The 55368-nt window shown below is 67.8% G+C and carries 50 protein-coding genes and 1 pseudogene (1 of these 51 running past the window's edge); 24 read left to right on the top strand and 27 right to left on the bottom strand.

Annotated elements, in window-relative coordinates; translation table 11 throughout:
• Positions 1 to 432: 432 nt before the first annotated feature.
• From PSK12I2_RS0121335 to PSK12I2_RS0121355, 5 genes are all read right to left on the bottom strand, one after another.
• Positions 433 to 1305, bottom strand: coding sequence for an oxygenase MpaB family protein (locus PSK12I2_RS0121335; protein WP_027599989.1), 873 nt, complete (start codon positions 1303 to 1305; stop codon positions 433 to 435).
• A gap of 3 nt (positions 1306 to 1308) precedes the next feature.
• A complete protein-coding gene (locus PSK12I2_RS0121340) occupies positions 1309 to 1896 on the bottom strand; it encodes an NUDIX domain-containing protein (protein ID WP_027599990.1) in 588 nt (195 codons plus the stop codon).
• Positions 1897 to 2011: 115 nt separating this feature from the next.
• Positions 2012 to 2653 (bottom strand): TIGR04211 family SH3 domain-containing protein, encoded by a 642-nt coding sequence (locus PSK12I2_RS0121345; RefSeq protein ID WP_371099603.1) that lies wholly within the window; start codon positions 2651 to 2653, stop codon positions 2012 to 2014.
• A gap of 241 nt (positions 2654 to 2894) precedes the next feature.
• Entirely contained in the window at positions 2895 to 3107 is a 213-nt protein-coding gene (locus PSK12I2_RS0121350) for a hypothetical protein (protein ID WP_007161022.1), read from the bottom strand.
• A 22-nt stretch (positions 3108 to 3129) separates the two neighbouring features.
• Positions 3130 to 3966, bottom strand: a complete 837-nt coding sequence (locus tag PSK12I2_RS0121355) for a CDP-diacylglycerol diphosphatase (RefSeq protein ID WP_256204017.1) — start codon at positions 3964 to 3966, stop codon at positions 3130 to 3132.
• Here PSK12I2_RS0121355 and PSK12I2_RS24710 point away from each other — a divergent pair.
• Positions 3965 to 4231, top strand: coding sequence for a DksA/TraR family C4-type zinc finger protein (locus tag PSK12I2_RS24710; RefSeq protein WP_027599993.1), 267 nt, complete (start codon positions 3965 to 3967; stop codon positions 4229 to 4231). The genes PSK12I2_RS0121355 and PSK12I2_RS24710 overlap by 2 nt on opposite strands.
• Before the next feature lie 68 nt (positions 4232 to 4299).
• Here the strand turns inward: PSK12I2_RS24710 and PSK12I2_RS0121365 are convergent, their stop codons facing one another.
• A complete protein-coding gene (locus tag PSK12I2_RS0121365; RefSeq protein ID WP_027599994.1) occupies positions 4300 to 5004 on the bottom strand; it encodes a glutathione S-transferase N-terminal domain-containing protein in 705 nt (234 codons plus the stop codon).
• A 141-nt stretch (positions 5005 to 5145) separates the two neighbouring features.
• Between PSK12I2_RS0121365 and PSK12I2_RS0121370 the strand changes: the two genes are divergently transcribed.
• The gene (locus tag PSK12I2_RS0121370; RefSeq protein WP_027599995.1) at positions 5146 to 5895 is read left to right on the top strand and encodes an alpha/beta fold hydrolase; all 750 of its coding nucleotides are present in this window, start codon (positions 5146 to 5148) and stop codon (positions 5893 to 5895) included.
• A gap of 3 nt (positions 5896 to 5898) precedes the next feature.
• On the top strand, positions 5899 to 6945 hold the full coding sequence (locus tag PSK12I2_RS0121375) for a metal-dependent hydrolase (protein WP_027599996.1): 1047 nt from the start codon (positions 5899 to 5901) through the stop codon (positions 6943 to 6945).
• An 86-nt stretch (positions 6946 to 7031) separates the two neighbouring features.
• Here PSK12I2_RS0121375 and PSK12I2_RS25655 read toward each other — a convergent pair.
• A pseudogene (locus tag PSK12I2_RS25655) lies at positions 7032 to 7139 on the bottom strand (hypothetical protein); the annotation flags it as partial.
• 168 nt (positions 7140 to 7307) lie between these two features.
• On the opposite strand from PSK12I2_RS25655, the gene PSK12I2_RS0121380 reads away from it, so the two are divergent.
• Positions 7308 to 8753: a PLP-dependent aminotransferase family protein gene (locus PSK12I2_RS0121380; protein WP_177324671.1), complete on the top strand. Its 1446-nt coding sequence runs from the start codon at positions 7308 to 7310 to the stop codon at positions 8751 to 8753.
• Here PSK12I2_RS0121380 and PSK12I2_RS0121385 read toward each other — a convergent pair.
• Positions 8750 to 10468, bottom strand: a complete 1719-nt coding sequence (locus PSK12I2_RS0121385) for a diguanylate cyclase (protein WP_027599998.1) — start codon at positions 10466 to 10468, stop codon at positions 8750 to 8752. The two genes, PSK12I2_RS0121380 and PSK12I2_RS0121385, sit on opposite strands and share 4 nt — an antisense overlap.
• 246 nt (positions 10469 to 10714) lie before the next feature.
• On the opposite strand from PSK12I2_RS0121385, the gene PSK12I2_RS0121390 reads away from it, so the two are divergent.
• On the top strand, positions 10715 to 11224 hold the full coding sequence (locus PSK12I2_RS0121390; RefSeq protein ID WP_027599999.1) for a nucleoside 2-deoxyribosyltransferase: 510 nt from the start codon (positions 10715 to 10717) through the stop codon (positions 11222 to 11224).
• Between the two features lie 128 nt (positions 11225 to 11352).
• Here the strand turns inward: PSK12I2_RS0121390 and PSK12I2_RS0121395 are convergent, their stop codons facing one another.
• Both PSK12I2_RS0121395 and PSK12I2_RS0121400 read right to left on the bottom strand, forming a co-directional pair.
• The gene (locus tag PSK12I2_RS0121395; RefSeq protein ID WP_027600000.1) at positions 11353 to 12054 is read right to left on the bottom strand and encodes a glutathione S-transferase family protein; all 702 of its coding nucleotides are present in this window, start codon (positions 12052 to 12054) and stop codon (positions 11353 to 11355) included.
• Positions 12055 to 12197: 143 nt separating this feature from the next.
• Positions 12198 to 13112 (bottom strand): LysR family transcriptional regulator, encoded by a 915-nt coding sequence (locus tag PSK12I2_RS0121400; RefSeq protein WP_027600001.1) that lies wholly within the window; start codon positions 13110 to 13112, stop codon positions 12198 to 12200.
• An 86-nt stretch (positions 13113 to 13198) separates the two neighbouring features.
• On the opposite strand from PSK12I2_RS0121400, the gene PSK12I2_RS0121405 reads away from it, so the two are divergent.
• On the top strand, positions 13199 to 13981 hold the full coding sequence (locus PSK12I2_RS0121405; RefSeq protein ID WP_027600002.1) for an NAD(P)H-dependent oxidoreductase: 783 nt from the start codon (positions 13199 to 13201) through the stop codon (positions 13979 to 13981).
• A gap of 255 nt (positions 13982 to 14236) precedes the next feature.
• Here PSK12I2_RS0121405 and PSK12I2_RS0121410 read toward each other — a convergent pair whose 3' ends face one another.
• From PSK12I2_RS0121410 to PSK12I2_RS0121420, 3 genes are read right to left on the bottom strand one after another with little or no spacing between them, the layout of a single operon-like run.
• Complete coding sequence (locus PSK12I2_RS0121410; protein WP_027600003.1) at positions 14237 to 14536, bottom strand: DUF2845 domain-containing protein; 300 nt, start codon at positions 14534 to 14536, stop codon at positions 14237 to 14239.
• A complete protein-coding gene (locus tag PSK12I2_RS0121415; RefSeq protein ID WP_017642680.1) occupies positions 14533 to 14817 on the bottom strand; it encodes a DUF2845 domain-containing protein in 285 nt (94 codons plus the stop codon). The genes PSK12I2_RS0121410 and PSK12I2_RS0121415 overlap by 4 nt, the downstream gene beginning before the upstream one ends.
• 17 nt (positions 14818 to 14834) lie before the next feature.
• The gene (locus tag PSK12I2_RS0121420) at positions 14835 to 17663 is read right to left on the bottom strand and encodes a DUF748 domain-containing protein (protein ID WP_051398783.1); all 2829 of its coding nucleotides are present in this window, start codon (positions 17661 to 17663) and stop codon (positions 14835 to 14837) included.
• A 457-nt stretch (positions 17664 to 18120) separates the two neighbouring features.
• Between PSK12I2_RS0121420 and PSK12I2_RS0121425 the strand changes: the two genes are divergently transcribed.
• The 5 genes from PSK12I2_RS0121425 (at position 18121) to PSK12I2_RS0121445 (ending at position 23675) form a co-directional block, all read left to right on the top strand.
• Complete coding sequence (locus tag PSK12I2_RS0121425; RefSeq protein WP_027600005.1) at positions 18121 to 19074, top strand: bestrophin family protein; 954 nt, start codon at positions 18121 to 18123, stop codon at positions 19072 to 19074.
• Between the two features lie 251 nt (positions 19075 to 19325).
• Positions 19326 to 20630, top strand: a complete 1305-nt coding sequence (locus PSK12I2_RS24270) for an MFS transporter (RefSeq protein WP_037008010.1) — start codon at positions 19326 to 19328, stop codon at positions 20628 to 20630.
• A gap of 1 nt (position 20631) precedes the next feature.
• Positions 20632 to 21735, top strand: coding sequence for a metallophosphoesterase (locus PSK12I2_RS0121435; RefSeq protein WP_027600006.1), 1104 nt, complete (start codon positions 20632 to 20634; stop codon positions 21733 to 21735).
• 48 nt (positions 21736 to 21783) lie between these two features.
• A complete protein-coding gene (locus PSK12I2_RS0121440) occupies positions 21784 to 23052 on the top strand; it encodes an arsenic transporter (protein ID WP_027600007.1) in 1269 nt (422 codons plus the stop codon).
• Positions 23053 to 23141: 89 nt separating this feature from the next.
• The gene (locus PSK12I2_RS0121445; protein WP_027600008.1) at positions 23142 to 23675 is read left to right on the top strand and encodes a cytochrome b; all 534 of its coding nucleotides are present in this window, start codon (positions 23142 to 23144) and stop codon (positions 23673 to 23675) included.
• A gap of 139 nt (positions 23676 to 23814) precedes the next feature.
• Here the strand turns inward: PSK12I2_RS0121445 and PSK12I2_RS0121450 are convergent, their stop codons facing one another.
• Positions 23815 to 24747, bottom strand: a complete 933-nt coding sequence (locus PSK12I2_RS0121450) for a LysR family transcriptional regulator (RefSeq protein ID WP_027600009.1) — start codon at positions 24745 to 24747, stop codon at positions 23815 to 23817.
• A 164-nt stretch (positions 24748 to 24911) separates the two neighbouring features.
• Between PSK12I2_RS0121450 and PSK12I2_RS0121455 the strand changes: the two genes are divergently transcribed.
• Both PSK12I2_RS0121455 and PSK12I2_RS0121460 read left to right on the top strand, forming a co-directional pair.
• The gene (locus PSK12I2_RS0121455) at positions 24912 to 27143 is read left to right on the top strand and encodes an FUSC family protein (protein WP_027600010.1); all 2232 of its coding nucleotides are present in this window, start codon (positions 24912 to 24914) and stop codon (positions 27141 to 27143) included.
• A gap of 101 nt (positions 27144 to 27244) precedes the next feature.
• Positions 27245 to 29677, top strand: a complete 2433-nt coding sequence (locus PSK12I2_RS0121460) for a glucan 1,4-alpha-glucosidase (protein ID WP_027600011.1) — start codon at positions 27245 to 27247, stop codon at positions 29675 to 29677.
• Positions 29678 to 29707: 30 nt separating this feature from the next.
• On the opposite strand, the gene PSK12I2_RS25155 is transcribed toward PSK12I2_RS0121460, so the two are convergent.
• Both PSK12I2_RS25155 and PSK12I2_RS0121470 read right to left on the bottom strand, forming a co-directional pair.
• On the bottom strand, positions 29708 to 30001 hold the full coding sequence (locus PSK12I2_RS25155; protein WP_200893331.1) for a hypothetical protein: 294 nt from the start codon (positions 29999 to 30001) through the stop codon (positions 29708 to 29710).
• Between the two features lie 150 nt (positions 30002 to 30151).
• Complete coding sequence (locus PSK12I2_RS0121470) at positions 30152 to 30754, bottom strand: nucleotidyltransferase domain-containing protein (RefSeq protein ID WP_027600012.1); 603 nt, start codon at positions 30752 to 30754, stop codon at positions 30152 to 30154.
• A gap of 385 nt (positions 30755 to 31139) precedes the next feature.
• On the opposite strand from PSK12I2_RS0121470, the gene PSK12I2_RS0121475 reads away from it, so the two are divergent.
• Positions 31140 to 32285: an acyltransferase gene (locus tag PSK12I2_RS0121475; RefSeq protein WP_027600013.1), complete on the top strand. Its 1146-nt coding sequence runs from the start codon at positions 31140 to 31142 to the stop codon at positions 32283 to 32285.
• Here the strand turns inward: PSK12I2_RS0121475 and PSK12I2_RS0121480 are convergent.
• Together PSK12I2_RS0121480 and PSK12I2_RS0121485 are read right to left on the bottom strand one after the other, a co-directional pair.
• Positions 32212 to 33114, bottom strand: a complete 903-nt coding sequence (locus PSK12I2_RS0121480) for an NAD-dependent protein deacetylase (RefSeq protein ID WP_027600014.1) — start codon at positions 33112 to 33114, stop codon at positions 32212 to 32214. The two genes, PSK12I2_RS0121475 and PSK12I2_RS0121480, sit on opposite strands and share 74 nt — an antisense overlap.
• 103 nt (positions 33115 to 33217) lie before the next feature.
• Entirely contained in the window at positions 33218 to 33667 is a 450-nt protein-coding gene (locus PSK12I2_RS0121485) for a GyrI-like domain-containing protein (protein WP_027600015.1), read from the bottom strand.
• A 264-nt stretch (positions 33668 to 33931) separates the two neighbouring features.
• On the opposite strand from PSK12I2_RS0121485, the gene fdnG reads away from it, so the two are divergent.
• The 4 genes from fdnG to fdhE are packed head-to-tail and all read left to right on the top strand — an operon-like array spanning position 33932 to position 39555.
• Positions 33932 to 36997 (top strand): formate dehydrogenase-N subunit alpha, encoded by a 3066-nt coding sequence (gene fdnG / locus PSK12I2_RS0121495; RefSeq protein ID WP_138956550.1) that lies wholly within the window; start codon positions 33932 to 33934, stop codon positions 36995 to 36997.
• A gap of 10 nt (positions 36998 to 37007) precedes the next feature.
• Positions 37008 to 37928, top strand: a complete 921-nt coding sequence (gene fdxH / locus PSK12I2_RS0121500) for a formate dehydrogenase subunit beta (protein WP_007160996.1) — start codon at positions 37008 to 37010, stop codon at positions 37926 to 37928.
• Entirely contained in the window at positions 37925 to 38632 is a 708-nt protein-coding gene (locus tag PSK12I2_RS0121505; RefSeq protein WP_007160995.1) for a formate dehydrogenase subunit gamma, read from the top strand. The genes fdxH and PSK12I2_RS0121505 overlap by 4 nt, the downstream gene beginning before the upstream one ends.
• Positions 38632 to 39555 (top strand): formate dehydrogenase accessory protein FdhE, encoded by a 924-nt coding sequence (fdhE, locus tag PSK12I2_RS0121510; protein ID WP_027600017.1) that lies wholly within the window; start codon positions 38632 to 38634, stop codon positions 39553 to 39555. Before PSK12I2_RS0121505 ends, fdhE begins: the two co-directional genes overlap by 1 nt.
• Positions 39556 to 39570: 15 nt before the next feature.
• Here fdhE and PSK12I2_RS0121515 read toward each other — a convergent pair whose 3' ends face one another.
• On the bottom strand, positions 39571 to 40170 hold the full coding sequence (locus PSK12I2_RS0121515; protein WP_027600018.1) for a TetR/AcrR family transcriptional regulator: 600 nt from the start codon (positions 40168 to 40170) through the stop codon (positions 39571 to 39573).
• Positions 40171 to 40242: 72 nt separating this feature from the next.
• Between PSK12I2_RS0121515 and bdcA the strand changes: the two genes are divergently transcribed.
• Positions 40243 to 40956 (top strand): SDR family oxidoreductase, encoded by a 714-nt coding sequence (bdcA, locus tag PSK12I2_RS0121520; RefSeq protein ID WP_027600019.1) that lies wholly within the window; start codon positions 40243 to 40245, stop codon positions 40954 to 40956.
• Positions 40957 to 41025: 69 nt separating this feature from the next.
• On the opposite strand, the gene PSK12I2_RS0121525 is transcribed toward bdcA, so the two are convergent.
• Entirely contained in the window at positions 41026 to 41883 is an 858-nt protein-coding gene (locus tag PSK12I2_RS0121525) for a LysR family transcriptional regulator (protein WP_027600020.1), read from the bottom strand.
• Positions 41884 to 42033: 150 nt separating this feature from the next.
• On the opposite strand from PSK12I2_RS0121525, the gene PSK12I2_RS0121530 reads away from it, so the two are divergent.
• The 4 genes from PSK12I2_RS0121530 (at position 42034) to PSK12I2_RS0121545 (ending at position 46005) form a co-directional block, all read left to right on the top strand.
• The gene (locus PSK12I2_RS0121530; protein ID WP_027600021.1) at positions 42034 to 42780 is read left to right on the top strand and encodes an SDR family NAD(P)-dependent oxidoreductase; all 747 of its coding nucleotides are present in this window, start codon (positions 42034 to 42036) and stop codon (positions 42778 to 42780) included.
• 167 nt (positions 42781 to 42947) lie between these two features.
• Positions 42948 to 44372 carry an MFS transporter gene (locus tag PSK12I2_RS24280; protein WP_256204018.1) on the top strand — a complete coding sequence of 475 codons (1425 nt, stop codon included), beginning with the start codon at positions 42948 to 42950 and terminating at the stop codon, positions 44370 to 44372.
• 31 nt (positions 44373 to 44403) lie between these two features.
• A complete protein-coding gene (locus tag PSK12I2_RS0121540; RefSeq protein WP_027600022.1) occupies positions 44404 to 45234 on the top strand; it encodes an oxidoreductase in 831 nt (276 codons plus the stop codon).
• A 192-nt stretch (positions 45235 to 45426) separates the two neighbouring features.
• Positions 45427 to 46005: a membrane protein gene (locus tag PSK12I2_RS0121545; RefSeq protein ID WP_027600023.1), complete on the top strand. Its 579-nt coding sequence runs from the start codon at positions 45427 to 45429 to the stop codon at positions 46003 to 46005.
• A gap of 37 nt (positions 46006 to 46042) precedes the next feature.
• Here PSK12I2_RS0121545 and PSK12I2_RS0121550 read toward each other — a convergent pair whose 3' ends face one another.
• Together PSK12I2_RS0121550 and PSK12I2_RS0121555 are read right to left on the bottom strand one after the other, a co-directional pair.
• Positions 46043 to 47308: an Hsp70 family protein gene (locus PSK12I2_RS0121550; protein WP_007160986.1), complete on the bottom strand. Its 1266-nt coding sequence runs from the start codon at positions 47306 to 47308 to the stop codon at positions 46043 to 46045.
• A gap of 129 nt (positions 47309 to 47437) precedes the next feature.
• Positions 47438 to 47881 (bottom strand): thiol-disulfide oxidoreductase DCC family protein, encoded by a 444-nt coding sequence (locus PSK12I2_RS0121555; RefSeq protein ID WP_027600024.1) that lies wholly within the window; start codon positions 47879 to 47881, stop codon positions 47438 to 47440.
• A gap of 152 nt (positions 47882 to 48033) precedes the next feature.
• On the opposite strand from PSK12I2_RS0121555, the gene PSK12I2_RS0121560 reads away from it, so the two are divergent.
• Positions 48034 to 48831, top strand: coding sequence for an SDR family NAD(P)-dependent oxidoreductase (locus tag PSK12I2_RS0121560; RefSeq protein WP_027600025.1), 798 nt, complete (start codon positions 48034 to 48036; stop codon positions 48829 to 48831).
• Positions 48832 to 49016: 185 nt separating this feature from the next.
• Here the strand turns inward: PSK12I2_RS0121560 and PSK12I2_RS0121565 are convergent, their stop codons facing one another.
• From PSK12I2_RS0121565 to PSK12I2_RS0121585, 5 genes are all read right to left on the bottom strand, one after another.
• Complete coding sequence (locus PSK12I2_RS0121565) at positions 49017 to 49751, bottom strand: DUF502 domain-containing protein (RefSeq protein ID WP_027600026.1); 735 nt, start codon at positions 49749 to 49751, stop codon at positions 49017 to 49019.
• Between the two features lie 86 nt (positions 49752 to 49837).
• Positions 49838 to 51655: a S9 family peptidase gene (locus PSK12I2_RS0121570; RefSeq protein ID WP_027600027.1), complete on the bottom strand. Its 1818-nt coding sequence runs from the start codon at positions 51653 to 51655 to the stop codon at positions 49838 to 49840.
• Positions 51656 to 51887: 232 nt separating this feature from the next.
• Positions 51888 to 52952 carry a PA0069 family radical SAM protein gene (locus PSK12I2_RS0121575; protein ID WP_027600028.1) on the bottom strand — a complete coding sequence of 355 codons (1065 nt, stop codon included), beginning with the start codon at positions 52950 to 52952 and terminating at the stop codon, positions 51888 to 51890.
• A 114-nt stretch (positions 52953 to 53066) separates the two neighbouring features.
• Positions 53067 to 54332 carry an OprD family porin gene (locus tag PSK12I2_RS0121580; protein WP_027600029.1) on the bottom strand — a complete coding sequence of 422 codons (1266 nt, stop codon included), beginning with the start codon at positions 54330 to 54332 and terminating at the stop codon, positions 53067 to 53069.
• 252 nt (positions 54333 to 54584) lie between these two features.
• On the bottom strand, positions 54585 to 55368 hold the 3' portion of the coding sequence (locus tag PSK12I2_RS0121585) for an MFS transporter (RefSeq protein WP_027600030.1). It continues 614 nt past the right edge of the window; only the last 784 of its 1398 coding nucleotides appear in the window; the start codon falls outside the window, past its right edge; its stop codon occupies positions 54585 to 54587.

A 55368-nucleotide genomic window follows, 5' to 3' on the forward strand; every position in this document is an offset into this window, starting at 1 on the left:
CGTCGCGAGGCGCGCCCTCACCCCAACCCTCTCCCAGGGGGAGAGGGGGCTATCCAGGTAGCGCCGTAGCGTGGAAAACGGCGCAGCCTTTTCCACTGGGGCTTCGTCTCGAGGGGCGCCCTCACCCCAGCCCTCTCCCAGGGGGAGAGGGGGCTATCCAAGCAGCGCCGTAGCGTGGAAAACGGCGCAGCCTTTTCCACTGTGACTGCGTCGCGAGGCGCGCCCTCGCCCCAACCCTCTCCCAAGGGGAGAGGGGGTTATCCAGGCAGCGCTGTAGCGTGGAAAACGGCGCAGCCTTTTCCACTTGGGGCTTCGTCGCGAGGCGCGCCCTCACCCCGACCCTCTCCCAAGGGGAGAGGGGGTTGTCCGAATGCCTAGGTGTACCTCGGGCTGTTGGGCTTCGACGATGGAGTCGTCCCGACCCCACCTGCCTCAGTCCTCGATCCCCATCCGCCGTCTGGCGCGATGCGAGGAGCCGTTGCGCACGGCCCAGCGCAGCACCGGGGCGGTGGCGCCTATGCCCGTGCGAATCAGCTGCCGTTGCAGCGGACCCTGGTGGAAACCCAGCTCCGCGCTGGCCCAGTCGGGCAAGAGGTCGATGCCGGCCCGCATCATCAGGGCGCCGAAGGGCTTGGCCAGGGCGCTGGGCGCGGGCGCCTGCAGCAATACCCGACAGACCTCGCGGCTGCGTTCGTCGCACACCAGCTGCGGGCGGATCGCCTGGTAGTAGGCGGCTATTTCCGCCCGGGAGCGGGGCACGTCGGTCGCGCCCAGGCGTTCGGCGACCAGGGCGATTTCGGCGTAGTAGCGATCCTGTTCGGTGCCCGGCAGTCGGGGATCGAAATAGCGCAGATAGGCCGCCAGGAAGTGACTGACCTCGGCCACATGGACCCAGGTCAGCAGCGCCGGGTCTTCGGCGCTGTAGGGGCGGCCGTCGGCGGCCTGGCCCCGGATATGCCGGTGGATGGCCTTGACCCGGGCGATCAGTCGCTCGGCATCGCCGCGGCTGCCAAAGGTGGTGGCGGCGATGAACTGACCGGTACGCCGCAGGCGGCCGAGCATGTCTTCGCGAAATTTCGAATGGTCCCAGACCCCGGCCAGGGCCAGCGGGTGCAGGGTCTGCATGAGCAGGGCGGCGATGCCACCGATCAGCATGCAGGTGAAGTCGCTGTGCACCCGCCAGGGCACGCTGCCAGGCCCGAACAACCCGGGATCGCCCGGTGGTTGCTCGTAGTCGACCTCGCCTAGGGCCAGTCCGGTAAGGCTCATCACCTGTTGCTCGATACGGCTGCGGATCCGCTCCATGGACTAGCGCGGCAGCAGGTAGAGCGCCGCGTACTGCAGCAGCATGATGGTCTTGCCATCCAGCAGCCTGCCGTCGCGGGCCATGGCCAGGGCCTCGTCGAAGGGCAGTTCCAGCAGCTCGATGTCCTCGCCTTCCTCGTGCAGTCCACCGCCGTCGGCGATGCGTTGGTCGGCGCGGTATTCACCGGCGAAGAAGTGCAACAACTCGGTCACCGAGCCGGGACTCATGAAAGCGTCGAACAGGTGCTGGACGTTGTCCAGGCGATAGCCGGTCTCTTCCTCGACCTCGGCCTTGATGCGCGCTTCGGGGGCGGCCGCGTCGAGCAGGCCGGCGGGGGTCTCCACCAGCAGGCCGTCGTCCAGGCCGTTGCCCAGGGTCGGCAGGCGGAACTGGCGGATCAACAGCACGGTGCGCCGCTCGCGGTCGTACAGCAGGATGGTGGCGCCGTTGCCGCGGTCGTAGGTCTCGCGGGTCTGGCGTTGCCAGCTGCCGTCACGGCGCAGGTAGTCGAAGGTGGTCTTCTTCAGCAGGCCCCAGTCGGCGGAAAGGGTCTCGACCTGCTGGATGCGAATGCGGGAGGTGTCGGGCATGGGGGCTCGTCTGGACAGGAGGCGTCGGGCCACGGTAGCAGAAGCGCTGCCTTTCTGAGGCATGCCCCGTGACCCCGGGTTCCGCCCAGCCGCGAGAAGGGCTGGCCCCCGACGTCTAGAACCAGCGGTCGTTCTTCTTGCGACCCCGGGTCATGGACGGCAGGATCAGGCCGGCCAGCAGGCCGGCGCCGGCGATGCTGCCGCCATAGACCATGTACTGCATCAGCGCCTGCTTGTTCTCGTTGCCGAGCTTGGCCTGGGTGCTGCGCAGTTCGGACTGGGCCTGGGTGAGCTGGGCGTCGAGGTCCTTGCGGCGGCTCTCCAGTTCGTCGATCTGCTTCTTGCGCGAATCCAGGGTCTCCTGCATGCCCTGGACGCGATTCTTCCAGCTGTCGTCGATGGTCTTGAGCTGGCCGCTCAATTCGGCCACCTGCTGTTCCAGCTGCGGCAGGCGCTCGGCCTGGCCGGGCTTGGCCTGCAGATCGGCATTGGGAATCCAGACGGTGCTGCCGCCTTCGCCGCGCACTTGGCTGTAGTCGCCCTGGGTGCTGATCAGCTCGACCTTCTGCCCGGACTTGAGGGTGCCGACGATGCGATAGCCATCGGTGGGACCACTGCGGACATAGGTGGTCAGGCTGTCGCTGACCCAGCGGGCAGTGCCTTCCTGGGCCACGGCGGTGCCGGCCAGGGAAGCGAGGGAGGCAGCCAGGCAGAGGCCGAGATGCGGTAGGCGGGAGAGCAGGCGAGTTGGGGACATGGGCATGATCGGGTCTGTATGCATGAGCTGAAAAGATGAAGGCCGTGATGAGCAAGCCGGATTATTGTGGGGCAGTACCCTAGCAAGCCGCCGCGATCTATCCGCCAACCCGTAGCGCCCTCTGTTCGAGACGGTGAAGCAGTTCAAGCTTTGGCGGCGGAAAGCGACGGCCAGTGTCATCTTGCCGCCATGGGGTAGGCGGTAAAAGCGGCAAAGCCGTTCAGGATCTTGCAGCGGCGGTTCAGAGCCGATGGAGCAGATCCAGACTCAGGGCCGCGAGCGCGCCCAGGCCGGCGCAGCCAAAGGCCAGCGCCTTGCCCCACCAGCGTTTCCAGGCGATCGCGCCGGCCACCATGCCCACCCCGCAGAGCAACAGGCCGGACTTGAGATAGAAGTCGGACCAGGCGAGCAGCTGATCGATGAAGTCGAAGAGGTCTTGGAATTCCTGCGGCATGGGGCCTCCTGGCGCGCTGGCGCTATTGAGTCGCCGGGGCCGCGGTCGTTCCCTGGCAGTCCGCCGCCAGCAACCGTTCCGCCGAACCCTGGTCGCCCGGCTGGCTGCCCGCGCGACCGGCCAGCAGCAGGAACTGGCGGCTGGCGTCCCGGCTCGGCAAGGCCACCACCGCCAGTGACAGCCGTGGATCCGGCAGCGGATAGGGCGGCCGGTTGGCCAGGGCCTGGAAGAAATCCGCGGCCAGCAACTGGGTTTCGCTTAACCGCCGCGCCTGATAAAGACTGCCCGCCAGCGCCTTTGGCAGCGCGCGCCAGTGTTCGTCCAGAGCGGGCGCCAGCGGCAGGAGCTGCGCGCGCACTTCGGGCCGCAGACAGGCCAGGTGCACATGCAGCTGATCCTGGCTGCGCCCGCTGGGGGCATTGAGGGCCAGGGCGATCCGCTCGTCCGCCACCGGCGCCCGGCCCCAGGCGCTCAGGTACCAGCGCTGGCGCCAGGCCAGACCGAACCAGTTGGGTTGGCCGGGCTGCCACAGCGCCGGACTTTCCAACCCGCGCAGGGATCGCAGCGGTACGAGGATGAAATGCTGTCGCTCACCCGGCGCGCGCAGCACGGCGAAGCCGGGATCCGCCACCACCTGGCGACAGGGCGCCGCCAGACCGGTGAGCCGGGCATTGGGCAGGCAGAGCCCGGTCGTGACCTGGCGCAGCAGGTAGCGGCTGGCACAGCCCGTCAGCGCCATGCCCAGCATCAGCAGCGACAGCAGACGCCGCCACGACGAGCGGCCGCCGGTCGGCAGCGAACAACTGCGCGCGCGGCGCTTCCAATGGCTATCAGGGCAACGCACTGGGAGATCAGTCATGGCCAATGGTTGGGCCGGAGACGGCGCGGTTCAGGAACAGATCGACAGCACGGTGGACGATGCAGTGCAGCGCGCCCGTAGCCGTCTGCATCGGGGCGCGAGCCTCACCCATTGCGAGGAGTGCGGCGACGCCATCCCCGAAGCACGCCGCCAGGTGGTACCGGGCGTGCGCCTGTGCATCCGCTGCCAATCCGAGCAGGACGCCGAAGACCAGCGCGCCGGCGGCTACAACCGGCGGGCGAGCAAGGACAGTCAGTTGCGCTAGGGCCGAGCGCGTGAACGCCGGGCCGATTTCCAGCCACTGGCGCAGCCCCAGCTCGACGTCGCCCGGCATCAGGGCGCTGCCGGGATCTGCAGGCCGCGTTGCACCGCCGGGCGGGCGAGGAAGGCGTCGAGGGCGCGACGCACCTCGGGGAAGTCGTGGAAGCCGACCAGGTCGGCCACCTGGTAGACCTCCAGCAGGGCGCGGATCCAGGGGAAGGTGGCGATGTCGACGAGGCTGTAGTCCGCGCCCAGGATCCAGGCGCGGCCCTTGAGCTGGCCATCCAGCACGCCGAGCAGGCGCCGGGCTTCGGCTGCATAACGCTCGCGGGGACGGGGGTCCTCAATGTCCTTGCCGGCGAATGTGGTGAAGAAGCCGAGCTGGCCGAACATGGGACCGATGCCACCCATCTGGAACATCAGCCACTGGATGGCCTGGTAGCGCCGCGCCGGATCCTCCGGCAGCAGGCGCCCGGTCTTTTCCGCGAGATAGAGCAGGATGGCGCCGGATTCGAACAGCCCCAGGGGTTCGCCGCCAGGGCCGTCGGGGTCGAGGAGGGCGGGGATCTTGTTGTTGGGGCTCAGGGAGAGGAATTCCGCGGTGTGCTGGTCGTCCTTGCCGAAATCGATGCGATGCACCTCGTAGGGCAGGCCGAGTTCTTCCAGCAGGATGGCGACCTTGACGCCGTTGGGCGTGGGCAGCGAATAGAGTTGCAGGCGCTCGGGATGCCGAGCCGGCCAGCGGTGGGTGATGGGAAAGCGCGACAGATCGGCCATGGTGGACTCCTGGCAAGGGGGCGGTTCTGGTGAGACCGGCCGGCGCGGCCCGGGTTGCCAGGCCTCGAGCGAAGCGGAACTTAGCGCGATGCCCACCTCTCCATCTGAGGAGTGCCTTCAGCCCCGCACCGAGGATTTCCCATGCTTCCCCACAGCCAGCAGGGCAGCGGTTCGCCCACCTTCGTGCTCATGCACTTTCTCGGTGGCTCGCACCGTACCTGGTTTCCCACCGCCCCCTACCTGGATGGCGAACATCGCTGCGTGGCGCTCAATACGCCGGGCTTCGGCGACGCCGCCGAAGTCGAGGGCTACAGCGTGGCCGAGATGGCCGATCAGGTGGATGCCAGCATCCGCGCCCTGGGTCTTACGCGTTGCATCCTGGTCGGCCATTCGATGACCGGCAAGGTGGCCGTGGTGCTGGCGGCGCGCCGACCGGAATATCTGGTCGGGCTGATCCTGGTAGCGCCTTCGCCGCCCGGACCGCAGCCCATGAGCGAGGCGGATCGCGATGCCCAGCGCGCCTATGGCAAGAGCCGGGCGGAAGCCGAGGCCTTCGTCGACGAATCCAGCGCCCACCGCCTGCCCGATGCCATCCGCGAGGTAGTGATCGCCGATGCCCAGCGGCTGAATCTGCAGGCTTGGCGCGCCTGGGTCGATCACGGCAGTCGCGAGGACTGGAGCGAGCGGATCGACACCCTGGACTATCCGGTGCTGCTGGTCTGCGGCGCCGACGACCAGCAGGTGCCGGGGCCGGACGAGCAGCGCCGCACCACCCTGGCGGCCTTTCCCAACAGCCGCCTGGAGGTCATCCCCGGCGCCGGCCACCTGATGCCGCTGCAGACGCCCCAGGCCCTGTCGCGGCTGATGCTCGACTTCGCCCGGGAGCTCTGACCGGTGGATTCGCTGACCCAGGCCGTGCTCGGCGCCACCGTCCAGACCGCACTCCTGGGTCGCTGGCAGGGGCGGCGCGCCATCCTCTATGGCGCCGCCCTGGCCACCCTGCCGGATCTCGATGTGGTCATCGACTACGGCGATGCGGTCAAGGAGATGACCTATCACCGCGGCTTCAGCCATTCGCTGTTCGTGCTGACCGGACTGGCGCTGTTGCTGACGGGGATCTGCGGTCGCTGGCGCGATCCCGGCTACAGCCAGGGACGCCTGTTCCTGACGCTCTGGCTGGTGCTGGTCACCCATCCCTTGCTGGATGCCTTCACCACCTATGGCACCCAGTTGTTCTGGCCGCTGCCGACGACCCCGGTGGCCTGGTCCAGCGTCTTCATCATCGATCCGCTCTATACCCTGCCGCTGCTGGCGGCGGTGCTGGCCGGGCTGCTGATCGGCCCGCGCGGACGCTCGCCGCGGCTGGCCGTGGCGGCGCTGGCGTTGTCCACCGTCTATCTGGGCTGGACCCTGGTGGCCAAGTACGCCGCCGAGCGCCAGGTGCGCCAGGTACTGGCGGCCCAGGGGCAGGCGGATGCCCGCCTGTTCAGCGCGCCGCTGCCGTTCACCAGCCTGCTCTGGCGGGTCATGGTGGATGACGGACCCGAGCGCTACCGGGAGACCTGGGTGGGACTGTTCGACGAACGCCCACCCGCCTTGATCCCCCTGCCACGGGGTGGCGAACTGGCGCCGATCCTCGCCGATTCGCCGGCCGAGCAGCGGCTGCGCTGGTTCACTGATGACTGGCTGCGTTACGACCGCCTGGGCAACGACCTGGTGGTGACCGATCTGCGCCTGGGCGCCACCGGCTACCACACCTTTCGTTTCGTCCTGGCTCAGCGCGAGGCGAGCGGTTGGCGACTGGTCGCCGAGCCGTCGTTGTGGCCGCGCGAGCGAGGGGGCCGCGAACAGCTGGCGGTGGTCTGGCGCAGACTCTGGCATCCGGAGCTGCCATCGCCAGTGGCGGACTGGGCCGCGCGACTGTCGCGCCTGCCGGACTGACGCCAGGCCTCCAGCAGCAGTCGCCACCAGGGGCGCCGGGCCTCGCGCAGGGCGGTATGGCGGTCCAGGCCGACATCGGCCAGTTCCCGATCGGTAAGCTCCGGCAGGATACGGCGGGTGGTCAGCTGGCGCTGGAACAGCAGCCAGCAACCGCTGGCGCGCGTCTGGTCGTGAAGGCTGGGGTCTCTGGGCATGGCGTCTCTCCTGGGCTGTCTCCATGCTCCGCCGCCAGCCGCTTCAGGGGCAGATCCAACCCGATGGGTTGTCCGCCATACAGCTGCCTTACAGCGCTCAGCTGTATGGTGCGCGGCGTGGCCATCTGTATGGCGCGCGATGCCTGTCTGCGCCGCTATAGTCCGGGCATGAATCGCTATCAGCTGTTGGCCGATGCCCTCGGCCGCCGTATCGAACAGGGCCTCTATCGACCGGGCGAACGCCTGCCGTCGGTGCGCGCCCTGGCCCAGGAGCACGGGGTCAGTCTGGCCACGGTGCAGCAGGCCTATCGGCTGCTGGAAGACCGCGGCCTAGTGGAGCCCCGGCCCAAGTCCGGCTATTTCGTCCGCTTGGAGCGACGCGCCATCGAATTGCCGCGGGTGACCCGGCCGGCGCGCTGGCCGGTGGAGGTGTCCGGCTGGGAACCGGTGCGGGAGCTGATGACCTCCACCCCGGATTCGGTGCGGGTGCAACTCGGCCGGGGCCTGCCGGATACCGAGGCGCCGACCCTGGCCCCCTTGCTCGCCGGCATGGCACGCCTGGCGCGGCGGCCGGGCAATGCCGGGCTGTCCTACGACAGCATCCAGGGCGTGGCGGCGCTGCGCGAACAGGTGGCGCGGCTGCAACTGGACGCCGGCTGCGTGCTCACCGCCGATGACATCGTCATCACCAGTGGCGCCCACGAGGCGCTGGCCATCGCCCTGCGCGCCACCTGCCAGGAGGGCGACATCGTCGCGGTGGATTCGCCGACCTTTCACGGGGTGATGCAGACCCTCAAGGGCCAGGGGCTCAAGGCGCTGGAGATCCCTACCGATCCGCGCACCGGCATCAGCCTGCCGGCGCTGGAGCTGGCCCTGGAGCAGTGGCCGGTGCGGGCCATCCAGCTCACCCCCAGCTGCAACAACCCCCTGGGCTACTGCATGCCCGAGGCGAACAAGCGCCAGCTGGTGGCGTTGGCGCGCAAGCATGACCTGGCGGTGATCGAGGACGATGTCTACGGCGACCTGCTCTACAGCTATCCCCGGGGCCGGGCGCTCAAGGCCTTCGACGAAGACGACCGGGTGGTGCTCTGCAGTTCCTTTTCCAAGACCCTGGCGCCGGGTCTGAGGGTCGGCTGGGTGGCGCCCGGGCGCTATGCCGAGCGCATCCTGCACCTCAAGTACATAGGCACCGGCTGCACCGCGCCCCAGCCGCAACTGGCCATCGCCGAATTCATCGCCGCCGGTCACTACACCGTGCACGTCCGGCGCATGCGCGCCCAGTACCAGCGCAATCGCGACCTGATGAGCGCCTGGGTGCAGCGCTACTTTCCCGTCGGTACCCGGGTCAGCCAGCCCCAGGGCAGCTTCCTGCTATGGGTCGAGTTGCCCGAAGCCTGCGACAGCCATCGACTCAATCGCGAACTGCTCGCCCAGAGCGTGCAGATCGCCTGCGGCAGCATCTTTTCCGCCTCGGGCAAGTACCGTAACTGTCTGCGCCTGAACTATGCCCAGGCCCAGCGTCCAGGGATCGAGGAGGGCGTGCGGCGCGTGGGCGAAGTCGCCTGCCGACTGCTCGACGAGGCGCTGCCGCGGTCGCTGGCGACGCTGGCTTAGCCGAGTTCGGCGATCTCGCTGCAATTGCGCCCGCGATGCTTGGCCCGGTAGAGGGCTGCATCGGCTTGCGCCAGCAAGCGAACCGGGACGCCTTCCGCCAGGCGCGGCGTCACCGCCACGCCGAAGCTGGCGGTGACCGGCAGCGCCTCGGTCGGGCCAACGGCAAAGGGCGTGTCGGCGATGCCCTGGCGCAGGCGCTCGGCCAGTGCCAGGGCGTCGGCCGGTTGGGTCACGTCGGCGAGCACGGCGAATTCCTCGCCACCGATCCGGGCAATGCGATCGCCAGGGCGCAAGAGTTCGCGGCAGCGCTGCGCCAGTTGTTGCAGCAGCAGATCGCCGGCGGCATGGCCGTAGGTGTCGTTGATGCGCTTGAAGTGATCGACATCGAAGGCGATCGCTGCCAGCTGCCCGGGCGTGCTGGTCACCCCCTGCGCCAGCTCGCGTTCGAAGGCGCGGCGATTGGCCAGACCAGTGAGGTAGTCGGTTTCCGCGCGGATGCCCAGTTCGGCGATCAGGGCGTCGCGCTCCTGGCGCAGCCGGTCGGCCTGCAGCAGTTCGTCCTCCAGCTGGGCGAAGGCGGCGAACAGGGTGCGCGGATCGTCTTCGGCCACCGTCCCCAGCGGTCGGGCGCGCCGGCTGAGGCTGAGCAGCCGCTGGGTATTGGCCAGCAGCGGCGTCAGCAGGCGCAGCTTGAGCAACAGCAGGCCGGTACCCAGCGCCAGCAGGATGCCCACCGCCGCGGCGATGGTCAGCAGCAGCCGCAGCTGGGCCTCGCGGGCCAGGGCGTCGGCTTCCTCGCGGGCCAGGCTCAGGGCTTCGTCGCGCAACTCCAGGATGCTGACCATGGTCGGGACATAGCCCCGGGCGAAGCTGGCCGCACTGGGCGCCGTGCCGGTCGCCAGGGCGGCGAGGGTCTGGTGGTACCAGTCCAGGCCTTCGCCCAGGTAGCGCTCCTGCACCTGCACGAAACGATCGCGTTCGGGGCGACCGGGGGCCAGATTGAGATTGCTGCGCAGGAGGTCCATCAGCTGGTTGATGCGGCCCTGGGTCTGCAGCAACTGGACCTGTTCCGCGCCGCTGGGCAGGCGCTGCGCCTGCAGCGCGGGGGTCAGCAGCGAGCCCAGGCGTCCGGCGGTGTCGCGCAGGCGCGCGGCCAGCTTGGCATTGACCAGGTAGATGGCCACGGCCGGGCTGCGCTGGATGAGGTCGTGCAGGGTGAGGTCGGCGGTGATGAAGTTGCTGTCGAGGGCGCGGAACATGCCCTGGACCAGGGTGGCGATGTCCTGGGGCGCGGGATCGTCGGGCGTGGCCCAGAGGCGCTGTTCGACCCGGGCACGCGCCTGCAGCAGCGCCTGATAGCCGTTTGCCGCCTGCTCGGCGGTCACGCTGCATTGCTGGCAGTCCTGCAGCAGGTCTTGCAGACGAGCGAAGCGCTGATCGCTCAGGGCTCGGGCGCGCGCCAGCTCACGGCTATCGCCACCACGACCGCCGAGCAGGGCATTGGTCGGGCCACGCTCGGCGGAGACGGCTTCCACCAGCCGCAGCGCCTCTGCGTAGACCGGCAACTGATCCCGGGTCAGGCGCATGCCTGTCGAATTCTCATGGGCCTGCCGCACGAGCAGGGCCATGCCGCAGGCAGTGGCGAGCGAGGTCACCACCAGCAAGGCATTGATCAGTCGATTGAGGTGAACGGTCAGCAGAAAACGGCCAGACATCAGGCGACACCGAAGCGAGCATGCCCAGGAGGCGAGCCGATTCCGGACAGCGGGGGAGTCAGGCTCTCAAGGTGCGCCGATCTTAAAAGGTCTAGCTTTCAAAACGTATACAGGCGGGCGCGGGCGGATTGGTTATTGCGTAAACGGTCGTGCCGGGAGCACGAGTGGCATGGCGATCACGAAACCTTGTCAGGCAGACGAGGTAGTACCCACCCTCTACACTGGCGCTTTTCGCGAGGTCCTGCCATGCCACCCCGTATCTATCTTGCCGGCCCCGAGGTCTTTCGTCCCGACGCCGTCGCCCAGGGCGAGGCGCTCAAGGCACTGTGCGCCCGTCACGGCTGCACGGGCCTGTTTCCACTGGACAATGCCATTCCCCCGGAGCTGACCGAGCCGGGGGCGCAGGCCGCCTGGATCTATCGGGAGAATCTGGCGCTGATCAGGCAGGCGGATGGCGTCCTGGCCAGCCTGGATTTCTTTCGCGGCGCCGAGCCCGACAGCGGCACCTGTTTCGAGGTGGGCTACGCCGTCGCCCTGGGCAAGCCGGTGGTCGGCCATGTGCCGGAGGCGGGCAGCCTGGCCGAGCGGATTCGCGCCCGCCATCCCGAGTGGGTGGGCAAGGGGCTGCTGGACCGTGACGGCTGGACGCTGGAGGAATTCGGCCTGCCGCTCAATCTGATGCTGGCGGTGCCGGCCAGCATCGTCGTCGGGGGCCCGGAGGAGGCCCTGGCGGTATTGCGCGAGCGGCTGGGCTAGCGGGGCGGGGGCGTGCAGCCCTCTCCCAGAGGGGAGAGGGGTGGCTGGCGGTCAGGACAGTGGAAAAGGCTGCGCCGTTTTCCACGCTACGGGGCCTTGAGCCGGGGAGGAGCGCGGTTGCAGCGGAGTCAGCCGTGCGCCAGGGCCGCCAGTTCGTCCAGTCCGCTGTGGCCATCGGCATAGGCCGCACGGAAGCTGTCGCGCTGCTGCCAGCGCGCCCAGAAGGCCGCCAGGTGCTCGAAGCGCTCGTCCAGCGGCGTCTGGTTGGTGGGGAACTTGGAAAAGGCGATGGCGGTGCACAGGGTGATGTCGGCGAAGGTCGGCGCTGCGCCGCCCAGCAGCCACTCGCGGCCGTCGGCCAAGTGCCGATCCACCAGCGCGGCGTGCATCAGGGCTTCCTTGCGGCAATGCTCGCCCCATTGCGGGTTATGGGTCAGCTCGAGCTTGTGGCCGAGGCCTTCGTGCTGCACATGGAACATGGTCACGATGCGATAGAGCACATGGACGAAGATGCGGTCGTTCCACATGGCGTCCTGGCCCTGCTCCAGCGGCGTTTCGCCCATGACCTTGCGCCCGGGATGGCTGTTGTCCAGATAGCGGGCGATGGCCGCGCTCTCGGCCAGGTAGCCGCCTTCGGCCAGTTCCAGGGTCGGGGTCTCGCCCCAGGGATTGCGCTTGAGGTGCTGCCACTGGCGTTGCTCGCCTTCGGGCGCCATCTTCAGGATGACCTCCTCGAACTGATCGGCGATGCCCTTTTCATGGATGAACAGCCGCAGCCGTTGCGGGTTGGGGAAGGCGGACGGCGAGGTGAAGAGGCGTAGCTTGGCCATGGCGGGCTCCGGAAGGGACAGTGACGCAACATGCGACTGCGGGCGGTCGTGCCGCGTTCGTCTGAGGTGACCAAGAATGCCGGGCCAGGGCGGGGGAGCAACAGCCAACTCGCTGTATGCCCTCCATGCAAAGAGTCGATTGGTCAGGCCGGCGTTTGGCTCACGAGGCTGGCGACGATTCGTTCGCGCAGCCAGGCATGGGCGGGATCGCGGTGCAGGCGTTCGGGCCAGAGCAGCAGCATGTCGAAGCCCGGGATGGCCAGGGGTGACGGCTGGACCTGCAGGCCGGGATGATTCAGGGCGATCTGGGCGGGCAGCAGGGCCACCAGATCGCTGACCAGCAGGACACTGGCCAGGGTGGCGAAGTGGGGCACCGACAGCACCACCCGCCGCGCGCGGCCCTGTTCCGCCAGCAACCGATCGGTGACGCTGGCGAAGCCGCCGCCGCTCGGCGAGACCAGCGCCTGATCCAGTTGGCAGAAGGTGTCCAGGGACACAGGTTGCTGCAGGGCCGGATGGCCGCGCCGGCCCGCCAGTAGATAGTGTTCGGTGAACAGCAGGCGCTGGCGCAGACCCGCTGCGGCGGTATCGGCCACATCCAGCGCCAGGTCCAGGTGATCCCCCTCCAGCTGTTCCGCGAGCAACGCTGGCTTCTTGTCCAGCAGCGCCAGGCGGATACCGGGCGCCTGCTGACGCAGGTCAGCCAGCAGCGGGGTGAGCAGGGTGGTCGCACTGTGGTCGCTGGCGGCGATGCGCCAGGTTCGCTCGGCGCGGGCCGGTTCGAAGGGGGCGGCCGGTGCCAGGGCGTCTTCCAGCGCAGCCAGTGCCTGGCGCAACGGCTCGCGCAGGGACTCGGCACGCGCCGTGGGGCGCATGCCGCGGGGACCCGGCAAGAGCAGGGGATCGTCGAGCACCTGGCGCAGTCGGCCGAGTTGCAGGCTGACGGTGGGCTGCGCCAGGTTGAGCCGGCGTGCGGCGCGGGTCACGTTGAGTTCGGCGAGCAAGGCGTCGAGGGTGACCAGCAGATTGAGGTCGAGGCGCCTTAAGCTATTGTGCATGGCAATGGCTGCTGTTTCGGCAATTCATTTTCAGCATAGCGCGACCGCTTCTAGTCTGGGCACCTCTTTCTCACGAGGTGATCACCATGAAGGTCCTGCTGGTCTACGCCCATCCCGAACCCCGGTCGCTCAACGGCGCGCTGCGCGACTTCGCCGTGGCCCATCTGCAGGCGGCCGGCCATGAGGTCCAGGTCTCCGATCTCTATTCCATGGGTTGGAAGGCCACCCTGGATGCCGCGGACGCCCCGCACCTGGCATCCGGCGAGCGTTTCGATGCGGTCCTCGATTCCCAGCGCGCCTATGCCAGTGGTGGACAACCGGCGGATATCGCCGCCGAGCAGGCCAAGCTGCTATGGGCCGATGTGCTGATCCTGCAATTTCCGCTGTGGTGGTTTTCCCTGCCGGCCATCCTCAAGGGCTGGGTGGAGCGGGTCTATGCCTGTGGCTTCGCCTATGGGGTGGGCGAGCACAGCGATAGCCACTGGGGCGATCGCTACGGCGAAGGCACCCTGGCCGGCAAGCGCGCCATGCTGGTGGTGACCTGTGGCGGCTGGGAATCACACTACAGCGCGCGTGGGATCAACGGGGGCCTGGATGACATCCTCTTTCCCATCCAGCACGGCATCCTCTTCTATCCCGGTTTCAGCGTGCTGCCGCCGTTTCCGGTCTATCGCACGAGCAAGGTCGACGCGGTCGCCTTCGAGCGGCTGTGCCAGGCCTATGGGGCACGGCTGGATGGGCTGGCCACGGACACACCCCTGGCGTTCCGGCGGCAGAATGGCGGGGACTACGAGATTCCGGCGCTGACCCTGAAGCCCGAGCTGGCGCCGGGGCGGACGGGGTTGGGGGTTCATCTGCGGGAGAAGTGAGGGTTGGCGCGGCCTGGTTTCCGTGGCTCGGGGCTCAACGGCGGGGCTGGGCCTGGGGTGGTGTTGGGCTTCGCTACGCTCAACCCAACCTACGATGCTTCCCTCACCCCAGCCCTCTCCCAAGGGGAGAGGGGGCGGTTACATGCAGTGCATGGACTGCAGCGAAGTTGGCCTGGTCGAGACAGTGGAAAACGCTACGAGCTGTAGGGTGGACGACGGCGCAGCCTCGTCCACGCGAATCTCACAAGGCAAGCCTCAGTTGGCTCTCTTGCTGTCCACCTGATCCAGACGGCCGCCGCGGAAGGTGAGGAAGTACAGCATGCCGTTCCAGGGGCCGTAGGCCCATTCCTCGACGAATTCCACCTGGCGATAGCCGTAGCCATCGGTGACCTGGCGTTCGCCCAGCGGCGTGACGCTCAGCGGATCGCCGCACTTGCCGCGGACCTCGTGGGTGGTGGAGCCGGTGGAGACCAGGGCGCTGCCGCAGCGCAGCGACGCGGCCTGACTAGTGCTGGTGGCGAGCAGGAGCAGCAACAGCAGGGGGCGCAGGTTCATTGGCGCTGGAACTCGATGCGAGAGAGGCGATTGGCTTCGAAGGTGAGAATGTAGTTGGCGCCGTTCTTGGGGCCGTACACCCATTCTTCGATCACCGCCTCGCGGCGTTCGTTGCGGCCCAGTTCGTAGCCCACCAGGTCGCGATGGGCGGGTTCGCCGCATTTCTGCAGCACTTCGAAGGCGCGATCACCCCGGCTGACCAGGGCGTTGCCGCACCTCATGGAATCGGCGGCGGCGCCGGTGGCGACCAGCAGGGTGAGGGCGGCGAGCAGGCAACGCATGGGGGTCTCCTGACCGGTCAGAGCACCCCGAGCTGCAACTGCGCGGCCGTGGGCGATTCGCCGGATTGGGCTTGAGTGCTGACGTCCAGCAGATAGACCCGCTGGGCGTCCAGTTTCGCCGTGTCCACCAGGTAGGTCTTGATGGCGCCCGCGCGCTGCTGGGCCAGGCTGCGCAGGAGGCCGTCGTTGCCGCTCCAGGCTTCGAGCACCGCCTGGCGCAGGCGCGCCGTGCGGGTGGCATCGTCAAGACTATCCCATTCCTGCGGCGGTTGCGCCTGCAGTCGCAGGCGGTACAGGCCTTCCAGCAGGGGCGCGCGCATGTCGGCGGGCACCTGCAACTGGCTGGGATCGGCCGGGACCTTGTCACCACGACGCTGCAGCAGGTTGAAGTACTGGGTCTGGAAGTCCTTTTCCAGCTGGCTGGCGGCCAGGGCGCGACCATCGCTGGCGGCACCAGCATGCCCCTTGACCTCGACCGTCAGCTGCGGCCGCTGGCGCAGGGCCGCGGCCAGCTTGTCCAGTTCGCCGCGGGCCTGGGCCGAGAGGCTGGTGCTGCCGGGGGCGAAGTCGATGGCGCTGAGATCCGCCTCGTGCCCGCCGACCAGTCCCGCCAGCATGCGGAAGGGCGCCTGGACGGCGCGGCTGAGCACATTGCGCAGGGTCTGCCAGACCACCGGCATGACGCTGAAGTTGGGGTCGGCGAGATTGCCCGCCACCGGCAGGCGCAGGTCGATGCGACCGTGGCTGTCCTTGAGCAGGGCCACCGCCAGGCGCACCGGCAGGTCCACGGCGTCCTTGCTGTCCACCCGCTCGCCCAGTTCCAGCTGGTCGAGCACCACGTGGTTCTGCGCCTGCAGTTTGCCGTCGTCGATGCGGTATTGCAGATCCAGGTCGAGGCGCCCCTTGCGCACCGCGTAGCCGGCGAACTTGCCGGTATAGGGCGACAGGGTGGTGAGTTCGACCTGGCGGAAATAGGCGGTCACGTCCAGCTGCTGCAGGGGATCGAGGGGATCGAGGCGGCCCTTGATCTCCACTGGGGCGAAGCGATCGACCTTGCCGGCGAGGTGGATGTCGGCCGGCTTGGAGGCGGCGGTGTCCAGGGTGCCGATGCCGCCTTCCAGGGACTGGATGTTGGTGGCGAAGCCGGGCTTCAAGCTGTTGTCGGCGAAGTCGGCGCTGCCGTCCCTGATGCTTACCCCGCCGATGCGGATCTGCAGCGGTGGCGAGCTGTCCTTCGACTCGGTTTTCGGCTGGGGGACCAGCAGGGCGCTGAAGTTGTTGCTGAGGTCTTCGTTGATCACCAGGGTGCCATAGGGCTTTTCCAGGTCGATCCTGTCGATCACCAGCCGCTTGCCCAGTTCGAAGGCGATGCCCTGCACGTCCAGCCGCTGCCAGCGCATGAAGTCCTGCTGGTGCAGGGTGTCGAGCACATGCACCTGGGTGACCTGCGCCGCGCCGCTGACGGTGAGACCCAGGGGTTCGCCCGGGGCCAGGGCCACCTTGAGCCGGCTGGCCAGCTGGCCGCTGCGGATCTCCAGGCGCACATAGGGGCTGAGATAGGGCTGAGCCTGGCGCAGGTTGAGTTCGTCGATGCCGATGTCGAAGCTGCCCTGCAGCGGTGTCAGCGCCAGCTGGCCATCGGCGGTGATGCGCCCGCGATCACCCAGGGTGGTCTTGAGCGCCAGGTCGAAGGGCTTGCTGCCGGCGCTGTCGAAGCCTTTCACGGCCAGGTCCAGGCCGCTGAAGTAGAGACTGGCCGGCTCCTGGGGCACGCGGTCCACCAGGTGCAGCTGGTTGTCGCTGAGCTGGGCGTCGTCGAGGCGCACGCGCCAGCCCGGGCCGCCGCTGCTCGGGGCGTCGCTGGCGGGGAACAGCTTCTGCCAGTCGAGCGTGCCGCCCTGCTCGCGATTGCCCCAGGCATCCAGGCCATTGCCGCGCAGGCGGGCGATGCTGACCTCGCGCTGCTGCAGATCCAGGGCGATGCCCTCGGCGGCCAGGCGCTTGAAGCTGGCCTTGGGTTCGGCGTTCACCGCCTGCACGGCGACGTCGTCCAGCGCCAGGCGGCCCTGGCTGAGCTGCAGTTGCAGGGTCTTGCTCAGGTCCAGGCGGTAGTGGGCGCTGGCTTCCAGCCGCCCCTTGCCCAGCGCCAGGGGCAACTGGTTGCGTACATAGGGCCACCAGGGCGCGAGGCTGACGCCCCTGAGGGTCAGTTCACCTTCGCTGCGCAGCGGCAAGAGATCCAGGCTGCCCTTCCAGGTGAGCTGGCCGCCCTGGGCGGTGGTGGCGGTCAGTGCCAGCTGGCCGGGGGCGTCGCCGCTGCGGGTGCGGAACTCCTGCAGGGTGGCATCCAGGGGGGTGAAGGTGGCTTCCACCGGCTGGGCGCCCTGGGCGTCGAGGAAGTGCAGCCGGCCACCGACCAGGGCGATGCGCTCGATGTGTACCGGGAAGGGTTGGCCGGGCTCCGTGGCGGCCGGCGTCGGCGTGACGGGGGTAGCGGGCTCGCTGCGCCAGAGCTGGGCCAGATTGACCTGGCCGCCCTTGGCGATGCGCAGATCGACCTGGGGCTGGTCGAGGCGCACCTCGGTCAGGTGCAGGGTGCGCCGCCAGAGGCTGTCCCACTGCAGATCGGCCGAGAAGCCTTCGGCGGCGATTACAGGATGCTCAGTCGGGCCGATCAGCAGCTTTTCGGCGTGCAGCTGCAGGGTGAAGGGATTGAACCTCAGCGCCTGCAGACTGGCCGGCTGGGTGAGGCGCTCGGCCAGCGTCTGGTTGAGGTAGTGCAGGGCGAGGCGCGGTCCGACCAGGAATCCGAGCAGACTGTAGAGGGCCAAGAGCACGAGCAGCACGAGGCTCGCTTTCACAATTCTGGACATGCAGGCATCTGGGACGGCGAAGGTGCCCGGATTATGGCACGGCGCTCCCGGCGGCGAGGGCGCTGGCCGTCCCAAAAGCACTGCTGGCTATGCGAGCCATCAGGGACACGATTACAGGAGCGGTTGCAGGATCGCTCACATTTTCGCCAATCCGGACGAGTGGCGCGGACGCACGACCGATCAGTGGTCAGGTGGATGGGAAGGCTTCTGGTAGAGGCGTCGGGGCCTTTGCCGAAGGCTCTAACACGGCACTTTGCCATGATCCGCCCGTCGCTCCAGATTAAGTTTGACTTAAGGACCGCCGACTAGTCTCGCGAACAGGTTGCATTCTCAGGGAGGGGAGACGGTGACGGGCTCAGCGGCTCGCGGCGTGACGACAGGACGGCCAGGGCAACCGCGAATCGAGAATCCGCGTCGCCGGGAGTAGCAGATGTCCAGTCCGATCCAGCTCCATTCCATCCAGAAGAAGATCCAGTTTCTGCGCACCACCTTCAGCTATGTCGGCTGGTCGCTGTTCGGTCTGCTGCTGTGGGACGTGGCGGTGACGGTGGACGCCATGCTGTTCGTCGACGATCGCTTCGACCTGCCGCTGACGCCCCTGACCCTGTTGTGCTCGGCGCTGGTGGTGCTGATCAGCTTTCGCAACAGCAGCGCCTACGCCCGCTGGTGGGAGGCCCGCACCCTGTGGGGCGCCATGGTCAACAGCTCGCGCAGCTTCGGCCGCCAGGTGCTGACCCTGATCGACGACCAGGGCAAGGCGCAGAACCGGGTCAAGGCGGTGCTCCTGCGTCGGCACATGGGCTATCTGCACGCCCTGCGCGCCCAGCTCAAGCGCCAGGATCCGGCCCAGGCGGCCGCGCCCTATCTGGCCCGTCATGAACTGGCGCTGGCCGAAGGCAGCCTCAACTTCGCCAATGACATCCTCGCCGGCACCGCCGAGCTGATCGCCAGCGAATACCGCCAGGGCCGGCTGGACAGCATCCGCCTGGCGCGGCTGGAAGAGACCCTGGTGGACATGTCCAACTGGCAGGGCGGCATGGAGCGTATCGCCAACACCCCCTTGCCCTATCCCTACGTCTGCTTTCCGCAACTGTTCAGCTTCCTGTTCTGCATCGCCATGCCGCTGGGCCTGGTCTCCACCCTCGGCTGGTTCACTCCGTTGGTGTCCACCGTGGTCGGCTTCATGCTGCTGGCCCTGGAGCGCATCGGCAGCGATCTGCAGGCGCCCTTCGCCGACAGCCAGCACCAGATCACCATGGACAAGCTGTGCGCCACCATCGAGGCCAACCTGCTGTCGATGCTGCGGCCGCGCAGCGAAGAGGGCAGTGCGGTGGCCCTGGCCCAGCCCGAGGCCGACGCCGCACCGAGCCGACGGGTGGCCTGACCGGCGGCGTCAGCCGGGGAGAGCGGGGCAGGTGGGACGGAAAACGTGCGGAAAGTCCCGCGCCAGAGGCATTTCTTTCGTGAGGGCACGGCACTAGCGCCGCTTCGCTCCGGTCACATTTTGCAATCTCCCCTGGCAGCGGTGGTTGGCTGGGGCCCAGCGGCGCATGCCGTGGGTCGCTGGCGGGCCGGGGCGAGAGGTGCCGTGGGACCTGCGTCCCGCGACCTATATCTCGCTACGGATGCCCGCTCATGTCCGAAACCCGTCTCCCGACCGCCGGGGCCAGCGCCGAACCCTCGCGCCGCGCGCGCCATGCCCTGGATGCCCTGAACTTCACCCTGGCCGACGTCCGCGACGGCCTGGGCCCCTATCTCGCCATCTACCTGATCGCCGTGCGCGGTCCGGGGGAGGGTTGGAACGAGGCCACCGCCGGTTTCATCATGACCCTGGCCGGCATCGCCGGGCTGATCGCCCAGACCCCCGCCGGCGCCCTGATCGACCGCACCCGCCACAAGCGCCTCATGGTCGGCGTCGCCGCCCTGGTGGTGACGATCTGCAGTGTGCTGCTGCCCTTCGTCTCCAACTTCTATGTGGTGGCGGCCACCCAGTCGCTGGCCCATGCCGCGGCGGCCATCTTCGCCCCGGCGCTGGCGGCCATCACCCTGGGCATCGTCGGACCCAAGGCCTTCACCAAGCACATCGGCCGCAACGAGGGCTTCAACCACGCCGGTAACGCCGTCTCGGCGGCCCTGGCCGGTGGCCTGGCCTATTTCTTCGGTCCCACCGTGGTGTTCTGGCTGATGGCGTTGCTCGCGGCGGCCTCCATCGTCGCCATCGTCCGCGTACCCCAGGACGAGATCGACGATGACCTGGCCCAGGGGCTGGGCGAGGAAAACGGCGCCCGCGATGCCAAGCCGGTGTCGGCCTGGCAGGCGCTGCTGGCCAATCGCAAGCTGCAGCTGCTAGCGCTGCTGGCCGCCATCTTCCACCTGGCCAATGCCGCCATGCTGACCTCGGTCGGCCAGCAGCTGACCCATATCGTCGGCAAGGACAGCGCCACCTCGCTGGTGGCCGTCTGCATCGTCGCCGCCCAGTGCGTGATGGTGCCGGTGGCCATCCTGGTGGGGCGCAAGGCCGACGCCTTCGGGCGCAAGCCGATCTTTCTCTTCGCCTTCGCCGTGCTGGCGATCCGCGGTGTGCTCTACACCTTTTCCGACAGCCCCTACTACCTGGTGGCGGTGCAGCTGCTCGATGGCATCGGCGCCGGGATCTATGGCGCCCTGATGCCGGTGATCGTCGCCGACCTGACCCGTGGCAGCGGACGCTTCAACGTCAGCCAGGGCGCCATCGCCACCGCCCAGGGGCTGGGCGCGGCCATCAGTGCCACCATCGCCGGGATCATCATCGTCCGCTTCGGCTATGCGGCGGCCTTCACCACCCTGGCGGCGATCGCCGCGGTGGGCTTCGTGCTCTATCTGCTGCTGATGCCGGAGACCCGCGACGAGCACGTCGCCGGAGAGGCGGCGCGTTCCACCGGTACTGTGGTGGGAGGCTGAGATGGCACGCCAGGATGATTTTCTCGCCTTCGCCCATATCGGCGACCTGCACCTGACCACCGCCGAGGCCGACAACGCCCGGGACCTGCAGACCCTCCTGCAGCGCCTGCGCGGGTGCACCGAACTGGATTTCGTCTATCTGCCCGGGGACAACGCCGACAACGGCACCGCGGAGCAGTACCGGCTGCTCAGGCGGCTGCTGGACGACTTTCCGCTGCCGGTAACGGTGATCACCGGCGACCACGACATGGAGGGCGGCGATCTCGGCCCCTTCTATGCCGAGTTGAAGGTGCCGCAACTGCCTTATTCCAGGGAGGTGGGCGGCGTGCGTTGCCTGTTCCTCGACATGTGCGGACCGGGCACCGGCGGCCCGGATTTCCGCCTTGGTAGCGAGCAGCTGCAGTGGCTGGAGCAGGAGTTGCACGAGGCGACCCGGCGGGAGCAGCGTTGCGTGGTCTTCATGCACAGCTATCCGGCGGACCTGCAGGGGCCCGGCGAAGCCGAGCGGGTGGCGCGGCTGCTGCACGAGGGCCCGGTGCGCCTGGTGGAGATCGGCCATACCCACTACAACGAACTGGCCCACGACGGCGGCGTGCTCTATGCCGCCTGCAGATCCACCGGCCAGATCGAGGAAGGCGGTGTAGGATTCGCGCTGGTCACCCTGGACGGTCCGGCGGTGAGCTGGCGCTTTCGCGAATTGCCCGACGGCTGGCCCTGGGTGCAGATCACCGCGCCTGGCGATCCCCGCCTGAATGGCGTTGGCGTGGCCGAGGGTCACGAGTGCCGGGTGCTGGTGCTGGGCGACGCCGACCTCACCGTCTGCGAATGGCAGTGCGACGACGGCCCCTGGTGGCCGCTGCAGCCGTTGGGCAAGGGTCGCTACCAGGGCGATCGGCCGGTGCCGGAAGGGACGCGGCGGTTGCAAGTGCGGGTCAGGGACTCTCGCGGCGGCGAAGATATCGACCGGCTCGACCTGGACGGCGGTCACCGGCCGCTGGCGGCGCCGGCCGACTGGGGTTCGGATCGCACCCAACTGGGTGAATGGCAGGCCAAGGGCGTGCTGGGGACCCAATTGGGACCCAATCGCAATGGCCGCAAATGGTGAGGTCGGGAGCGCCGACCTCGCGACTCGACTAGAAGGAACAGCTATTCCATGGGGTCCATCGTCACCACTCCCCACGTCCTGACGTGGGTCATCGCCGCCCTGGCCACCCTCGGGGTGGTCTCGCGTCCCTTCGGTCTGCCGGAGGCGCTGTTCGCCGTGGCCGGTGCCGTGCTGCTGGCGCTGTTCGGCCTGTTGCCGCTGGACGGCGTCTGGCACGGCATCGCCAAGGGCACCGACGTCTATCTGTTCCTTATCGGCATGATGCTGCTGGCCGAGATCGCCCGCAAGGAAGGGCTGTTCGACTGGGTCGCCGGCCACGCGGTGCGTGCGGCGAAGGGCTCGGCGCTGCGGCTGTTCGCGCTGGTCTATGGCGTCGGTATCCTGGTCACGGTGTTTCTTTCCAACGACGCCTGCGCCGTGGTGCTGACCCCGGCGGTCTACTACGCCACCCGCGCGGCGAAGGTGAAGAATCCGCTGCCCTATCTGTTTTCCTGCGCCTTCATCGCCAACGCGGCGAGTTTCGTGTTGCCGATCTCCAACCCGGCCAACCTGGTGGTCTTCGCCGAGCACATGCCCGAGCTGAGCCGCTGGCTGGCGCTGTTCACGGTGCCATCGATCCTCGCCATCGGCGCGACCTTCCTCACCCTCTGGGCGACCCAGGCCAAGGTCCTGCGCGCCGAGCAGCTGTCCGAAGGGGGCGCGGTGGATGCGCTGCCCACCACCGGACGCATCGCCGGCTGCGGCCTGATCCTGACCATCCTGGTGCTGCTCGGCGCCTCGGCGCTGGATCTGGAGCTGGGCCTGCCGACCTTCCTGGCCGGCTTCGCCACCTTCCTGGTGGTGGTGGCCTGCAAGCGCGGCGGCGGCCTGGAGTTGCTCAAGCACATCTCCTGGGGCGTGCTGCCGCTGGTGGCCGGGCTGTTCGTGCTGGTGGAGGCCCTGGAGACCACCGGGGTGCTGCAGGCGCTGGCCAATCAGCTGCAGGCCGCTGCCCAGGCGACCCCGGAGCGCGCCGCCTGGGGCGCCGGGTTGCTGGTGGCCTTTGGCAGCAACCTGGTCAACAACCTGCCGGCCGGGCTGCTGGCCGGGGCGGCGGTGCAGGCCGCCCATGTCTCGGAAAAGATCGCCGGCGCCGTGTTGATCGGCATCGACCTCGGCCCCAACCTGTCCATCACCGGTTCCCTGGCGACCCTGCTATGGCTGGCCGCGCTGCGCCGCGAAGGGCTGTCGGTGAGCTTCTGGCAATTCCTCAAGCTGGGCGCCGTGGTGATGATCCCGGCGCTGCTGCTGGCGCTGGCTGCGCTTATCCATCTTTGAGCCAGCTCTGACGGACGGTCCCCAGGCGTAGCGGCGCCGCCGCTGCGCCTGGGGCACTATCGGGGTTCGTCCGCTACGGAGCATCGCCCATGGCCATCGCCCGCTATACCGGCTTCGCCCAGGCCCTGCACTGGCTGACCGTCGCCCTGCTGTGCCTGCTGCTGCCCTTCGTCTGGGTGGCGGAAAACTTTCCGCCCGGGCCGGTGCGCACCCTCTGGTACCTGCTGCACGAATCCACCGGGATCTCGGTGTTCCTGCTGATCCTGATTCGCCTGACCTGGCGCTGGCGGCATCCGGCGCCGCCGACCAATCCCCGCGACGGGCGCCTGCTGCGGCTGCTCGCCGGTCTCAATCACGGCCTGCTCTATGCCGCGCTGCTGCTGATGCCGGTGACCGGCTATCTGATGGCCGGCCAGGGCCAGCCGGTGCCGGTGTTCGGGCTGTTTTCCCTGCCGGGTTTTCCCCGCCATGAAGCCCTCGGCATCCTCGCCAATCGCATCCATGTGGCCGGTCAGTTCGCCGTCTATGGCCTGGTGCTGCTGCACGTGGCGGCGGTGGTCTGGCACGTGGCGATCCGTCGGGACGGGACGCTGGAGCGGATGCTGCCCGAGCAACGCCTCTAGGTTCTGTACGAAAACTGCCTGCACTCGGTGATGCGTCGTTGAAAACCGCTTCGGAATGCTCATTTACCACACGTAAATTCCGCTTCCTCAGCGTTTTTCGCCTCGCCTGACCTTCGTTCGGCGACTTTTCGTACAGAACCTAGGCGCTGCCTTCCACCCGCTGCCGGTCGCGCTCCAGCAGGGCCGGCAGGGTCTCGCGCAGGTGGTCCACCAGGGTGCGGATCTTGGCGTCGAGAAAGCGCCGCGAGGGATAGAGCGCATGGATGTCCAGGGCATAGAGCCGGTGCCCGGGCAGCACCCGTTGCAGACGGCCACTGGTCAGACCCTCGACCGCGGCGTACAGCGGCAGGGCACCGATACCCAGGCCGCTGGCGACGGCCTCGGCCAGGGCGTCGGCGGTGTTGACCTGGAAGGGCGGTCGATCCACCGCCACCTCGGCCAGGCCCTCGGGCCCTTCCAGCAACCAGCGATCCGGCGCCATGGCGCGATTGACCAGCCGCAAGCAGCGGTGCCCGGTCAGCTCCGCCGGGGTGGTCGGTCGGCCCTGGCGTTCCAGGTAGGCAGGCGCCGCGCAGAGCACGCTGTGGGTGCTGCCCAGGCGCGCCGAATGGAAGGCCGAGTCCGGCAGGCCGTCGGCGAGGATCAGCGACAGGTCGTAGCCTTCCTTGAGGATGTCGGTGAAGGTGTTGGTCAGTTGCAGATCTAGGTCGACCTCGGGATAGCGCTCGCCATAGCTGGCCAGACTCTGGATCAGGTAGTGCTGGCCGAGGCCGGTCATGGTGTGGATGCGCAGCCGGCCGCGCGGCACGGCCAGGGCGTGACGAGCCTCGGCATCGGCTTCGTCGAGGTCGGCGAGGATGCGCTGGCAGCGCACCAGGTAGCGTTCGCCGGCTTCGGTCAGGCGCAACTGGCGGGTGGTGCGGTGCAGCAGCCGGGTCTGCAGGTGCTGCTCCAGCTGGCTGACCGCCCGCGACACATAGGCGGTGGTGAGTTCCAGCTGGCGCGCGGCGGCGGTGAAGCTGCCGGTCTGGGCCACGCAGGCGAAGGCGCGCAGATTGAAGAGATGATCCATGGACGGGGCAGGGCGGTGGAAAGGGCCATTGTGGGCCATTACCCGCCCGTTGGTTAACGCTCTTTGCTGTCGCACCCGGCTTAATCGGGGTGGACCCGGCTTCCTAGAATGGCTGCCGAGGCGCCGCGTCTCGCCCCCTCCCGTCGATCCCGTCGTTGCCCAGCATGCCCCTCGCTTCGCCGTTGCCCCTGCGGCCCGCCCGCTCCGTTCCGCGCCAACGCTGGCCCAGCCTGAATGCCTGGCGCCGCGCCGGCCGCGAATGGGCGCGTACCGATGGCCAGACCTGGGCCTTCATCGCCAAGGCGCTGTTGGCCGCGGCCCTGGCCCTGTGGCTGGCCTATCGCCTGGAACTGCCGCAACCGAGCACCGTGCTGGTCACCGTCTTCATCGTCCTGCAGCCGCAGAGCGGCCAGGTGCTGGCCAAGAGTTTCTATCGCATCCTCGGCAGCCTGGCCGGCCTGAGCTTTACCGTGGCCGCCATCGCCCTGTTCGCCCAGGAGCGGGTGCTGCTGCTCGGCGCCCTGGTGCTGTGGATCGGCTATTGCACCCGCGGGGCGGCGCGCTATCGCGACTTTCGCAGCTATGCCTTCCTGCTGGCCGGCTATACCGCCTGCCTGGTCGGGCTGCCGGCGGTGGCCCAGCCCCAGGGCGCCTTCTTGCAGGCGATCTGGCGCCTGCTGGAGATCGCCCTGGGCATCTGCTGCGCCGGGGTGGTGAGCGTGGCGATCCTGCCGCAGACCACCCGCGGCGTGCTGCGCCGCACCCTGGCGCAGCGCCTGCGCGACTTCCTCGCCATGGCCCATGACGGCCTGCTCGGCCGCCTCGAGGCCGAACGCTTCGCCGCACTCAGCGCCCGCTTCGCCGCCGATTCCGTGGGCTTCGAGAGCCTGCGCAGCGCCAGCGTCTTCGAAGAGCCCTATCTGCGGCGGCGCAGCGGGCGCCTGGCGGCCCTGGGCAATCGGCTCATGCTGCTCAACACCCGCTTTCATGCCCTTTACCAGTTGCTGGCGCGCCTGACCGAGCGGCCGCCGGCGGTGCGTCAGGCCCTGGCGCCCGCCCTGGAACTGATCGCCGTCGCCCTGGCGCCGAGCCTGGGCCGACTACCGGAAGAGCGGGATCTGCGCCGGCTCAACGAGCGCCTGGCCGCGGAGCGCGAAACCTTGATGGCGGCGATCCGCGCCGGTCGTCAGCAACTGGCTCGCACGGCGCCTGCGGCCGAGGTCGACCGGCTCGACTACGATACCGCCGCCGAATTGCTCTATCGCTTCGCCGAGGACCTGCACCTGCTGCTGAATACCCAGCTGGAGCTGGACCTGCCGATCAGCACCGCGCCCAAGACGCGCGAGACCTTCACGCCGCTGGCCAGTCGCGCGGTGGCCTGGATGGCCGGGGTGCGCAGCGCCCTGGTGGTGCTGGGCGTAGGGCTGTTCTGGATCGAGACCGCCTGGCCGAGCGGCGCGGCCTGCACCCTGGCGGCGGCGCTGATCTCGGCGCTGGCCTCCACCTCGGCCGATCCGCGCCGCTATTGCCTGCAACTGGCCGGTGGCACCCTGGTCGGGGCCCTGGCCGGCGGGCTGCTGCACTTCCAGGTGCTGCCCTGGATCGACGGCTTCGCGCTGTTGCTGCTGGTGCTGGCGCCGGTATTCACCGCCGGCGCCTGGCTGATCACCCGGCCACGCCTGGCCGGCTATGGCACCGGGTTGATGGTCTGGTTCTGCTCGGCGGCCCTGCCGGGCAATCTGCCGCGCTACGACGCCGATCTCTTCTGCAACACCTACCTGGCTTACCTCGTGGCCTGCGGCGTGGCGGTGGTGGCCGTCAGCGTGCTGCTGCCGCCCAGCCAGCCCTGGGTCTGGCGGCGGCTGGAGGCTGCCCTGCGCGAGCGCCTGGTCCACGCCATAGGCGCGCCCCTGGCCGGCCTGAGTGGCCGCTTCGATTCCGGCCTGCGCGATCTGCTCAACCAGGTGCAGGTGCTCACCGTGGGCCAGCCGCTGGTGCAGCGGCAGCTGCTGCGCTGGACCTTTCTCAGTCTGGAACTGGGCCACGCCATCATCGAGTTGCGCCTGGAACAGGCCGCGCTGCCGCCCTTGCCCTGGTATCGCGAACAGCGCGCCTGGCGCCTGGCGATCCGCGCCCTGGGCCGGGCGCTGGTGCGGCTGGCTCGCCAGCCCGATGCCGCCAACCTGGCCCGCGCCCTGGGCGCGGTGGACCAGGCCATCCTGCTGGCGCACCAGGCCCAGCGCCACCTGGAGCCCACGCCGGGCGACTTCGATCGCTCGCCGCTGCGGCGCATCGCCAGCTACCTGCACGTCATCCGCACCTCGCTGCTGGCGCCGGATTCGCCCCTGGCCGGGTACCTGCCGCAGGCCCGGCCACCGGCGCGCGACGAAGGCTAGCCAGCAGCCGGCCAAAATCCGACTAGGCTTACGGACGGGGAGGGCCAGCAGGCCCTCTGCCATGCGACTTTCGGCACAACCAGAACAAGGCCCGCCTGCCCATGCCCGTCCGCTTCGTCCGTCCGCTGCTCTGTTCCGCCAGTTTTCTCCTGACGCCCCTGGCGTCTGCCCTGGAAGCCCCGGGCGCCCCCGGCGCCGCACCCTTCTGGTCCTATTCCGGCAAGACCGGCATCGGCACCAGCTACGAGGCCTATCGCGATGGCGCCTATAGCGACCAGGCCAGCACCGGACGCGTCTCGCGGGTCTGGTTTTCCCTGGCCCAGGGCGTGGTCACCGAGACCATGCAGGGCCTCATCCACGAGGCGCAGCTGCGCGAGATGCAACTGGTGATCCGCGGCCCCGACTTCACCCACCTGGAGCGCGACGACACCGACAGCCGCATCGAATACCTGGCCACCGATAGCGCCGGCCGGCCGACTTCCCTGGCCTACCGGATCGTCAATCGCGACCGCCAGGGCCGCTACGAGATCGAGAAGCACGTCTTCACCGACCCGGACCAGGACACCCTGGTCATGCGCGTCATCTTTCGCAGCCAGGATCCGCGCATCCAGCCCTATCTCTATGTCGATCCGGCGCTGGCCAACAGCGGCAGCCATGATCGCGCGGCGGTGAAGGGCGCGGTGCTCTACGCCAGCGAAGGCGAGCACGCCCTGGTGGTCAAGGCCAGCCAGCCCCTGCAGACGCCCACCGTGGGTTTCGTCGGCAGCTCCGACGGCCTCGACGACCTGCGCCGCAACGGCAAGCTGACCCAGCTCTACAGCAGCACCGGTGACCAGGCCGGCAACGTCGCCATGCTGGCCAAGCTGCCGCTCAAGGGCGCCGAGACCACCCTGGACGTGGTGGTGGGCTTTGGCGCCAATCCGCGCCAGGCCGAGGCGGCGGCCGATGCCACCCTGGCCCGCGGCTATCAGAAGGTGCTGGCCCACTACAACGGCGAGGGCGACGCCATCGGCTGGCAGGACTACCTGGCCAGTCTCGATCAGCTGCCGCGCCTGCAGGCCCAGGCCGGCGACGGCGGCAAGCTGGTCAACGCCAGCGCCCTGGTGCTCAAGGCCCAGGAAGACAAGACCCACGCCGGCGCCCTGATCGCCTCGCTGTCCAATCCCTGGGGCGAAACGGTGCCGGCGGCCAAGGGCACCACCGGCTACAAGGCGGTCTGGCCGCGGGACTTCTACCAGTGCGCCATGGCGCTGCTGGCGCTGGGCGATCGGCAGACGCCCAAGGTCGCCTTCAGCTACCTCAAGCAGGTGCAGGTGGACGCCAACACCGCCCACAAGCCGGCCGACAGCTCGGCCTTCATTCACCAGCAGAAGCAGGGCGACGAGGTCCGCGCGCCGGGGGCCACCGGCTGGTTCCTGCAGAAGACCCACGTCGACGGCACCATCGAATGGGTGGGCGTCCAACTGGACCAGACCGCCATGCCGATCATGCTCGGCTACCGCCTCTGGCAGGGCGGCCTGCTGGGCGACGCCGAGATCGATCGCTGGTATCGCGACATGCTCCGGCCCGCGGCGGATTTCCTCGCCCGCGACAGCCAGGTCAACCTGGGCTGGAACACCTGGCAGGTCAAGCCGCCGCAGACCCAGCAGGAGCGCTGGGAAGAGCAGTGGGGCTATTCGCCGTCCACCACCGCGGCGGTGATCGCCGGTCTCGCCACGGCGAGCGAACTGGCGCGCCACGCCGGCGACGAGGCCAATGCCAGCCGCTACCGCGACACCGCGCGGCGCTATTCGAGCCAGGTGGAAAAGACCATGGCCACCACCCAGGGCAGCCTGGGCGCCGGCAACTACTACCTGCGCATCACCCAGAACGAGGATCCCAACGACAAGGGCAAGCTGGTGGACAACAACAGCCGCCCGGGCTTGCCGGAAGACCAGGTGCTGGACGCCGGTTTCCTCGAACTGGTGCGCTACGGCGTGCGACCGGCCGGCGATCCCCTGGTGCAGAAGAGCCTGGCGGTGCTGGACGACGAGGGCCTGCCGGAGAATCTGCGGGTCAAGTACAGCTTCCAGTACCCGGGAGTGGAAGGCACCTTCCCCGGCTGGCGCCGCTACGGCAACGACGGCTATGGCGAGAGCGAGAGCTCCGGCATCAACTTTCCCGCCACCGAGCAGCCGGTGCCCAACTCCGGACTGCGCGGCCGGGTCTGGCCGATCTTCACCGGTGAGCGCGGGCACTACGAGCTGGCGCGCCTGGTCCTGCAGGGCAAGCCGGATGCGGCGGCGCTCGGCAAGCTGCGCGACACCTACGTCCGCGGCCTGGAACTGTTCGCCAACGCCGGCCTGATGCTGCCCGAGCAGGTCTGGGACGGTGTGGGCGACAACCAGCGCCACGGCTACACCAAGGGGCAGGGCACCGATTCGGCGACGCCGCTGGCCTGGTCCCACGCCGAATACGTCAAGCTGCTGCGCTCCATGGCGGACGGCCAGGTGTGGGATCACTACCCGGTGGTGGCGCGGGCACTGGCGCCCTGAGTAAGGAATGCTGCCGGGTCGCGAGCGCCGTCAGGGCTCGCGACCCGGCAGCAGGTCGGGTCGTTGTTGCTCCAGCCATAGTACGATCTGCTGGAGCAGGGTTTCAGCCTGCCGTAATGCCTCTTCGGCCATCGAGTCGCTGACCAAGTCGCCCGAGTAGTCGATGACATTGCGTTGCTTCCGCAGGGTGTCCAGTACCAGCATCGTTGGCGTAGCGAGACCTATGGTCCGGGGCAAGGACTGGATCATGGTCTGATGATGGCCAGGGCGACTGGTCAGGGTGCGATAGCCATTGGCCTGAAGCGCTGCATTGGCGCCCTGCATGATCGCCTTGTAGGCCAGATCGAAGCGGCTTTCACTGCTCAGCGTCGGCAGGCGGGCGTCCGTCAGGCTACGCTGCGCTGCGCTGCCTCCAGCAGGCGCCGGATACCTGCCGAATCCGGCGTAATCGCTTCGAGACTTTTGCCAATCAAATTATCCAGGGTCATCTGTCCATCCTTGTGACAGTTCGCCAGCGTCGCCTATGACGAACAGCTTGGGCTTTTCTAGCAGATCCGTGACGAAGGCTCCCCCTTCCGCCAACAGCTTCTGCCATTCCTCTTGCCGGTATACCTTGGGATTGATCTCGCGGCCAAGCCTTTCCTGGCAGGGGTAAAGGGCCGCCACTACTTCACCGAAGGTCACGGTGCCCAGGATCATGAGGTCTATATCGCTTCCACTGTTCGCCTTGCCGCTGGCCATCGAGCCGAAGACGAAAGCTGCTTCTATCCGGTCTGCAACAAGGCCCAATGCCTCGGCCAGGATGTCGGTAAGGCCACTGGTCTTGCGCAGAATGCTCGCCAGCTCTTCGAAGATCGGGCAGTCCGGATTGGCACGGTAGTGCTGCTGATTACCCACGCGCGTTTTCACGGCCAGACCCGCCGAGACTAACTTGACGAGTTCGCGGCTGAGGGTACCGGACTGGGTCTCGGTCAATCGCGCGATTTCACGCTGGTGATAGCTACTATCCGGATGGAGCAGCAGCAGCGCCAAGACCTTGCGGCGATAGTCGGGAAAAAGGACGGACGCGAGTGACATCGAAAACCTTATTGCTGCCTTTTAGGCTGCAATTGAAGCTTAAAAGGCAGCAATCATCCAGCACTACCATGCCTCAAACGATCAGTTGGATGCCTAACCGACAAGCGGTAGATCTCTGCTATAGCCAGTGCCAGAGCCTGTTTTACCTTTGATCGCTCAGGGAACGCCTGTAACAAGACTTGTCTGATGGGCGTTCTCGGGCTTTCCTGAGATGGGCGGATCCTTCCGCTCCCTGCTTTCCCTCTTCGCTCCGGCCCTCCTGCCCACGGTCCCGTACCGCGCGGTAGCGTGCCCGGCTGTCGCGCTTTTCTCTCGCTCGCTCCGGCGACCGCTCCGGTGGTCTGGGGGCGGGTCTTTGCCGGTTCCTGTCAAGAAGGTCACGGATATGACTGACGTCGCTCTCCCCATCGCCCTCTACCTGGGCACCCTGGTGCTGCTGGCCTTCGCCCTGCGCCGCAGCCCGCTGCTCACCGAGGAGACTCTGGCGCGCTCCTCGCCGCTGGATGCCCTGCGCGGCATCCTCGCCACCGCCGTGGTCTGCCTGCATTTCGTGCTGACCTATCACCTCAAGGCCGAGGGCCAGTGGCGCGAACCCGACAGCGGCCTGCTCTACAACATGGGCGTGGTGCCGGTCTCGCTGTTCTTCATGATCACCGGCTACCTGTTCTTCGGAAAGGTCTATCGCCGCACGCCGGACTGGGGCGAGCTGCTCCGTTCACGGGTGCTGCGGGTGATGCCGCTGTATCTCTGCGTGGTGGCCGTGGTGGTGCTCTTCACCCTGATCCGCACCCACTTCGTCATCGCCGACGGCCAGCGCTTCATGCTCGAACTGCTCAGCTGGGAGCTGTTTTCCGGCTTCAGTCTCAACGGCCTGGAGGAGAGTGGCTGGATGACCGCCGGCGCCCACTGGACGCTGCGCTACGAGGCGCTGTTCTACCTGGCCCTGCCGCTCATCGCCGCGCTGTTCAATCGCCGTGGCTTCGGCCTGCCGTTGCTGGTCTCGGCGCTGCTGGTGGGCGGCCTGGTCGCCGCCGGTTATCACTATCACGTGCTGGGCGCGCGCTTCGGCCTGCTGTTCCTGCTGGGATTCCTGCCGGTGTTCGTCAAGGTCCATCGGCCGGCGCTGCTGTCCTGGCTGCGCACGCCCCTGGTGGCGGCGCTATCGCTGGCGCTGGTGGCCTATGCCATGACCCAGCCGGACTACAACCTCAGGCAGATGCTGGCGCTGGCCTTGCCCTTCGCCGCCATGGCCAGCGGCAACGACCTCTTCGGCCTCCTGCGCAGTCTCGGTCTCAAGGTGCTGGGCGAGATCAGCTACAGCCTCTATCTCACCCACGGCCTGCTGCTCTATGGCCTCTTCACCCTGCTCAACCTGGGGTCGGTCGAGGTCCTGGGTACGGTCGGCTTCATGGCCCTGCTGCCACCGGTGCTGGTGCTCGCCTGCCTGCTGTCGATGCTCAGCTACCGCTGGATCGAGCGTCCGCTGATGCACCTGGGCAGGGCGCCACGGCCTCGGCAAGTGCCGGCGTAAGCGCCGGCGCCGCCCCGGGATACTCCAGCAGAAAGGCCAGTGCCTGGGCGCAGGAGGCTTCCACCTTGAGCGCGAGCAGGTCGTCCGCGCGGGTCCGGCCATAGCCCAGGGCGGCGATGGGCAGGCCGGCGCGAGCCGCGGCCTGGGCGAAGCGAAAGCCGGAATAGACCATCAGCGACGAGCCCACCACCAGCAGCGCATCGGCGCGGCCCAGGTGGGCGAAGGCACGCTCCACCCGCGCACCGGGCACGTGTTCGCCAAAGAACACCACGTCCGGCTTGAGCAGGGCGCCGCAGCGCGGGCAGTCGGGCACGCGAAAACTCATGAAGTCCACGCCTTCCAGATCGGCATCGCCATCCGGCGCGGTAGCCGCGTCCAGCTGCAGCCAGTCGCCATTGAGTTCGCCCAGCCACTGCTGGAATTCCTGGCGCGGCAGGCGCAGCTCGCAACCCAGGCAGCGGATCTGGTCGAGGCGCCCGTGCAGGTCGATCACCGCCTCGCTGCCGGCGGCCTGGTGCAGCCGATCGACGTTCTGGGTCAGCAGCATCTCCACCTGGCCGCGCCGCTCCAGGGCCGCCAGGGCCTGGTGGGTGGCGTTGGGCCGCGCCTGGCAGAAACGCGGCCAGCCGATCAGGCTGCGTGCCCAGTAGCGGCGGCGCAACAATTCGTCACCGACAAAGGCCTGCAGGGTGACCGGTTGCGGGCGCTTCCAGGCGCCGTCGCGGTCGCGGTAGTCGGGAATGCCGGAATCGGTGCTGCAACCGGCACCGGTGAGCAGAAAGATCCGCTCGTGCCGGGCGATAAAGGACTGGAGCTCGGGCAGGGACATCGTGCACCTGGAGTTGCGGGCGATATCCCCAGCTTGGAAAGGGTTATGCCGGGAGGCAAGCCGCAGCTGACGAACGTCCTGTCCGCGCTGCGGCGAGTGGCCTTCAGAAAACCGGCACGTAGATATAGATCTGCGAATCCTGGGCATCCACCCCGGTGAAGGCCTCGGTGTAGTGCTCGAAGCAGGCACCCGGCCGGGGTTGCAGGCCGCGCGCCGGCAACAGCTCGGCGAACAGCCGGCCGAGGCTCTTGGCCACGCTGGGCGCGGTGCCCAGGTGCACGTAGCGGGCGTAGCGGCCTTCCGGCAGTTCCTGGCGCACCATGCCGGCGGGCAGGGGGGCGCCCGGGGTGGTGGCTACCGCGGCCAGGTAGTGCATGGTGCCGGCCTGGCGCCAGCTCAGGCCATACCATTCGGCGTCGCCTTCGCGCCCGGTGATCTCCCCGGCGCGGTCGGCGAAGCGCCGCCAGAGGGCGGCGATGTCTTCGCCCTGGCCAGGCTCGAACAGCAGACCGGTCACTTCCAGGGCGGGATGGTCGACGATTTCCAGCGACATGGGACAGACTCTCTCGAAGATGCGATGAAGGCCGTCACCTTACTCCAGCGGCGCGCGGCGGTCAGCCGGGGCGGCCATCGGACGAAAGGTCGCAGCCGCCGCCAGGCCCTGCCGCAGACCCTGCCAGGTCCTCTTGCCGCTTCGCTAAAACACTGATTTTGAATGATTTTTCGACGAAGAAAGACGACGCTTCGCTCGAACTGCCAGGCCCGGCTCAGGACGAAGTCCTACCGTGATGTGCCTGGAGTTACCCAAGAAATGTCGATCAAGGTATCGCGCCGCAACTTTCTCAAACTCAGTACGGCGGGGGTCGCCACCTCGAGCATGGCCATGCTCGGCTTCGCCCCGGAACCGGCACTGGCGTCCATCCGCTACTACAAGCTCGCCGCCGCCAAGGTGACGCGCAACACCTGCACCTACTGCTCGGTGGGTTGCGGCATGCTGCTCTACAGCCGCGGCGATGGCGGCATCAACACCGTCAGCGACATCTACCACGTCGAAGGCGATCCGGATCATCCGGTCAGTCGCGGTTCCCTCTGTCCCAAGGGCGCCGGGGTGCTGGACTTCATCAAGAGCGAATCGCGCCTCTCCCACCCTGAGGTGCGCGAGCCGGGCAGCAACGAGTGGAAGCGCATCAGCTGGAACGAGGCGCTGGACCGCATCGCCCGCTACATGAAGGAGGACAGAGACAAGAACTTCGTCACCCATGACGCCGATGGCCACCTGGTCAATCACTGGATCACCACCGGCTTCCTGGCGGCCTCGGCCTGTTCCAACGAGACCGCGTACCTCACCCAGAAGGTGATCCGCAGCCTCGGCATGCTGGCGATCGACAACCAGGCGCGCGTGTGACACGGACCGACGGTGGCAGGTCTTGCCCCTTCGTTCGGCCGCGGTGCCATGACCAATCACTGGGTCGACATCCGCAACGCCAATCTCATCCTGTCCATGGGCGGCAACTCGGCCGAGGCGCACCCGGTGGGCTTTCGCTGGATGGTGGAGGCCAAGGAAAAGAACAACGCCAAGCTGATCACCATCGATCCGCGCTTCACCCGGACCTCGGCGGTGGCGGACTACCACGCCTATATCCGCACCGGGACCGACATCGTCTACCTGGGCGGGCTGATCAACTTCCTGCTCACCACGGACCAGATCCAGCATGAGTACGTAAGGGCCTACACCGACGTCGCCCTCATCGTGAAGGAGGACTTCGGCTTCCACGACGGCCTCTTCTCCGGCTTCGGCGAAGACAAGCGTCGCGCCTACGAGAAATCCAGCTGGAGCTACGAATTCGACGAGCGCGGCATGGTGAAGGAAGACCCGACCCTGCAGCACCCGCGCTGCGTCTACCAGCTGATGAAGGCGCACTACAGCCGCTACACCATCGAGCTGGTGGAGCGCGTCTGCGGCATGCCGCGTGAGCAGATCCAGACCACCTGGGACATGATCGCCGAGACGGCGCGCCCCGAGCGCACCATGAGCATCCTCTATGCCCTGGGCTGGACCCAGCATTCCATCGGCGCCCAGATCATCCGTACCGCCTCCATGGTGCAGCTGCTGCTGGGCAACATCGGCATGCTCGGCGGTGGGGTCAACGCCCTGCGCGGCCACTCCAACATCCAGGGGCTGACCGACCTGGGCCTGCTCTCCAACCAGCTGCCGGGCTATCTTTACCTGGCCTCCCACGAGGAACAGGAATACCGCGACTACATCAAGCGGCGGGCCAAGCAGCCGCTGCGCGAGGGCGAGGTCTCCTACTGGAAGTACTACGAGCGCTTCCACGTCAGCCTGATGAAGGCCTGGTTTTCCGAGGCGGCGACCAAGGACAACGACTGGTGCTACGACTGGCTGCCCAAGCTCAGCGAGCCGCTCTACGACGTCCTGCACACCTTCGAGCGCATGCACCACGGCGAGATCACCGGCTACTTCTGCCAGGGCTTCAACCCGCTGGCCTCCTTCCCGGACAAGAACAAGGTCAGCCAGGCGCTGAGCAAGCTCAAGTACCTGGTGGTGATGGATCCGCTGGCCATCGAGACCGCCGAGTTCTGGCAGAACCACGGCGAACTCAACGACGTGGACCCGAGCCAGATCCAGACCGAGGTGTTCCGCCTGCCCACCACCTGCTTCGCCGAGGAGAACGGCGCCATCGTCAACAGCTCGCGCTGGCTGCAGTGGCACTGGCGCGCCGCGCCGCCGCCGGGCGAGTCGCGACCGGACGTGGCCATCCTCGCCGGGCTGTTCCATCGCCTGCAGCAGATGTATCGCGACGAGGGCGGCGCCTTTCCCGATCCCATCCTCAATCTCACCTGGCCCTACAGCAATCCGGAGGAGCCCAATCCCGAGGACATCGCCCAGGAATACAACGGTCGCGCCCTGGCCGACCTGCCCGGGCCGAACGGGACCATTTCCCACAAGCGCGGCGAACTGCTCGACGACTTCGGCTTCCTCGCCGACGACGGCAGCACCACCTGCGGCTGCTGGATCTATTCGGGCTCCTACAACCGCCAGGGCAACAATATGGATCGGCGCGACAACGCCGATCCCTACAACATCGGCATGACCCTGGGCTGGGCCTGGTCCTGGCCGCTCAATCGCCGCATCCTCTACAACCGCGCCGGCGCCCGGCCGGATGGCACCTCCTGGGCGCCGGAGAAGCGGCTGATCTGGTGGAACGGCGAACGCTGGGCCGGCGCCGACATCCCCGACTTCCCCTGGACCTCGCCACCCTCGGCCAAGGCCGGGCCCTTCATCCTCAACCAGGAGGGCGTCGCGCATTTCTTTGGCGGCAGCCTGCTGGCCGAGGGGCCCTTCCCGGAGCACTACGAGCCCTTCGAATCGCCGCTGGACCACAACCCGCTGCACCCGGACAACCCGCGCGCCAAGAACAACCCGGCGGCGCGGATCTTCCCGGGCGATCGGGCGCGGCTGGGTACCCGCGAGGAATTCCCCTATGCGGCCACCACCTACCGGCTGACCGAGCACTTCCACTTCTGGACCACCCATGCGCGGCTCAACGCCATCGCCCAGCCGGAGAAGTTCGTCGAGATCGGCGAGGACCTGGCGACCGAGCTCGGCATCAAGGCCGGCGACTGGGTCAAGGTCAGCTCCAAGCGCGGCTACATCAAGGCGGTGGCGGTGGTGACCAAGCGCATGCACGGGCTGCAGGTGGAGGGGCGCACCGTGCACCACATCGGCATCCCCATCCACTGGGGCTTCAAGGGCGTCACCCGCCCCGGATTCCTCACCAACACCCTGACCCCCTACGTGGGCGACGCCAATACCCAGACACCGGAATTCAAGTCGTTCCTGGTGAACGTGGAAAAGGTCTGAGGGAGGTTCTATGAGAGGCGATCAAGTCAACTTCCAGAACATCGTCGCACGCTCGGCCACCTCCGAGGAGTCGCCCCACACCCGCATCGGCGGGGTGGAGGCGGTGGCCAAGCTGATCGACGTGTCGCGCTGCATCGGCTGCAAGGCCTGCCAGGTGGCCTGTTCGGAGTGGAACGACCTGCGCGACGAGGTCGGGCATTGCAACGGCACCTACAACAATCCGCCGGACCTCACCCCGGAGACCTTCCAGGTGATGAGATTCGACGAATACGTCAACGAGAAGGGCAACCTGGAGTGGCTGATCCGCAAGGACAACTGCATGCACTGCGCCGAGCCGGGCTGCCTCAAGGCCTGCCCGGCGCCGGGGGCCATCGTGCAGTACGCCAACGGCATCGTCGACTTCAATTCCGAGCACTGTATCGGCTGCGGCTATTGCGTCTCGGGCTGCCCCTTCGACGTGCCGCGCATCTCCAAGAAGGACCAGAAGGCCTACAAGTGCACCCTCTGCTCCGACCGCGTCTACCACGGCCTGGAGCCGGCCTGCGTCAAGTCGTGCCCGACCGGGGCGATCATGTTCGGTACCAAGGAGGACATGACCGAACACGCCCAGATGCGCGTCGGCCAGCTGCATGACCGCGGCTTTCCCGGCGCCGGCCTCTACGATCCGGCCGGGGTGGGCGGCACCCATGTGATGTACGTGCTGCAGCACGCCGACAAGCCGGAGCTCTATACCCACCTGCCGGCCGATCCGCAGATCAGCCCCATGGTCAGCCTGTGGAAGGGCGTGACCAAGCCGATCATGTCGGCGCTGCTGGGCGTCACCGCCATCGCCGGCATCGCCCACTACCTGACCAAGGGACCCAAGGAAGAACCCGAGGAATCCCCGGACGAGGCAGAGCGCCACGCCGCGCGCGAGGAGGATCGGCCATGACCACGCCGTCGGACAACAAGCGCGGCATCCTGCGCTACACCACCTTCAGCCGGCTGAACCACTGGTTCATCGCCTTCACCTTCGTCTGCCTGACCCTGAGCGGCCTGGCCTTCTTCCACCCGTTCTTCTTCGACCTCACGGCGCTGTTCGGCGGGCCGACCATGACGCGCATCCTGCACCCCTTCATCGGGGTGGCCATGAGCCTGGGCTTCGTGGTCATGGCGGTGCGCTTCTTCAAGGTCAACCTGTTCAAGCGCCACGACGTGGCCTGGGTGCGGCGCATCGGCGACGTCCTCGCCAACCGCGACGAGCTGGCGCCGCCCATCGGCGCCAACAACCCGGGGCAGAAGCTGGTGTACTGGGTGATGCTGCTGTCGGTGCCGGCGCTGTTGCTCAGCGGCTTCTTCATCTGGCGCCCGTATTTCGCCGACATCCTGCCGCGTGGCTGGCTGCGCTTTTCCAGCCTGGTGCACGCCTATGTCGCCTTCGTCGCCATCGTCACCCTGATCATCCACGTCTATTCGGCGATCTGGGTGAAGGGCTCCTTCCGCGCCATGACCCAGGGCCGCGTCAGCCGTGCCTGGGCCAAGCACCATCACCGGCTGTGGTACGACGAGATCGTCGAGCAGGAACGCCGCGAAGGCGGCGAGCGGGGCGAGCGCCCCCTGGATGAACACCGCATGCCCGACAAGGGGACCCCCTGATGCATCAGTACGGCACCTCGCCCACCGGCATCCTCAATCCGCCACCGGTGGTCCTGCCCGATCGCCAGCTGTTCGCCCGTCGCGCCCGCCGCCTGCGCGAACTGGCCGAGCGCAGCCCCGAGCTGGGCGATTTCCTCGGCTTCATGGCCCTGCTGGTCCAGGCCCAGGAGGCCGTCCTGCAGGACCGCCAGCCCAGCTGGCAACCGGCGCCGGATGCCTTCAGCCTGGCCCTGGAGCACGGCATGCCGCCGCTGCAGGGGCAGGCTCTGCTGCGGGATCTGGACTGGCAGGGCGATCTGGAGGCGCTGCTGGCCAACCTGGAACTGCGCATCGCCGCGCGTCAGCGGCCAGTGCTCGAACAACTGGCCGCCTTGCCGGCGACCGAGCGTCAACGGCTCGCCGAGCAGTTGCTCGCTCAGGAGCCCGGCGCCCCAGAGGTCCGGGGGCTGCTGCCGCTGGTGGGCGCTGCCCTGCAGGTGGCCTGGGTGCGCCTGGCCCTAGGCCTGCCGCAACCGCCCCAGCGCCATGGCGACGCCAGCCGGGTGCTGTGCCCGACCTGCGCGGCGCCGCCGCTGGCCAGCATCGTCCACGCCGACCGCGATCGCGACAACGTGCGCTACATGCATTGCAGCCTCTGCGCCACCGAGTGGCACCTGGAGCGCAGTAAGTGCAGCTGCTGCAATACCAGCGCCCAGGTGCGCTATCTGGCCCTGGAAGACGACGCCGGCAAGACGCCCCTGGCCGCCCAGGCCGAGACCTGCGACAGCTGCGACAGCTATCTCAAACTGGTCAGCAAGAGCTTCAACCTGGGCGCCGAGCCCCTGGCCGACGACCTCGCCAGCCTGCCGCTGGACTTCGCGCTGGCCGAAGAAGGGCGCTATGCCCGCAGCGGCTTCAATCCGCTGTTCATCGCCGGGGACTAGGGCGCCAGCGCCGCGTCACGCCTCCGCGGCCAGGGCCTGGGTCAATGCCAGGCCCGCCAGGCGCGCGCTGGCCAGCAACCGCTCCAGGCTCTGCCCATGCCGCGCGCTGGCGGAGAGCCCGGCCATGGTGGTGATGACGAAGTCGGCCAGCTCCTGCGCACGCTGCGGCTGGCGACCGGCGATATGGGTGCGGATAAGCGTCTGGGCCGTCTGGTGGTGCCGGTCGGCTGCCGCACGGGCCTGGGGATCGTCGGAATGGGTGCCCTCCAGCACCAGGCAGCCGGTCGAGCTGGGGTCGGCTACATAGCTGCGCGCCGCCTCTTCCAGCACTCGGGTGAGCGCTACCGCCAGGGACTGTTCGCCGTCCAGGATCTCGTGCAGCAGCACGGCGCCCGTCGAGATGTAGCGTTCGAGCACCCGCTGGTACAGCTCCAGCTTGCTGCCGAAGGCCGCATAGAAGCTCGGCGGCCTGATGCCGAGCGCCTGGGTCAGGTCGGCGACGCTCACCCCGTCATAGCCCTTTTCATGGAACAGGCGCTGGGCCTGGACGATGGCCTCGTCCGGATCGAAGCGGCGGGGCCGCCCACGGGTTGCGGTTTTATTTGTAGTGCTCATTACAAAAATACTTTGACAGCGGACGGGAGAAGATTATTGTAGCACTCACTACATTAATCAGGAGGCTGACTCATGAGCAATTTCGCAGGCAAAAAGGTGTTGGTGCTGGGCGGCAGTCGCGGCATAGGCGCGGCCATCGTGCGGCGCTTCGCCACCGATGGCGCCCAGGTGACCTTCACCTATGCCAGTTCCAGGGACGCCGCCCAGGCCCTGGCGGCGGAAACCGGTAGCACCGCCGAGCTGACCGACAGCGCCGACCGCGACGCGGTGATCGCCCGGGTGCGCGCCTGTGGTCCGCTGGACGTGCTGGTGGTGAATTCCGGCGTGGCGCTGTTCGGCGATGCCCTGGAACAGGACCCGGACGCCGTCGATCGCCTGTTCAGCATCAATGTGCAGGCGCCCTATCACGCGGCCGTGGAAGCCGCGCGGCAGATGCCGGCGGGCGGGCGGATCCTCGTCATCGGCTCGGTGAATGGCGATCGCATGCCACTGCCCGGCCTGGCCGCCTATGCGGTGAGCAAGTCGGCCCTGCAGGGTCTCGCCCGCGGTCTGGCGCGGGACCTTGGTCCGCGCGGCATCACCGTCAACGTGGTGCAGCCGGGCCCCATCGATACCGAGATGAATCCGGCGGATGGCCCCATGAAGGAGCTGATGCACAGCTTCCTGGCGATCAAGCGCCACGGCAGCGCCGACGAGGTGGCCGGCATGGTCGCCTGGCTGGCCGGCCCCGAGGCCGGCTTCGTCACCGGCGCCATGCACACCATCGACGGCGCCTTCGGCGCCTGATCGAGTGCGTACCCCTATCGCCCAGGGCCCAGGCGATAGGGGCGAAGGCCGGCTATCCGGCAGGCCAGCCTAGTACGCCGGTCCCAATACCTCCTCGGCGATATCCAGCAACGCCCGCAGCCTGTCCATGTGGCGCAGGTCCTGGTGATAGCCCACCCAGATATCCCGTGATGGAGGACTGCCGAAGCGCTCGATGAGCTGCAGTCCGGCGGTCGCATCGCCGAGCGGGCGGGGCAGGACGGCCACCCCCAGGCCACGCCGGCACATCTGCGCCTGAACGGTTCGACTGGTACTGGTGAAGGCCCGTGGCGAGTCCGGCAGCCGCTCGAGCAACCAGGCGACATCGGGAAAATGCGATTGCGCGCTGTTCATGAGGATCAGCCCGACCGCAGCCGTATCCTCCTGCACCGCTAGCGCCGTCTCTGCGGAGCCGTAGAGGCCGTAGGGCATCCTCAGGAAACGGCGCTGCACGATATCCGGTTCGCTGAAGGGCACCAGGCGAAAGGCCACGTCCGCATCGCGTCGGGAGAGATCCAGCAGTCGATAGCTGGCAATGACCTCGGGTACCACGGCAGGGTGCCGCCGGGTCAGGTCGGCCAGGACCGGCGCCAGCACATAGCCGGCGAACCAGTCCGCCGAAGAGATGCGCAGGATTCCCTCCAGGCGCTGGTGATTACCTGCCAGGCGCCGCTCCATCGCCAGGGCCGAGGCTTCCATGGACTCGGCCAGGGCGAATACGGCATCTCCCGAATTCGTCAGGATCAGGCCCTCGCGGGTGCGCCGTAGCAGCGCCTGTCCGGCTTCATCCTCGAGCGTTTTGATCCGTCGACCTACCGTTGGGTGGCTGATTCCCAAGGCTCGCGCGGCCGAGCCATAGGATCCGCCCCGGGCGACTGCCAGAAAGATCCGTACATCGCTCCATTCCATGGCGTACCTGCGTACAAAAATGAACATTCAATATGCAGGAAAGGCAGTCCCCAAACAATATTGTAGGGGTGACCATGACAGCTCACATCGACGTAGATCCGTTGGCTTCAGCCAGGCATGTTCGAACTGGCGCTGTGCAGGTGAGCAGATATGAGCAGATTGCTAGATAGGGTTGCGATTGTAACGGGTGCCTCCAAAGGCATCGGTGCGGGTATTGCCCGGCAATTGGCGGCGGACGGTGCCAAGGTTGTCATCAGCTATGCGTCCAGCAAGGACGGGGCGGACGCCATCCTGGCGGACATCGAGACCGCAGGGGGTACGGCCATCGCGCTACGCGCCGACGTCCGCCAGCGGGCCGATATGGAGGCCTTGGTAGAGGCGGCCCGCGAGCACTTCGGGCGCCTGGATATCCTGGTGAACAATGCCGGCGTCTATCGATTCGCCAGGATCGAGGACACCACGGCAGACCTGTATCGGCTGCAATTCGACATCAATGTGCTCGGGCCCTTGCAGCTGATAAGCGCCGCCAGCCCCTACCTGGGCGCCGGCAGCAGCATCATCAACGTCAGCTCGAATGTCACCAGCGTCCTGCCGGCGGAAAGCGCCGTCTACAGCGGCACCAAGGGTGCGCTCGATGCGATCACGGGTGTGCTCGCCCGCGAGCTGGGCCCTCGTGGTATCCGCGTGAATGCCGTCAATCCTGGCCTCATCGACACCGAGGGCACCCAGACCGCCGGCGCCCTCGGCGCGGAATTCCAGGACTGGAACGAGGCCCGCACCCCGCTCGGCCGTATCGGCCAGGTAGGGGATATCGCCCCCATCGTCGCCTTCCTGGCGTCCGACGATGCCCGCTGGGTGACCGGCGAAACTCTCTTCGGCTCCGGCGGCATGCGCTAGACCAGGCGGTGGCCCCTGCCGCGCCGACAGCGGTCGGCCGCTTGCCAACCGCTCGCGGGCACGCTCCTGCCAGCTGTGGCCGCGCTTTTCAAGAAATCGCTGCATCAACCCGCCGCGCGCCGGCAACGCGCGCGGATCAGGATGCGGCCCGATTAAAGGTAAAAGTCATGAGCTCATCCCTTCCCATGGCCCAGCCCGATAGCCGTCGCTGGTTCGCGCTGGGCGTGCTGCTGGTGGGTACGCTACTGCCACCGCTCGACTTCTTCATCGTCAATGTGGCGCTGCCGGTGATCCGTCACGACTTCGCTACCTCGTCGGATCTGGCCCAGCTGGTGGTATCCGTCTATGCGACGGCCTATGCGGTCACCCTGATCCTGGGCGGTCGCCTGGGTGACATGTTCGGCCGCAAGCGTGTCTATCTGGGCGGCATGCTCGGCTTCGGTATCGCCTCCGCGCTATGCGGGTTCGCGCCAACGCCAGCTGTGCTGATCGCCGGGCGGCTACTGCAGGGGGTGGCGGCGGCCATCATGGCGCCGCAGTCCATGGCCCTGATCCATGCGACCTTTCCGGCAGAAGAGAAGAATCGGGCGCTCGGCCTGTACGGCGCGACCTTTGGACTCGCCGCTGTGCTGGGCCAGGTCCTGAGCGGGGTGCTGATCGAGGCCAATCCCTTGGGACTGGGCTGGCGCAGCATCTTCCTCATCAATCTTCCCGTCATTCTCTGCGCCCTGCCGGCCGCGCTGGTCGCGCTGCGCGAGAGCCGGGCCAGGCAACCGGGCCGGCTGGATGTCATGGGTGCCGGCCTGCTCGCGGCGGGGCTGTTGGCGCTGGTAGTGCCCCTGGTCGAGGGGCCACGCCTGCACTGGCCCTGGTGGTCGCTCCCCCTGCTCGTCGTCAGTGGCGGATTGCTGATCACCTTCTGGCGCTACGAACAACGCAAGGAGGCGGCCGGCGAGACGCCCCTGGTGCTGCCTTCCCTGCTTGCCGCCCCCCGGCTGAGACGGAGCCTCCTGGCGACCTTCCTGTTCTATGCCCTGGCGCCTTTCTTTCTCGTTTTCGCCGTCTACCAGCAGGCCGGTCTGGGGCATGGAGCCCTGGCTGCGGGGTGGGCGATCCTGCCGCTGGGGATCGGCTTCCTCCTCGGCCCCCTCTGCAGTCCGCATCTTGCCCAGCGGCTGGGGGCACGCACCGCCGCCTTCGGCATGGGCCTGGAGGTCATGGGCCTGCTGTTGGCGGCCGCGCTGGCAGGCCTGCCCTCCTGGCTGCCGGTGCCTTTGCTGTTGATCGGCCTGGGGCAGGGCATAGCGCTTCCGGCCCTGGTGAGAGTCAACGCGGATCAGGTGGCACCGAGCCTGGCCGGACTCGCCGCCGGCTTGACGAATGCCACCCTGCAGATCAGCGCCGCCCTGGCGGTGGCGCTCATCGGCGGCCTGTTTTTCGCCCTCGCCCCCGATGGTGCTGGCGGAAGAGAGGTGCAGACCGCCTTTTCCGCTGCTGCCCTGACGATGGGCGGGGCCTTGGCGCTAGCGGCCGTTTTGAGCTGGCCGAGCGCTCCGGCGACCGCCACGCGAGGGGCCTGCGATGCAGACTGAACAGCGCTTTTCACCGCGCGAGGAGAACAGCATGAGAAAGACCTGGCTTATTACCGGTTGCTCGAGCGGTCTTGGCGGCCATATTGCGGCCATGGCCGCCGCGCATGGCGACAGGGTCGTCGCAACGGCTCGCGATCCCGCCCTGTTGCAACCCCTGGTTCGGCAATTCCCGGAGAACCTGAGGGCCGTACAGCTGGACGTCACCAATCCCGCCTCGGTGGCTGCCGCGATTGCCTATGCCGAGCGGGATTTCGGCGGTCTCGATGTCTTGGTGAACAACGCCGGGATAGGCTTCATCGGTGCCGTGGAGGAGGCCGAGCCCAGCGAATACCGGCCGGTATTCGAGGTGAATGTATTCGGTCTGATCGAAACGACCCGCCTGGCATTGCCTGCCCTGCGGCGACGCGGCGGCGGCCGCATCGTCAACCTCTCATCCGGGGCAGGGCTCTCGGGAGGACCGGGTTCCGGCTACTACAGCGCGAGCAAGTTTGCTGTCGAGGGATTTTCCGAGTCGCTGGCCAAGGAAGTGGAACCCTTCGGAATCCGCGTGACCATCGTCGAGCCCGGGCCGTTTCGCACCGATTTTCTCGGGCGCTCCATCGCCATGGCGAACCGGGTAATCCCGGCCTATGCCGACACGGCGGGGCGACGACGTGCCTACCGGGACAGCAACGACGGCAAACAGGCCGGCGATCCGCGCAAGGCTGCCGCGGTGATAGTGCAGGCCGTCATGGCGACCGAGCCACCCTTGCATCTGCCGCTCGGACCGGTCGCCTACGACATCGCGGAGCGCAAGTCGCAGGCGCTGCGCGCTGATATGGCGACCTGGCGCGACATCGCCCTGCATACCGACTTCGACTGATAGATCCAGGCGGGGCTGCGTGGCCCCCGACCCTTCCACGCACCGCGCGGATCATCTCGATCCCCCCGTTGCCCGACCCGCCTGGGCGGCCTGCTCATCGCCGGGGGAGCGGGGCCGTTTCGCCCGGTGAGTGGCTGCTTTTCTCGGCAAGCCTTTTTACCGTTCCTTGGATGAACACCGCTGGAGTACTCCATGAGTCATGCCTTAGGCGCTTCGACCGGCAGCCCCTGGCTGCAACGCTACTATTTGCTCAGGGCGGCGGTTGCGCTGCTGTGGATCGCGCTGGCCCTCGCCCTTGGCCACGCGACGGCTTGGGCGGGGCCGCTCCTGCTCGTCCTCTACCCTGCGTGGGATGCCCTGGCGAACGTCCTCGATGCCCGCCAGAGCGGCGGACTGCGGCACAACGCTGGGCAGCGGCTCAACGCCGTCGTCAGTCTGAGCGTCGCGGTGGCGATAGGGCTGGCACTGACGTCTGGCATGGGCGCCGCGATCGGGGTGTTCGGGGTCTGGGCCATGGCCGCTGGGCTTTTCCAGCTGGCGGTGGCGGTACGACGCTGGCGGACGTCCGCTGGTCAGTGGGCGATGATCCTGAGTGGCGCTCAATCCGCCATGGCGGGTGGATTCTTCGTGAAGCAGGCAGCTGACGGTGTCCCGCTGGATGTTTCCAGCGTGACGCCTTATGTGGCTTTCGGTGCCTGCTACTTCGGGGTCTCGGCGGCTTGGCTCGCGGTAGCGAGATCGCGGCGGAGCGCGGCCGGCAAGCGAGCCTGATGCGGAGTCGACGCCGGCCCCAACAGTATCGAAGGACTCAGCCGTAGCGCTTGAAGGCCTCGATGGCCAGGCCGTTGCCGATGTTGCCGAAGCGATCGCCGTCCACCAGACGGGCGCCGGGGAAGCGCCTGGCGAGGGCCTGGCGCAGCGCCGGGATGCCGCTGGAGCCGCCGGTGAAGAACAGGCTGTCGACCCGCGCCGGATCCAGGTCGGCGCGGGCCAGCAGGTCGTCCACGCCACGGCTCAGGCGTTCCAGTTGCAGGGCGATGGCGGCGTCGAACAGCGGGCGTTCCAGATCCGCGGCCAGGCCGGTCTCGATGCGATCCAGGCGCAGGGTGCGGCGCCAGTCGTCGGTCAGGGCGATCTTGGCGTCTTCCACCTGGATCGCCAGCCAGTGGCCGGCGCGCTGTTCGATCAGCTTGAACAGCCGGTCCATGCAGCGGGTGTCCTGGGCGTCGTATCTCATGTCGCGCAGGGCCAGCACGCTCTTCTTGGCGTAGACGGCGTTGATGGTGTGCCAGGTCGCCAGGTTGATGTAGTGGCTGGTGGGCATGGTGGCGCCGCTCTTCATGGCGCTGCCGTAGCCCAGCAACGGCATGACCCCTTCCAGACTCAGCTGGCGGTCGAAGTCGGTACCGCCGACGTGCACGCCGCCGGTGGCGAGGATGTCGCCGGCGCGATCGGCCAGGGCACGGCGCTCCGGTGCCAGGCGCACCAGGGAGAAGTCCGAGGTACCGCCGCCGATGTCGACGATCAGCACCAGTTCCTCGCGTTCGATGCTGCGCTCGTAGTCGAAGGCGGCGGCGAGGGGTTCGAACTGGAAGGAGATGTCGCTGAAGCCCACCTGGCGCGCCACGGCGGCCAGGGTGTCCTCGGCTTCCTGGTCGGCGACCGGATCGTCATCGACGAAGTGCACTGGACGGCCCAGCACCACGGCGTCGAAGGGGCGATCGGCCTGCTGTTCGGCGCGCTGCTTGAGGGTGCCGAGAAACAGGCCGAGCACCTCGGTGAAGGGCAGGGCACTGCCGAGGATGCTGGTCTCGCCCTTGAGCAGGTTGGAGCCGAGCAGACTCTTGAGCGAGCGCAGCAGACGCCCCTCGTAGCCTTCCAGGTATTCGTGCAGCGCCTGGCGGCCATAGGCCGGACGGCGCTCCTCGGCGTTGAAGAAGATCACCGAGGGCAGGGTGGCCTTGCCCTCTTCGAGGGGCAGCAGGACCTCGCCCGAGGGCCTGAACCAGCCGGCGGTGGAGTTGGAGGTACCGAAGTCGAGGCCCAGGGCGCGGGCGGGTAGAGCAGCAGACATGTCAGGATCCGTAACGCGAGCAGCCGCGCAGTTTAGCCGAGACGCGCCTGCAGGCGAACCCTGGCCGGATGCCAGCAGGGTGGGCCCGCGCGTCTGCGGGACTGAAGCGGGTGCGAGCGAGTGGCGGCGTCAGCCCCGGTGCGAGCGGTCGCGCGGCTCGTCCAGGGTGCAGACGTCATCCTGGCACCGCCGACTGCCCTCGGGATGGGGCAGCCAGGTCAGACCCGGGCGCAGCTTGAGGAACAGGCGATAGCCCAGTTCCAGCAGGGGCCGCAATGGCCGCCAGGCCAGCGGTCGCGCCCAGTGGCCGAGGCCGGCGGTGCGCCAGCTCCAGTAGGTGGCGTCCAGACCCTTGAACCAGCGGCCGTCGGCATCCCGGGCGTGCAGCAGATCGAGCATGGCCTGGCGCGGTGGCGCATCGACCGGCGCCTGGGTCGGGTAGTCCGGCGCGGCCAGGTCCACCAGCTGCAGTTGGCTGGGGTCGGCGTGGCGCCGCAGCCAGGCGATCTCGCGGGCGCACAGCGGGCAGGCGCCGTCGTGAAAGAGGGTCAGGGGCAGGCGGGGTGCGTGCATCTTGAACTTCCCAGGGGTCTTGCCTATCTGGACCGGCAGACGGGGCTGCCGTTGCGCTTTCCGCCGAACGGTAAGCGCAACGGCGCCTCGTGGCGAGTCGGAATCAGAGACGCCGGATCACGGCATTGAAAAAATCTGCGAGCGAGGTCGGTATGGATCTGGGAATCAAGGGGCGCGTCGCCCTTATCACGGGTGCCAGCGGTGGCATGGGTCTGGCCACGGCGAAGCTGCTGGCCGAGGAGGGCGTCAAGCTGGTGCTCTCCGACTTGGAGCAGGGCAAGCTGGAAGAGGCGGCCAAGGGCCTGCCGGGCGATACGCTGCTGATCGCGGCCGACATGACCGACCAGGCCGCGGTGGACCGGCTGGTGGAGCAGGGCGAATCCCGCTTCGGCCAGATCGACATCGTGGTGCACACCGCCGGCGTCACCGGCGCCAAGGGCGATCCCCTGGAACTGGCCGATGCCGACTACGAGGAAGCCTGGGCCACCGACTTCTTTTCCGCCGTGCGCGTCGGTCGCGCCGCCATTCCGCGCATGCGCAAGCGCGGCTGGGGTCGCTTCGTCTGCATCACCTCGGAAAACGCCGTCCAGCCCTATTGGGAAGAGGCCGTCTACAACGTGGCCAAGGCGGCCCTGGCCGCCTTCATCAAGAACCTGTCATACAAGGAAGCGGCCCACGGCGTGCTCTGCAATACCGTGTCCCCCGCCTTCATCGAGACCGGAATGACCGACGGCATGATGGAAAAGCGCGCCGAGGAAAAGGGCGTCTCCTTCGAAGAAGCCATCGAAAGCTTCCTCGACGAAGAACGGCCCGGCATCGTGCAGAAGCGCCGCGGCAAGGTGGAAGAGGTGGCCGCGGCCATCGCCCTGCTGGTGTCCGAGCGTGCTTCCTTCATCAATGGCAGCAACCTGCGCGTGGATGGGGGCTCGGTCCAGGCGGTGCAGAACTAAGAATCCATTCGCGGTCTCCTGCGCGTCGGCCAGACTGCGTTGAAAATGGCCTGGGTCGCCAGCCCGGTCGGAATGCTCATTTACCAGTTGTAAACTTAAGCGCTAGTCCGATCTGCTTCCTCAGCCATTTTCGCGGGGCCGCCTAGGCCTTGTTTGTCTCTAGCTCGCGAGACCGTGAACAGATTCTAAGACGGGCGGGGCGGCTCCTCGGCCGTCCCATTTTCCTGCTGGCGGCGCACGGCTTCTTCCAGGGGAATGAATTCCACCTGGCGATCCTTGACCACTGGCGGCAGGGTGATGCCCATGGAGACATAGATGCTGGTGAACATGTCGATGCCCATGTCCGCCGGTTTCACCCAGTCCACCGGGACATAGAGCAGGCCGCCCCCCACGGGGACCGGCGCCGAAGGCACCAGCACGGCGTGATAGTGACGACCCTCGATGTCGATCACCGCCGGATTGGGCAGCAGTGCCAGCACCGCCACGCCCTGACCCCCGAAGAAGCACCACACCGGACTCATGGCGCGGATGTCCGCTCCGCCTTCCTTGCGATCGAGCAACTCGACGAAGCGCTCGGCCAGGCCATACAGCTTGCCCACCACCGGAATGCGGCGAAAGGTCATGTCGGCGAACCAGCCCAGTGGCCGACGCAGCCCCAGCTTGACCGCCAGCCCCAGCGGATAGAGCAGCACCAGCAGCAGCAGGGTGCCGAGGCCATAGGCCGCCATGGAATTGCCGACGAAGGGATGACCGACCGCTACGAACAACCGGCCCAGGGTGGTGTTGGGGCCGATCAGGCCATTGAGGAAACTGACGATCCAGCCGATCAGCGCCAGGGTCAGCACCAGTGGCAGGAGCAGCAGCAGGCCGGCCAGCCAGGTGGAGACGATGCTTTCGATACCGCGGCGAACGAAGGGCATGCAAGAACTCGACGGCTAAAGCGCCATTCTATACGGGCCAGGCGCGCTCAGCGTCGGCCTGGACCGACTTTTTGAGCGCGCCGCCGTTATAGCCAGCGGCGATAGAAGGCGGCTTCCTGTTCCAGGGCATCCGCCTGGTTGGCCGCTCGGCGAAAGCCATGGCCTTCGTCGGGATAGCGCCTGACCACCACCGGTATGCCACGCGCCTCCAGCGCGGCCGCCATGGCGTCGGTCTGGGCGGGGACCACCACGGCGTCCTTGAGGCCCTGCAGAAAGATCACCGGCGCCTGGATGCCCTCGGCATGCAGCAGCGGCGTCCGTGCCTCGTAGCGCGCGCGATCGGCCTCGGGATCGCCGATCAGCCAGTCCAGGTAGTCGGCCTCGAACTTGTGGGTGGCCTTGGCCAGCGCCAGGGGATCGCTGACGCCATAGAGGCTGGTGCCGGCGCAAAAGACGTCGCGGAAGGCCAGGGCGCAGAGCACCGTGTAGCCACCGGCGCTGCCGCCACGGATAAAGGCCCGTGTCGGATCCACCAGGCCCTGGGCGCCCAGGTGGTCGACCACCGCGCAGGCGTCCTCGACGTCCACCACGCCCCAGCGCAGGTGCAGCGCCTGGCGGTAGGCCCGGCCATGGCCGCTGCTGCCGCGATAGTTGAGATCGGCCACGGCGAAGCCCTGGCGCACCCAGAACTGGATGCGCGCATCGAACACCGGATAGGTGCAGGAGGTGGGACCGCCGTGGATGCTGACCAGCAGCGGCGGCGGGCCCTCGCCGTGCCGCTCCGGCAGATAGAGAAAGCCCTGGGCCTGGCCGTCGCCACTGGGATAGCTCAGCGGCTGGGGGGCGACGATAACGCTGTCGCCCAGGGGCGCGACGCCGCCGGTGACGATCTCCACCGCGCCGCTCCGGCGATCGATGGCCAGCACCGCCGAGGGGCGCGTGGGCGCCGCGGCGATGCAGTAGCAATGGCTGTCGTCCAGGGCCAGGCCCCGGAAACGGCTGAAGTCCGCGGCCAGGCGGCGGGTCTCTCCCGCTGCCCAGCGCTCGCCGAGCACGGCGAAGCCGTCTTCCTGCCAGGTCGCCAGCCAGCCTTCCGCCGTCGGCAACCAGCTGGCACCGCCCAGTTGCCAAGGCGCCGCCGCATGATCCGCCGCAGGCGCCTCCTGGGGCGCGAAGCCTTCCACGGTTTCGCACCAGGGCTGCCACCAGCCCTGGCGATCGCTCAGCGCCCAGAGCCGCTGCTCGCTATCGAACAGCGGCTGTTGCAGCGACTCCTCGGGATCGGCCGACACCACGCTGGGCGCACCGGGACTTCCCTCGGCTTCCAGCGTCGCCGTCAGCAGCCGGGTGCGGGTCCAGGGCTGGTGGGGCCTGTCCCACTCGATCCAGGCCAGGCGGCTACCGTCGGCGCTGGTGCGCGGTGCGGCATAGAAATCCGCACCCTCGACCAGCACCTGGCGTGCGCCACCGGCACTCAGGGCGACCAGGCGATGGCGCGGCGGCTGCTCGCGGCGATCCTCCTCGACCGCCAGCACCTGCTGCCGGACACCATCCCAGTGCAGATCGCCGTAGCGCCAGGCCTCGCCTCCGGCCAGCCATTCGGGCGCGCCGCCGTCACGCGGCTGGCGATAGACCGCCTGGTCGGCTTCATTGACGAACAGCGGTCCCTGGTCCCCCAGGCAGAGGGCGCCGCCGCCGTATTCATAGACCTTGCTGCGCAGGCTGAACCCCGCCGGCGTGAGGCAGCGCGGCCCGGCGCCGGCCTCGCGGACCCAGAGGCGGGTGGCGCCATCGGTGGGATCGTACTGACTCCAGTAGAGGCCGCTGGCATCGACCTTGAGTTCGGCAAAGTCGATACCGGCGGCAACGGCCTGGGCCGGCGTGAGCGGGGTAGGGGCGGTCATGGCGACTCCAGAGATAGGCACAGCCGTTTAGCCTAGCAGCTGGATGGCGAGGGCTGGGTGAGGGAGGCCACGCCGTTGGGCTTGGCTGCGCTCAACCCAACCTACGAAGCGCGCGCCGCCGATTTTCCCCCACTCTCCTTGGGAGAGGGCTGGGGTGAGGGGCTGCGGCGCTTTTCCCCCTCTCCCTTTGGGAGAGGGTTGGGGTGAGGGAGCACCCCGTTCTGCGCCCGTGCTAAAACAACCCCAGCTGCTCCCCCGGCGGGGCGAACTGGCTGCAGTCCAGGCCTTCGCCCTCGCGGCGCTCCAGGCCGAAGCGGCGGCGTGCCAGGCGAAATCGCTGGGCCAGGAGCTCGGCGAACTGGCCTTCGCCCTTCATGCGGATGCCGAAGCGACTGTCGTAGTTCTTCCCGCCGCGCGACTGCCGGATCAGGCTCATCACATGGGCAGCCCGCTCGGGGAAGTGCGTCTGCAGCCATTCCTCGAACAGCTCGACGATCTCCAGCGGCAGCCGCAACAGCGTGTAGCCGGCCGAGCGGGCGCCGTGGTCGCGGGCCGCCTCCAGCAAGGCTTCGAGTTCATGGTCGTTGATCATGGGAATCATCGGCGCCAGCAAGGCGCTCACCGGCACCCCGTGCTCGTGCAGGGTGCGCATGGCGCGCAGCCGGGCCTGGGGCGCAGCGGTGCGGGGTTCGAGGATGCGCTTGAGGTCATCATCCAGCGTGGTGAGGCTGAAGGCCACCCGCACCAGGTTGCGCTCGGCCAGCTGCACCAGCAGATCCAGGTCGCGCAGGATCAGCGCGCTCTTGGTGATGAGGGTCACCGGATGGCGATAGCGCAGCAGGATCTCCAGCGCCTGGCGCGTCAGCTGGTACTGCCGCTCGATGGGCTGGTAGCCGTCGGTGTTGATGCCCAAGGCGATGGGCTGCGGGTGGTAGCCCGGCTTGCTCAGCTCCGCCTCCAGCCGCTCGGCCAGATTGGTCTTGGCGATCAGCTGGGTCTCGAAATCGATGCCGGGCGAGAGGTCCCAGTAGGCGTGGGAGGGGCGGGCGAAACAGTAGATGCAGCCATGCTCGCAGCCGCGATAGGGATTCACCGAGCGATCGAAGCCGACGTCCGGCGACTGGTTGCGGCTGATCACCGTCTTGGCCGTTTCCTGGCGGACGGCGGTGGTAAAGGTCAGCGGGGTGGCTTCCTCGTACCAGCCATCGTGCTCGGCCTCGCTGCGGGTGGCGGCAAAGCGATTGTGAGGATTGCTGGCGGTGCCACGACCCCGTGGCGGGCGCTGGGGCTGGGTCATGTCGAGGCCTCTTGGCTGTATCTTTGTACAGTATAAGGCCTGGGCGATCCGGGCAAGCGACAGCGGTCGGCTGGGCGGGCGGAACGGCCACCCGCCCAGCCGCGAACCGGCGCCCTACAGCACCGAGATCGGGTAGTTGAGGATGATGCGGTTCTCGTCGAAGGAGCCGCTGGCACTGTAGTCGCGTCTCATGCTGGAGTTGCGCCAGCGGATCAGCAGCTTCTTCAGCGGTCCGCTCTGCACCTCGTATTGCACCTCGGATTCGCGACCCCATTCCTTGCCGTCGGTGATGCTGCCGGTGTGCACATTGTCGCCGCTGAGGTAGCGGTTCATCAGGGTCAGACCCGGCACGCCGAAGGCGGCGAAGTTGTGGTCGTAGCGCACCTGCCAGGAGCGCTCCCGGGCGTTGTCGTAGCTGGAGTTGTAGCTGTCGTTGGCCAGGGTGCCGCCGCTGGTGCCGTTGACCCTCATCCAGGCGCTGTCGCCACTGACGCGCTGCAGGCCGACATAGAAGGTGCCGCCGCCCTGCTTGGCCGAGAGCAGCGCATAGGCGGTGCGGTTGTCCAGGGCACCGGCGCGGGCCGAGCCGTCGTCGTCGCCGATGAAGTAGCCGAGGTTGGCGCCCAGGGTCCAGCTGCCCAGCGGCTGGTAGTGGATCAGGTTGATGAACTTCTGGTGGTAGATGTCTTCGAGCTGGGCGTACCAGAGGCCGATCTGGGTGCGCTTCTCGTTGAACCTGTATTCGCCACCGACGAAGTTGAAGCGGTCGGAGGTGGCATTGGCGCGGCCCTGCATGAACATGTCTTCCATGCTGGCGTCGTTGCGCGGGCTGTTCTGCCGCATCTGGCCGCCCCAAAGCTCCAGGTTCTGGATCTCGGTGGAGTGGATCTGCGCGCCCTGGAAGGTCTGCGGCAGCGAGCGGCCGTCGTCGGACCTGAGGATCGGCAGCACGGCGAACCACTCGCCGACCTTGATATCGGTCTTGGAGACCTTGGCCTTGGCGGCCACCGCCAGGCGCCCGAAATCCTTGGCCGGCTCGTTGCCGGCATGGGTCGGCAGCAGCTGGGTGCCATAGGTGCCGGCGCCACCGTCGAGCTTGACCGAATAGAGCCCCAGGGCATCGATGCCGAAGCCCACCGGCCCCTGGGTGTAGCCGGAAGTCAGGCCGAAGATGAAGCTCTGGGTCCATTCCTCGGCCTTGTTCTGCGCGGTGTAGGCCGGATCGACGAAGTTGCGATTGAAGTAGAAGTTGCGCAGGTTGAGATTGGCCTTGGTGCCTTCGATGAAGCCGTCCGCGGCCCACAGCGGCGTGGTGCTGGCGAGAGCGGCGAAGGCGGCGCAGGCACGGGCGAGCCGGCCGGAAGCGAGTCGAGTGCTCATGGTGTTCCTTGTTCTTGTAGGTAAGGGGTGCCCTGCCGGCGCGGGGGCGGCATCTGACGAGGGCGGGTCGGGCGGTGAGGCGAGGGACGGCTAGGAGGGTGCAGGCGACATGGGGGATTCCTTTCTTATTTGAATTATCGGAAAGCAGCGGCCGAGGCGTTCGGCTGAGTAGTTATATGACAACGTATGTCTTGCGGCAAGGCTACCAAGGTAGCAGGGCGGAGCCCTCGCCAGGCGAGGGCTCGCGAGGGATCAGACGCTGGCCTTGAGGCTATCCTGGCGGGCCGTGTCGTAGGAGTGCTTGTCCATCTGCAGCGCGCCTGGCTTGCCCAGGTCGCTCATGGGCACCCGGTAGGTCTCCGGCGACAGGTAGGCCGCCAGGGCCGACAGGCAGGTCACGCCGAAGGCCAGGCCGCCGACCACCAGCCAGATGTTCTCGGTGCCGGGCGGGGCGACCAGGGTGAACAGCGCCGGCAGCATGGCGGTGAACATGGTGCCGATGTTCTGGGCGATGGCCATGGCCGAGACGCGGTAGCGGGTCTGGAACTGCTCCGGGTAGAAGCTCGGGAAGACCGCGTTGTAGCCCTGGTAGACCACGCCCCACATCAGCAGCGACATGACGAAGGCCAGCGGCAGGTTGTGGATGCTGATGGCATAGAGGTAACCGAAGGCCAGCAGACCCGAACCCAGGGCGCCGCCGATCATGGTCGGCCGGCGGCCGATGCGATCGGAGAGGTTGCCGACGAAGGGGATCACCAGCACGGCGACGATGTTGCCCACCACCGGTATCCACAGGTAGACGCTCTTGTCGAAGCCGATGCCGTAGGCCGGCTGCACCGCATAGGCGGCGCCAAAGATGGTGGCCACCACCGGGATGACGTTCATCAGCGCCATCAGCGCGACCAGGATCATGGCCTTCCAGCTGGTGCTCAGGGCTTCGCCGATGGGCGAGCGCCGGGCCACGCTGGCGGTCTCGGTCTTGGCTTCTTCCTTGACGAAGGCGGGCGTCTCATGGACCTCGCGGCGGATGATGAAA

Source organism: Pseudomonas sp. MOIL14HWK12:I2, from assembly GCF_000510745.1.
Lineage (GTDB): Bacteria > Pseudomonadota > Gammaproteobacteria > Pseudomonadales > Pseudomonadaceae > Chryseomonas > Chryseomonas oryzihabitans.

Coding starts and splice junctions, on each gene's coding strand:
- PSK12I2_RS24280 (WP_256204018.1), top strand. CDS start 42,948: ATGAGCTCATCCCTTCCCATGGCCCAGCCCGATAGCCGTCGCTGGTTC.
- PSK12I2_RS0121530 (WP_027600021.1), top strand. CDS start 42,034: ATGAGCAGATTGCTAGATAGGGTTGCGATTGTAACGGGTGCCTCCAAA.
- PSK12I2_RS0121350 (WP_007161022.1), bottom strand. CDS start 3,107: ATGCCGCAGGAATTCCAAGACCTCTTCGACTTCATCGATCAGCTGCTC.
- PSK12I2_RS0121570 (WP_027600027.1), bottom strand. CDS start 51,655: ATGACCGCCCCTACCCCGCTCACGCCGGCCCAGGCCGTTGCCGCCGGT.
- PSK12I2_RS0121410 (WP_027600003.1), bottom strand. CDS start 14,536: ATGAACCTGCGCCCCCTGCTGTTGCTGCTCCTGCTCGCCACCAGCACT.
- PSK12I2_RS0121385 (WP_027599998.1), bottom strand. CDS start 10,468: ATGTCTGGCCGTTTTCTGCTGACCGTTCACCTCAATCGACTGATCAAT.
- PSK12I2_RS0121400 (WP_027600001.1), bottom strand. CDS start 13,112: ATGCACAATAGCTTAAGGCGCCTCGACCTCAATCTGCTGGTCACCCTC.
- fdxH (WP_007160996.1), top strand. CDS start 37,008: ATGAGAGGCGATCAAGTCAACTTCCAGAACATCGTCGCACGCTCGGCC.
- PSK12I2_RS0121580 (WP_027600029.1), bottom strand. CDS start 54,332: ATGAGCACTCGACTCGCTTCCGGCCGGCTCGCCCGTGCCTGCGCCGCC.
- PSK12I2_RS24270 (WP_037008010.1), top strand. CDS start 19,326: ATGTCCGAAACCCGTCTCCCGACCGCCGGGGCCAGCGCCGAACCCTCG.
- PSK12I2_RS0121370 (WP_027599995.1), top strand. CDS start 5,146: ATGCTTCCCCACAGCCAGCAGGGCAGCGGTTCGCCCACCTTCGTGCTC.
- PSK12I2_RS0121575 (WP_027600028.1), bottom strand. CDS start 52,952: ATGACCCAGCCCCAGCGCCCGCCACGGGGTCGTGGCACCGCCAGCAAT.
- PSK12I2_RS0121560 (WP_027600025.1), top strand. CDS start 48,034: ATGGATCTGGGAATCAAGGGGCGCGTCGCCCTTATCACGGGTGCCAGC.
- PSK12I2_RS0121405 (WP_027600002.1), top strand. CDS start 13,199: ATGAAGGTCCTGCTGGTCTACGCCCATCCCGAACCCCGGTCGCTCAAC.
- PSK12I2_RS0121450 (WP_027600009.1), bottom strand. CDS start 24,747: ATGGATCATCTCTTCAATCTGCGCGCCTTCGCCTGCGTGGCCCAGACC.
- PSK12I2_RS0121355 (WP_256204017.1), bottom strand. CDS start 3,966: ATGACTGATCTCCCAGTGCGTTGCCCTGATAGCCATTGGAAGCGCCGC.
- PSK12I2_RS0121335 (WP_027599989.1), bottom strand. CDS start 1,305: ATGGAGCGGATCCGCAGCCGTATCGAGCAACAGGTGATGAGCCTTACC.
- PSK12I2_RS24710 (WP_027599993.1), top strand. CDS start 3,965: ATGGCCAATGGTTGGGCCGGAGACGGCGCGGTTCAGGAACAGATCGAC.
- PSK12I2_RS0121565 (WP_027600026.1), bottom strand. CDS start 49,751: ATGCCCTTCGTTCGCCGCGGTATCGAAAGCATCGTCTCCACCTGGCTG.
- PSK12I2_RS0121435 (WP_027600006.1), top strand. CDS start 20,632: ATGGCACGCCAGGATGATTTTCTCGCCTTCGCCCATATCGGCGACCTG.
- PSK12I2_RS0121545 (WP_027600023.1), top strand. CDS start 45,427: ATGAGTCATGCCTTAGGCGCTTCGACCGGCAGCCCCTGGCTGCAACGC.
- PSK12I2_RS0121395 (WP_027600000.1), bottom strand. CDS start 12,054: ATGGCCAAGCTACGCCTCTTCACCTCGCCGTCCGCCTTCCCCAACCCG.
- PSK12I2_RS0121415 (WP_017642680.1), bottom strand. CDS start 14,817: ATGCGTTGCCTGCTCGCCGCCCTCACCCTGCTGGTCGCCACCGGCGCC.
- PSK12I2_RS0121550 (WP_007160986.1), bottom strand. CDS start 47,308: ATGTCTGCTGCTCTACCCGCCCGCGCCCTGGGCCTCGACTTCGGTACC.
- PSK12I2_RS0121555 (WP_027600024.1), bottom strand. CDS start 47,881: ATGCACGCACCCCGCCTGCCCCTGACCCTCTTTCACGACGGCGCCTGC.
- PSK12I2_RS25155 (WP_200893331.1), bottom strand. CDS start 30,001: ATGCAGGGCGCCAATGCAGCGCTTCAGGCCAATGGCTATCGCACCCTG.
- PSK12I2_RS0121425 (WP_027600005.1), top strand. CDS start 18,121: ATGTCCAGTCCGATCCAGCTCCATTCCATCCAGAAGAAGATCCAGTTT.
- PSK12I2_RS0121515 (WP_027600018.1), bottom strand. CDS start 40,170: ATGAGCACTACAAATAAAACCGCAACCCGTGGGCGGCCCCGCCGCTTC.
- PSK12I2_RS0121440 (WP_027600007.1), top strand. CDS start 21,784: ATGGGGTCCATCGTCACCACTCCCCACGTCCTGACGTGGGTCATCGCC.
- PSK12I2_RS0121345 (WP_371099603.1), bottom strand. CDS start 2,653: ATGTCCCCAACTCGCCTGCTCTCCCGCCTACCGCATCTCGGCCTCTGC.
- bdcA (WP_027600019.1), top strand. CDS start 40,243: ATGAGCAATTTCGCAGGCAAAAAGGTGTTGGTGCTGGGCGGCAGTCGC.
- PSK12I2_RS0121455 (WP_027600010.1), top strand. CDS start 24,912: ATGCCCCTCGCTTCGCCGTTGCCCCTGCGGCCCGCCCGCTCCGTTCCG.
- PSK12I2_RS0121540 (WP_027600022.1), top strand. CDS start 44,404: ATGAGAAAGACCTGGCTTATTACCGGTTGCTCGAGCGGTCTTGGCGGC.
- PSK12I2_RS0121445 (WP_027600008.1), top strand. CDS start 23,142: ATGGCCATCGCCCGCTATACCGGCTTCGCCCAGGCCCTGCACTGGCTG.
- PSK12I2_RS0121525 (WP_027600020.1), bottom strand. CDS start 41,883: ATGGAATGGAGCGATGTACGGATCTTTCTGGCAGTCGCCCGGGGCGGA.
- PSK12I2_RS0121365 (WP_027599994.1), bottom strand. CDS start 5,004: ATGGCCGATCTGTCGCGCTTTCCCATCACCCACCGCTGGCCGGCTCGG.
- fdhE (WP_027600017.1), top strand. CDS start 38,632: ATGCATCAGTACGGCACCTCGCCCACCGGCATCCTCAATCCGCCACCG.
- PSK12I2_RS0121475 (WP_027600013.1), top strand. CDS start 31,140: ATGACTGACGTCGCTCTCCCCATCGCCCTCTACCTGGGCACCCTGGTG.
- PSK12I2_RS0121470 (WP_027600012.1), bottom strand. CDS start 30,754: ATGTCACTCGCGTCCGTCCTTTTTCCCGACTATCGCCGCAAGGTCTTG.
- PSK12I2_RS0121380 (WP_177324671.1), top strand. CDS start 7,308: ATGAATCGCTATCAGCTGTTGGCCGATGCCCTCGGCCGCCGTATCGAA.
- PSK12I2_RS0121340 (WP_027599990.1), bottom strand. CDS start 1,896: ATGCCCGACACCTCCCGCATTCGCATCCAGCAGGTCGAGACCCTTTCC.
- PSK12I2_RS0121390 (WP_027599999.1), top strand. CDS start 10,715: ATGCCACCCCGTATCTATCTTGCCGGCCCCGAGGTCTTTCGTCCCGAC.
- PSK12I2_RS0121505 (WP_007160995.1), top strand. CDS start 37,925: ATGACCACGCCGTCGGACAACAAGCGCGGCATCCTGCGCTACACCACC.
- PSK12I2_RS0121480 (WP_027600014.1), bottom strand. CDS start 33,114: ATGTCCCTGCCCGAGCTCCAGTCCTTTATCGCCCGGCACGAGCGGATC.
- PSK12I2_RS0121485 (WP_027600015.1), bottom strand. CDS start 33,667: ATGTCGCTGGAAATCGTCGACCATCCCGCCCTGGAAGTGACCGGTCTG.
- PSK12I2_RS0121460 (WP_027600011.1), top strand. CDS start 27,245: ATGCCCGTCCGCTTCGTCCGTCCGCTGCTCTGTTCCGCCAGTTTTCTC.